Consider the following 56,980-nt stretch of genomic DNA (forward strand, 5'->3'; position numbering starts at 1 on the left):
GCGTGTTCTCGCTATGGGGCGTCACCATGGGCGGCGGCAACCTCATCATGCATGGGGCGGGGTGGCTCGAAGGCGGCCTTGTCGCCAGCTTCGAAAAATTCGTGCTCGACTGTGACTTGATCCAGATGGTGATGGAATTCCTGAAGCCGCTCGAAACCTCAGAGGATGCACTGGGCGTCGAGGCGATCCGCGAGGTGGGCCCCGGCGGGCATTTCTTCGGCGCGCAGCACACGCTCGCCCGTTATACCGATGCCTTCTACGCGCCCATCATTTCCGACTGGCGCAACAACCAGCAATGGCTGGCGGCCGGCAAGCCCGAAGCGATGCAGCGCGCTAATATTGTGTGGAAACAGGCGCTGGCCGAATATGAAGCGCCGCCGCTTGATCCGGCGATCCGCGAGGAACTGGACAGTTTCGTGGAACGGCGCAAGCGCGAGGGTGGAGCGCCCACGGATTTCTGATGGCACGGGTCATCGTCATCGGCGGCGCGAACGCCGACATCAAGGGCCATGCGTCGCGCTCCTTCGTGGGCGGCACGTCCAATCCGGGTGACGTATCGATTTCGGCGGGCGGTGTCGGGCGCAATATTGCCGACAATCTGGCGCGTCTCGGGCATGAAACATCGCTGATCACGGTACTGGGCGATGATGCCAATGGCTTAATCGTGCGGGAGGCTTGCCATGCGGCGGGCGTCGATCTCTCGCTCACCCTCACCGGGCCGCATCCCACCGGCACCTATCTCGTGGTGCTTGACCATCGCGGCGAACTGGTGGCCGCCGTCAACGACATGCGCAGCATCGAATGGCTGAAGGTGGAGCATCTTGAAGCGCTTGCGCCGAAGCTGGCGGAGGCCGATTTTCTGGTGGCGGATTGCAACATTGGTGCGACCTGCCTTGCGTGGCTCTGCGATTTTTCAAGCCGAAATAACATCCCGCTGCTGATCGAACCTGTTTCTGTGCCCAAAGCGAAGAAACTTTTGCAGTTCAAACGGCAGCAGCAGGTATTCGCCATCACGCCGAACCTGCAGCAGCTTCTGGCGCTCACAGGCGAGAAAAAACAGCCGCAGGCCATTGCCCGGCTGCATGCGGTAGGATTTGAAAACATCATCGTGCATCTGGGCCGTAACGGCGCGCATGTGTCTGGTCCTCAGTTTGAAGCCGATATCGCCCCGCTGAAAGCCGAAGCGGTGGCTGATGTGACGGGCGCGGGTGATGCGGCGGTGGCAGGTGTCGTCTGCGGCTTCCTGGAAGGTCTACCGCTTCCGAAAGCCGCGCAACTGGGGCAGGCGGCGGCTTCTGTAAAACTCGTGTCGCGAGAGTTGGTGCCGCCTGATCTCACCCGTGCTAGGCTGAAGGACATCGCAGGATTTTGAAGGTGCAGTCTGTGCAAAGTGATCTGGAGATCAGGGAAGAGGTGCGCGCGGCGCTGGCCGGCGGCCAGCCCGTGGTGGCGCTCGAATCAACCATCATCGCGCATGGCATGCCCTATCCGCAGAACGTCGAAACGGCGCGGAGGGTTGAGGCCATCGTGCGGGAAGGCGGCGCGGTTCCCGCCACCATCGCCATTCTCGGCGGCAAGCTGAAGGTTGGGCTTTCAGACTCCGAGCTTGATCAATTCGGCGAGAATGGCCAGGCCATCCGCAAGGTCTCGACGCGCGATCTGCCTTATGTGGTGGCGAGGCGTGAGCATGGCGCGACGACGGTGGCCTCCACCATGCGCATCGCCGCCATGGCGGGCATCGCCACCTTCGCCACCGGCGGCATCGGTGGCGTGCATCGCGGGGCGGAGCGGAGCTTCGACATTTCCGCCGACATGACGGAGTTCGCGGAATCGAATGTCGCCGTGGTGACAGCGGGCGCCAAAGCCATTCTCGATCTGGCGCTCACGCTCGAGACGTTGGAAACGCTGGGCGTGCCAGTGATCGGCTTCGGCACTGATGAACTGCCCGCCTTTTACTCGCGCCACAGCGGCCATGCCGTGCCGCTCCGCTGCGACAGCGCGGATCAGGTGGCCGCCGTCATGCGCGCCAAATGGCGGATGGGCCTCAAGGGCGGCGTGGTGGTGGCCAATCCCATTCCGGCTGAAGCGGAAATTCCCGCGCAGGAAATTTCCCCGGTGATCGAGGTGGCGGTGCGCAAGGCCGCGCAGCAGAACATTCAGGGCAAGAACATCACGCCATTCCTGCTGGCCGAAATCGCCAGTGTCACGGAGGGCCGTTCGCTCGCCGCCAATATCGCGCTCGTTGAAAACAACGCGCGCCTTGCCGCCGCCATCGCTTCAGCTTTTGCAAAGGATCGCCCATGACCATGGAGCGGCGCGGCCGCCGTGCACCGCCATCGCAGAAGCCGCTGGCGCAGCTTCCTTTCCAGCAGCCGCGCCTCACGCTGGAGCCGTCGCGCATTCTCTCGGATGACCAGATCGAGACGATCCACCGCCAGTCGCTCCGCGTGCTGCAGGAGATCGGCATGGATGTGCTCTACCCGGAAGCGCGCGAAATTCTTGCCCGCGCAGGGGCGCGCGTCGATGGCGAGCGGGTGCGGATCGGTGTTGAGATCGTGGAGCAGGCGCTCGTTACCGCACCTTCGGAGTTCACCTTTCACGCCCGCAACCCCGCGCATCATCTCAGGATCGGCGGCAACTGGATCACCTTCGCGCCAGTGGGAGGTCCCCCTAACTGTTCCGACCTCGACCGCGGCCGCAGGCCCGGCACGCTGGAAGACAACGGCAATTTCGTGAAGCTCTGCCAGGTCTTCAACTGCATCCACACGGCGGGCGGCGGCTCCGTCGATGCGCTCGACGTCCACGCATCGATCCGCCATCTGCACATCACCCGCAACAAGGTTGTGTTCTCGGACAAGGTGCCATTTGTCGTCTCGACAGGGCGGGCGCGGCTGTTCGACAGCCTGGAGATCGTGCGCATGGCGCGCGGCATTTCGTGGGAGCGGATGAAGGCTGAACCTTCCGCCTATACGGTCATCAACACCAATTCGCCCTTCAAGCTCGATGGCCCGATGGCCTTGGGCATCATCGAAATGGCGAGGCTCAATCAGATCTGCGTGGTCACGCCCTTCACGCTGGCGGGCGCCATGGCCCCCGTCACGCTGGCGGGCGCGCTGGTGGAGCAGAATGCCGAGGCTTTGGCCGGCCTCGCGCTTTCACAGCTGTCACAGCCCGGCGCGCCCTTTGTCTATGGCGGTTTCACCTCCAATGTGGATATGAAATCGGGGGCGCCCGCCTTCGGCACGCCGGAATATATGAAAGCCTGCATCATCGGCGGCCAGCTCGCCCGGCGCTACAAACTTCCCTATCGCACCTCCAGCACCAATGCGGCCAACAGCGTGGATGCGCAGGCGGCTTATGAAACCGTCTTCTCGCTGTGGGGCGCCATCATGGGAGGCGGCAACATGATTCAGCACGCGGCGGGCTGGATGGAAGGCGGCCTGGTGGCGTCCTACGAGAAATTCGCGCTTGACGCCGATCTCTTGCAGATGCTGGAGGAATTTCTCCGTCCACTGATCGTTGACGATGACACCATGGCCATGGACGCGATGCTGGAGGTTGGCCCCGGCGGGCATTTCTTCGGCGCGCAGCATACGCTCCAGCGGTATGCCACCGCCTTCTACCAGCCGCTCATTTCTGACTGGCGGAATTTTCAGGCCTGGCAGGCAGCGGGTTCGCCGCAGGCGCAGCACAAGGCCAATGCCATATGGAAGCAGGCGCTCGCCGAACACACCAACCCGCCGCTCGATCCGGAAATCCTCGCGGAGATCGATGCGTTCATCGTCAAGAGAACGGCGGAAGGCGGGGAGCCGACGGACTTCTAAGGCCGCGAATAAACCAGTTTCAACTTAGGCGCGCTGGTTGAAAGGCCCGCCGTGGCGATGTCGAAGGAAAGGCGCAACGCCTGTTTCTGTTCGTCGCGCGGCAAGCCGGAGAGCAGAGACTCGAGCGCATTCTCAAGCGCATTGGCAAAGGGCGCGAAACCGTTTTGTTTCGCCTGTTCGGCGACAATGGAGGCAAGGCAATAAACGCTGACACCACCCTTGGCCGGTTCGGCCAGATCATGCTCTTTTGTATTCACGTCGCCCGCCTTTCCGATAGAGCAATCGCATGCGCCGCGCGAAGCTATCCTGAAACTTAGTTTCGGCGGAGAGAGGCAAAGCTTCAATATGGAAGAAGTGCCATAGACGTTGACTTAGCGTGATGTGACTCGGCGGCAATTCTATTTGGTTGCCAGATAGGCGCTATATCCGAGATAATAATTGACCATCGCGTCACCATAGCGCTTTTCATTCGCGTCGGATTTCGCGGCGTCAATCTTGCCGCGCGCAAAATCACGGAACGAGGCATGGCGGTCAGCTTCCGCACCGCGGCGGGCCGCTTCCAGCATGCGGCGGAATGACTCGCGTTGCGCCGCCGTGGGCTTGCCCGCCAGAATGTTTCGCAGCGAAACGCCATAGAGCGGATTGACGCCGGGTCCGATCTCCGCCTTTGCGTCATAATCCACCGCCACGACACATTGGCCGGCGGGCGGCGTGACACTGGCGCAGACCGCGGTACAGGATGTTTCAGTGGAACTGCCACAGCAGTTGCACAAGCCCGCAGCACCTGCTGTTCCCGCCATCCAGATTATTGCGCCCGTCAGGGCCATCAACCGCGCCGTCATGTTCAAGCTCCGTTCTGCGCCGGAAGGGGACTCTAGCGTTTGCGGCCCGCCGCGCAAGCCCCCGGCTTTTCTTGACGATCCGGCCTCTTTGCGGTGAATGAGCGGGCATGACCGACATCCGCTTTTACCATCTGGAACGGCAGAGCCTCGATGACGTTCTGCCCAAAATGCTGCAGACCAGCCTGGAGCGCGGCTGGCGCTGCGTCGTGCAGGCGGGAAGCGAGGAGCGCGTCGAGCATCTCGCCGCCCACCTGTGGACTTTTTCGGATGAGTCTTTCCTGCCGCATGGCAGCAAGGCGGATGGGTCCGCCGTATTACAGCCAATCTGGCTCACAACGGATGCGGGAAATCCCAATGGCGCTTCGGTGCGCTTTCTCGTCGATGGCGCGCGTGCGGAGTCAGTAGAAGGGCTTGAACGTGCCGTATTTATTTTTGACGGCAATGACGAAGCCGTAGTGAAGCAAGCGCGCGAGGACTGGAGGCGCTTCAAGGCGGGGCAGCACGAAATCAGCTACTGGCAGCAGGATGAGGGTGGCCGCTGGATCAACCGCGCCACCGCTTAAGCCGTGGTGTCGTAAATCTCCAGCCAGAGGTCTTCGAGCTCCTCCAGCTCCTTGGTGAACTTCGTCCGGAGCCGTGCGAAGTCCGCCGCCTTCTTCGGCTCCTGCGCGTAGATCGTCGCATCGCCCAGCGCGCGGTCGAGCACCTCGATCTTTTCCTTCAGCTTCAGGATGCTGTTGTCGATGTCCTGAATCTTCTTCTTGATCTCGGAGACCGGCACCTTGCGCTTCGGCTGGTCCTTCGGCGGCTGCGGGTCGCGGGCTTTTGGCGTGCGGCCGAGAACCAGATCGGTGTAATCGTCCATGTCGCCGTCATAGGGCTTCACCGTGCCGTCATGCACCAGCCACAGCCGGTCCACGCAGGTCTCGATGATGTGGCGTTCATGGCTGATGAGGATGACCGCGCCCTCATAATCGTTGATGGCGTGGATCAGCGCCTCGCGGCTGTCGACGTCGAGATGGTTGGTCGGTTCGTCCATGACAAGCACATGCGGCGCATGGAAGGTGGCGAGCGCGAACAGCAGCCGCGCCTTCTCGCCGCCTGACAGCGTGCCGCATCTCGAATCGGCCAGTGCCGCGCCAAAGCCATAGGCGCCGAGACGCGCGCGCCGTTGCGCCTGCGTGGCGTCGGGCATCAGCGAGGCGAAATATTCATAAGGCGTGCGGTTCTCGTCCACCTCATCAAGCTGGTGCTGCGCGAAATAGCCAACGGTGAGGCGCGGCGGCGCGTGCTTTTCGCCCGACATGGGCTTCAGCTTGTCGCAGATCAGCTTGGCGAAGGTGGATTTGCCATTGCCGTTGGAGCCCAGAAGCGCAATGCGGTCATCCGGGTCCATGCGCAGCGTGATGCCGCGCAGCACGGGTTTTCCTTCCGTATAACCCACCGCCACCTTGTCGAAGCGCATGGCCGGCGGGGCCACCGGCTTCTCGGGGTTCGGAAACAGGAAGGGCGCCACGCGGTCTTCCACCATGTCGGCGATGGGCTGCAGCTTGGAGAGCGCCTTGAGACGGCTTTGCGCCTGGCGTGCTTTTGAAGCCTTGTAACGGAAGCGTTCGACAAAGGCCTCCATATGGGCGCGCTGGTCGTCCTGCTTCTTCTTCATCTTGGCGTTGAGCGCCTGCTTCTCGCGCCGCTGCCGTTCAAAATTGTCGTAGTTGCCGGCATAAACCGTGAGCGTGCCGCGCTCGAGATGCAGGATGCCTTCCACCGCATCGTTGAGAAGGTCGCGGTCATGACTCACCATCAGAACCGTGTGCGGATAATCGCGGATATAGGTCTTGAGCCAGATCGTGCCTTCAAGGTCGAGATAGTTTGTGGGCTCGTCGAGCAGCAAGAGATCGGGCGCGCCGAACAGGGCGGCGGCCAGCGCCACGCGCATCCGCCAGCCGCCGGAAAGCGCCGAGCAGGGGCCAAGCTGTTGCGCCTCGCTGAAGCCCAGCCCCGCCAGAATCCGTGCCGCACGGGAGGGTGCCGTGTGCGAGCCAATGTCGGTGAGCCTCGTCTGGATTTCAGCGATGCGATGCGGGTCGGTGGCCGTCTCCGCTTCATGGAGAAGGTTCGCGCGCTCGGCATCTCCAGCCATCACGGTGTCGAGCAGGCTTTCCGGCCCGCCCGGCGCTTCCTGCGCCACGGTGCCGATGCGGGCGCCACGCGGCATGCCGACGCTTCCCGCCTCCGGACTCAACTCACCCAGAATGAGTTTGAGCAGGGTGGATTTGCCCGCGCCGTTCCTTCCGACGAGGCCGATCTTGTGGCCTTCCGGCAGGGCGGCGGTGGCATTTTCCAGAAGCAGGCGGCCGCCAATCCGGTAAGTGAGACCCGAAATATGTAACATCCGCAGCCATGTAGCGTGGATTTGCCGCAATGCAAACTAATCTGCATGGGATCGCCCGGCCCCCGTTGACATCGTTCATTTTGCACCGCACAAATTGAGGGAATGTGAGGTGCGTACCACAAGGGGGCGGCATGAATATGCACAAGGCCATCGCGCCGGTCGAGAACGTCTATCTCGACGAAATCACCATGATGCTGCGCGAGCACCTTAGGCAGGTGATCCGTGTGCGCGACCCCCGCGTGCTGTCGGTGATCGACGATCCCGGCCAGGCCGCCGCCATGGCGCCCGAGCTGATCGAACATGCGCTGCAGGTCATCGGCATCTGGCTGCAGCTCCTGAACATCGCCGAGGAAAATGCGGCGATGCGGACCAGGCGGCAGCTTGAGGCGCAGAGCGGGCCGGATCAGGTGGTGGGTTCCTTCTCGAATGCCTTCTCGGTGATCGCGGCGGCCAATGTCGATCCTGATGTCGTCCAGCGCACGCTCGATACGATCGACGTGCAGCCCACCATCACCGCGCATCCCACCGAGGCCAAGCGCGTGACGGTTTTGGAGATCCACCGCCGCATCTATCTGAAGCTCTATGAGCTCGAAAGCCCGCGTTGGACGCAGCGCGAGCGGCAGGCGCTGGGCAAGGCCTTGCGCAATGAGATCGACCTCCTGTGGATGACCGGCGAAATCCGCTTCGAGAAGCCCACCGTCGAGCAGGAAATCCAGTGGGGCCTGCACTTCTTCCGCGAGACGCTGTTCGACCGCACCTCGACGCTCTGCGAACTGATGGAGGCGGCGCTGCAGCGCCACTATCCCGAATTGCCGCTGCGCGTGCGGCCACCGCTCAAATTCGCGTCATGGATCGGCGGCGACCGTGATGGCAACCCGTTTGTCAACGTCGGCGTCACCCGCGCGGCGCTGGCCGAAAACCGCCGCGCCATTGCCGACCGGCTGGAGCGCCGCCTTATCGACCTGGCGCAGCTTGTTTCGATCAGCGCCCAGGAAGTGAATGTGCCGGAAGCCTTCCGGCAGCGCCTCGCGGCTCAGCTTAAAGCGAGCGGACAGGGTGAGCACCTTGCGCAGCGCAACCGCGAAGAGCCGTTCCGCCAGTTCTTCTCCGCCCTGCATCTCCGCCTTCTGGCCACGCTGGGAAAGCCCTCCACCGCCACGCCCTTCCGCAATGCGGAGGAACTGGCGGGCGAGATCAAGGCGGCGGAGCAGGCGCTAGCGGAAATGAAATCCGTGTCGCTTGCCGCCACGCTGGTGCGTCCGGTGCGCTGGGAGGTGGAAATCTTCGGCCTGCGCAGCGTCAGCCTCGACATCCGCCAGAACACCACGGTGGTGAACCGCGTGCTGGCGGAACTGTGGCGCAAGATGAATCCGCTGAACGCCGATGGCCCGCCCGATCCTGCCAGCCCGGCGTGGCTGTCCTGGCTCACTGCCGAACTCGACAAGCCGCTGGGCTTCCTGCCGAAGTTCCGGGGCGTTTCGGATGAGGCGGCGGAACTGCTGGCGCTCTTGGAACTCATCCGCGACACACTGGATGGCCCCGATCCGCAAGCCATCGGCTGCTTCATCCTGTCGATGACGCAGAACGCCGCCGATGTTCTCGGCCTCTATCTTCTGTCCAAATATTGCGGGCTGTTCGGCGATGAAAACAGCCGCGAATATTCGCGCCTGCGCATCGTGCCCCTGTTTGAAACCATCGACGACCTGCGCCGCGCGCCCGCGGTTCTCACCGATCTTCTGGCCATGCCGGTGGTGAAGGGCTCGATCCGCATGCAGGGCGGGCACCAGGAACTGATGCTCGGCTATTCCGATTCCAACAAGGATGGCGGCTTCTTCTGCGCCAGCTTTGAACTCTTTGAAGCGCAGCGCCGGCTGATGAGCATTGGCCGCGATGCGGGCGTCGGCATCAGCTTCTTCCATGGCCGCGGCGGCTCGGTCAGCCGGGGCGGCGCGCCCACCGGACGCGCCATTGCCGCCCAGCCTGCAGGCACCATCGCGGGCCGCATGCGGGTGACGGAACAGGGCGAGGTCGTTTCCTCCAAATTCGCCAACCGGGGCACGGCGCTTTATAATCTAGAAGTGCTTGCCTCCAGCGTCTTCGTGCATTCGCTGAAATCGCTGGATGAGCCGGAGCTGAAGGTGATCGGCGAGCATCAGGCGGCGGTGGAGGCGATTGCCGGAAGCTCCTTCAAGCATTACCGCAAGCTTGCTGAAGACCCGGCGCTGATGTCCTATTTCCAGTTTGCCTCGCCGGTTGAGGAACTGGCCAATCTCAAGCTCGGTTCGCGTCCCGCCCGCCGCTTTGGCGCCAAGGGCATCAGCGATTTGCGCGCCATCCCGTGGGTCTTCGCGTGGAGCCAGAACCGCCATCTCCTCACCGGCTGGTTCGGGCTTGGCTATGCCTTCGATGATTTCCTTGTGCCGCGCGGCGGTGAAGGCCTGAAGCTTCTGCGCGACATGTACAAGCGTTCGCGCGGTTTCCGCTTGGCTGTCGATGAGGTGGAGAAGTCGCTCTATCTCGCTGACATGCGAGTTGCCGAGCAATATGCGAGCCTGGTGCCGGATCGCAATGACGGCGAGCGGCTGTTCGCGCTGATCCGCCATGAACATGCGCGCACCTCGCGCGCCATTCTGGAACTCACCGGCGAGAAGACCCTGTGCGAACGCTTCGAGGGCCTGCGCCGCCGCTTCGAGCGGGTGCGGCCGATGGTCGATCAGGCCAACCGCTGGCAGGTGCAGCTTTTGCGCCAGAGCCGCACGTCACCCGGCAGCGACACCATGATGCCGCTGCTCATGACGATGAATTGCGTGGCGCAAGGGCTGGGCTGGACGGGCTGATACTTGCGGGCCGCAACGCGTGGTCCACCGCGCCGCGCTCGTCGAACACCACGCAGTCGCCGCGCCACAGGCTTTGTGAGGCGGGCACGCGCGCAAGGTAGTTCAGGATGCCGCCGTCGAGATGATAGACGCGCGTGAAGCCTTGAGCGAGCAGATAGCTCGTCGCCTTTTCACAGCGGATGCCGCCGGTGCAGAACATGGCGATGGGCTGATCTTTCTTTTCCCCCAGACGGCGCGCTACGAAATCCGGAAACTGGCCGAAACGCTCCGTGTGCGGATTGATCGCGCCTTCAAAGCTGCCTTGTGCCACCTCAAAATCATTGCGGGTGTCGATCACCGTCACAGCGAGGTCGCTGATCAGCGCGTTCCACTCCTCGGGCGCGACATAGGTTCCCACGCGCTGAAGCGGATCAACACCGGGAACGCCCAGCGTCACGATCTCCTTCTTGAGCCGCACCTTCATGCGCTTGAATGGCATTTCCTCCGCGAATGACGATTTCGATGCGAGGCCAGCCATTCCCGGCAGGGCTAAGAGGGCAGAGAGGACATCGGCCACGCCGGACGGCGGCCCCGCGATGGTGCCGTTGATCCCTTCCGCCGCCAGAAGAATGGTGCCGCGCACCTGGGCCTTGTCCGCCGCAGCCCTGAGCGGCGCGCGGTATTCCGCAAAGTCAGGCAATGCTGAGAATTTGTAAAAGGCGGCGATTTCGACGGGCGGCATGGCGCTCCATAGCGGATCGCCATGCTGCGGCATAGCAGGCCTTGCGGCATAGCTTCGTTTGGGCTTCAATCTGGAAAAACCACAGGGAGAAACAGGAATGAACATATCCAAACGCGCGCTCATGGCAGGCTTGGCGCTGATGCTCATGGCGGGAGCGGCCTCCGCCGCCGACATGATCGGCAATTGTGCCGTGACGGGCAAGAAAGGCTCGATCCCTATCGCCAATCCGGCCAAGCCGGGGCAGCTCACCGTGGAAGTGTCGCTGCCCGCGCCCATTTGGTGGAACGGCGACACGCCCGATACCATCAAGGACGGCATGGAATATTGCATCGCCGCCGAAATCGCCTGGCGGGCGGGCTATGACAAGCTCGAGGTGGTGAACGTTGGCTGGGATCCGCTGATCGCCGGCCAGACTCATGACTTTGATCTCGCCATGTCGGAAATCTCGATCACCGACGAGCGCAAGAAGGTGCATGATTTCTCGATCCCCTATTTCTCCTCCGACATCGGCGTGCTGACCCGCACCGATGCGCCGGTTGACGAAAAGACCGTCAAGACGGCCAAGGTCGGCGTGCAACAGTCCACCACCGGCGCCGCCTTCGCCATGGACAAGCTCGGCATCGCCGATGCGCAGGTCTATACCGACCAGGGCGACATGTTCGCGGCACTCCGCTCGGGCCAAATCGACGCCGCCATCACCGATACGTCGATCGTGCTGGCTGAGGTGGTCGCCAATCCCGGCAAGGTCGAGGTTGTCGGCCAGTACAAGACCGGCGAAAGCTATGGCGCCATCTATCAGAAGGGCAATGCCAACAATCCCACCATCGACAAGATTTTCCAGTCGATGATCGATGACGGCACCATGAAGGCGCTGGCCGCCAAATATCTCGCCGCCGCCTGGGGCAAGGATCCGGCCACCGTTCCCTATTTCAACCCGTAAAGGTTCAGCCCCCGTGTCCAGCAAAAGGCACGGGGGCCATTTGCTTTGAACACCCCGCCGCTTCCCGTTCATCCCAAATCCGCAATGCGTCTCGCCATCGCGGCGCTGGTGTTTGCGGCGTTGTGCGTGCTGGCCGCCATCGGCACGACGAACCTGATGCGCCATGCCATTCAGGATCTCGGCGTCTATGGAGCAGGATGGGAAATTGTCTTCGTGGCGATGATCGTGGCGGTGGCCGCATTGTTCTGGCCGGCACTCCGCTCGTTCCGTCTGGCGCGGCAGGCGGCAGGGGCCATCACGCGCAACGATATCGTCGAAGCCCGCATCGATACGGCATCGGCCCGTGATTTCGGCTGGATCACCATTGGCTGGGGCGTCTTCGCGCTTCTGGTACTGGGCTTCATCTGCTTCCTGCTGATGAATGATGCGGCGGTGGGCCACACCTTCTTCCTGCTGCCGCTGATGCAGGAGAAGTGGTGGCTGGTCACCCGGCAGTTTCTCATCAACAACATCCTGCTGTTTGTCGTCGCAGAAATTCTGGTGCTGATCTGGGGCCTGATCGTAGCACTGGCCCGCCTCATGCCGGGGCCCGCGGGCCAGCCCGTGCGGGCGCTGGCGACGCTTTATTGCGATGTCTTCCGCGGCCTCCCCGCCATCGTGACGCTTTATCTCGTCGGCTTTGGCATTCCGACCTCGGGCATTCCCGACATGATCGTGCCGCACATCTATGGCCTGTTCGTCGACACCTCGCACATGACGGTGGGCGAATTGCGTTCGGCCACCCGCATTCCCGTCACCTGGTGGTGCGCTTTGGCGCTGACGCTCACCTATGGCGCCTATGTGGCGGAGGTCTACCGCTCCGGCATCGAGAGCATTCACTGGAGCCAGATTTCCGCCGCCCGTTCGCTGGGCCTCAGCTACATGCAAACCATGCGCTATGTGGTGATCCCGCAGGCGGTGCGCCGCATCGTGGCGCCGCTTCTCAATGACTTCATCGGCCTTCAGAAGGACACGGCGCTGGTGCAGGTGGTTGGCGTCGTCGATGCCTTCAACCAGTCGAAGATCATCGCCTCCAACGCCTTCAACCTCTCCGCCGTGACCATCGTGGCGATCCTCTTTGTACTGATCACCATTCCGCAGGCGCGTTTCGTGGACCGCATGGTGGAGCGCGACAATGCCCGCATGCGGGCAGGGGGCTGAGACATGGCCTTCCTTGAAATCCGCGACGTGCGCAAAGAGTTCGGGCCGATCCAGGTGCTGCGCGGCATCAACATGAATGTCGACGAGCATCAGGTCGTTTGCCTCATCGGGCCTTCGGGCTGTGGCAAGTCCACGCTGCTCCGCTGCATCAACGGGCTTGAGAAAATCCAGGGCGGCGAGATCAGGCTGGAGAACGACCGCGTCTCCGGCCCCGGGGTCGACGTCAACAAGCTGCGCCGCGAAGTCGGCATTGTCTTCCAGAGCTACAATCTCTTCCCGCACATGAGCGTGATCGAGAATGTCACGCTTGCGCCGTCCAAGGTTTTGGGCATCGGTAAAGCAGAAGCCGAGTCGAAGGCCATGGCGCTGTTGAAGCGCATCGGCCTCGAGGCCAAGGCGAATGAATATCCCGACAGGCTTTCCGGCGGGCAGCAGCAGCGCGTCGCCATCGTGCGCGCCCTCGCCATGGAGCCCAAGGTGATGCTGCTCGATGAAATCACCTCGGCGCTTGATCCCGAACTGGTGTCGGAAGTGTTGAACATCGTGCGCGATCTCGCCAAGCAGGGGATGACCATGCTGCTCGCCACGCATGAAATGGGTTTCGCGCGCGAGGTCGCCTCCAAAGTGTGCTTCCTGCATGAAGGCGTGGTGCATGAGGAAGGCCCGCCGGAGCAGATTTTCGGCGATCCGCGCGAAGAGCGCACGCGCGCCTTCCTCAAGCGCATCATCGAGGCAGGCCGTCTTTAACGCCTTGTTTTCGTTCATCCGGCGTTCAGTCTTGTGAACGCCCTGCCACGCCAGAACCTTACTTTGGCCATGCTGCGCGCATACGCCTTGGAGGTGAGAGCGGCGGACTCGAATCCGCCGTGCTGGAGTGGAGCAATGATGAAAACACGCCTCGCCGTCAGCCTGTTCGCGCTGGCCGTTTTTCTCGTCCCTGCCGTGACACAGCAGGCAGGAGCCACCGAACCCGCCGCGATGGTGGTGGCGCAGGCGGCGGAAGTGCCGCCGGAAATCGCCAGTTTCATTCAGGGCCGCAAGGGCCCCAAGCAGTTGTCGGATGCCGAGTTGCAGGACCGCATTGCCAAGGCGCAGCAATATCTGGCCACGCCCGATCTGCCGCCCAAGACCAAGAATGTCCTCAACAACATGCTCGCTAATGCGCAGAAAGAGCTGGCATCGCGCCAGCAGGGTGGCGGCCAGCAGCAGCCCAAGCAGCAGCAGACACAGCAGGCGCAGCCTGACCAGCAGGACGGCACGCAGCAGCCCGCCAAGAAAGCCATGCCCATCGGCACGCAGGTGCCCGATGATGTGGCGGCTTACATCAAGGATTCCCGCGCACCCCAGGACATGAGCGCCGCCGAACTGGCCCAGCAGATGAAGACCGGCCGCGGCTTCATGCAGGACAAATCCCTGCCGCCGCAGACGCGCCAGCAGGTGGCGAAGAAACTCCAGGCGGCGCGCGCCGAATTGCAATCGCGCCAGCAGGGCCAGGGGCAGGGCACAACGCAGCAGCCCGGCACCACGCAGCAGGGCAATGGGGCGGCGCAGGGTGGCGGGCAGCAGCCCCCCGCAGGCGCGCCGGCTTCGGGTGACGCCACCGCCTATCTGCAGGACAATCGCGCCCCCGCGTCACTCGACCAGGCTGATCTGGCACAGCAGATGAAACTGGGGCGGACTCTGCTTCAGAGCAATTCCCTGCCGCAGGAAACGCGCAAGCGCGTGGCACAGCGGCAGAAGGCCCTGCGCGCTGAATTCCTCGCCCGCCAGCAGGGCAAGACTCCTGGCGCAGGCAATGGAGAGACGGCAGGCGGCGGCAACGGCCAGTCTCCGGGCCAGCCGCCCATGCCGCCGGGCAAGGCCGATCCCGCCTCCGAGGCCAAGGCGCAGGTGATCCTCAATGCCAATGTGCAGCCGCAGGCGATGCCGCTGCCGCAACTGCGCCAGCGCCTTGCCGGCATGCGCACGCTGCTGCAATCCAATACGCTGTCGCCCCAGACCGACAAGGCGCTGCGCATGAAGCTGCAGGCCGAGCGCGAGATCCTGCGCAGCCGCGTGGCCATGCAGCCGAGCAACGGCGCGCCGCCTCCGGGCCAGCCGCCCAAGCCGCCCGGCAAGAACAACACGGTCAACATCCAGATCATCCTGAACGATACGCGGCCGCCCAATGCGCTCAAGGATTACGAGTTGCAGCAGCGGATCGACGCCTATCGCGATGCCGTCGCCGATGCCCGCTACGATGCCGCCCAGCGCGCCCGCTGGCAGCAGCAGATGGCGGCGGACCGGCAGTTCATGCGCATGCGCATGCTTGATGAGCGGCGCCAGCGCCAGGCCGCGCTCCACAACGGCAACATCAACATTCATCTCGGCATGAATTTCCAGCCCGGCGGCCCACCGCCGCCGCCCGATGTGTTTGCCGCCGAAGTGGATGGCAACGAGCTTGAGCAGGTGCTGATCGCGCCGCCGCGCCGTCCCATCGACCGCCGCTACACCATCCAGGAGGTGGAGCAGAATCCGCAGCTCCGCGATGTGATGCCGTCGGTTGACATCGACACCATCCATTTCGGCTTCGGCGAGGCCTTCGTCCGCGAGGAAGAGGTGGAGAAGCTCGACCAGATCGCCGAGGTGATGGAGAAAATACTCGCCGCCCATCCGCGCGAGGTGTTCCTGATCGAAGGCTATACCGACGCCGTGGGATCGCCCGAGGCCAATCTCGACCTGTCGCGGCGGCGCGCCGAGGCGGTGAAGCAGGCGCTCACCACTTTCTATGTCATCCCGCCGCAGAACTTGCAGACGGTGGGCTATGGCGAGCAGTATCTGAAAATCCCGACGCCCGACCCGGAAGCGGAAAACCGCCGCGTCTCGATCGAGCGCGCCACGCCGCTGGTGGGCGAACTGCCCCAGTAACAGCGCCACACTTGCACGATTGACGGGCCGCCGGTATATGGCGGCCCGACTGTTTTCCGCCATTGCATGAGGATTTCCATGGCCATCGAACGCACCTTCTCGATCATCAAGCCGGACGCGACGCGGCGCAATCTCACCGGCGCCATCAATGCCAAGATCGAGGGCGCGGGCCTTCGCATCATCGCCCAGAAGCGCGTGAAGTGGGGCACCGCCGAGGCCGGCGCGTTCTATGCCGTGCATAAAGAACGCCCCTTCTACAATGACCTCGTGAGCTTCATGATGTCGGGCCCCATCGTGGTCCAGGTTCTGGAGGGCGAGAACGCGGTCGCCAAGTACCGCGAGATCATGGGCGCCACCAACCCGGCCAATGCGGCGCCGGGCACCATCCGCAAGGAGTTCGCGGAATCGATCGAGGCCAATTCGGTTCATGGCTCCGACTCGCCCGAGAACGCCAAGATCGAGATCAACCAGGTGTTCAAGCCGGCGGAGATCGTCGGCTGATGAACCGGATCGTGCCCGCAACGGTGTCGGTGGCGGCCTATATCGCCTTCATCGTGCTGGTGAACTGGCTGTTCGTGCCCGAGAACCTGATCGAGGGCGTGACGCAGTGGGACACCCACACATGGATGGGCACGCTCTATCTCGCCAATGTGATCGTCGGCTTCGTCTTCGTGCTGCGCGATTATGCGCAGCGCGAGATCGGCCACAAAGTTCTGCTGGCCACGGCTTTCGCGGCCATTCCTGTCTATCTTTTCGCGGGGCCGGGACTGGCGGTGGCGAGCCTCACGGCCTTCGCGCTCTCCGAGATGGTGGACTGGGCCGTCTATTCCTTCACGAAGCGCCCGCTGCAGAATCGCATCCTGCTGTCGGCGCTGTTCTCGGTTCCCGTCGATACGCTGGCCTTCCAGCATCTCGCCGGTTACCTCACGCCCGCGGCTTTCGTCACCGAAGTGCTGTCGAAGGCGCTGGGCGTGTTCGTGCTGTGGATGATGCTGAAGATGCGCACCGGCAATGCGGAAGCCGTGCACGGCTAGCGATGGCGGTGAGCGCTGAATATTCCGCCTTCCTGCAGGAACAGATGGTGGAGTTCGGCCCGGTGCACATCAAGCGCATGTTCTCGGGCGTGGGAATTTTCCGAGACGGGCTGATGTTCGCGCTGGTGGCGCAGGACATTCTCTATTTCAAGACCGATGAGCCGGGCTGCGCGGCCTTTGAAGCCGAAGGCCTGAAGCCTTTCACCTATCAGACCAAATCAGGCCCGCGCACCATCATGGGCTATTGGCGCGCACCCGAACGCTGCCTCGATGATCCTTCTGACATGGCGGAGTGGTGCCGCAAGGCGTTTGCCGTGGCGCTCGGCAAGGCGAAGGCGAAAACGAATCGGCGCAGCAGGCGCGCGTAACAGTTTCAATTCCAATCGCAATGCTGTTGCCGCATGCGCGCATGTGACTTCTGCTGTGGACGGATGCAATTGACGCTTGCGTCAAGCTGTTGGGGGAATACAGTTCCCGCATGCAGCAGTGGTTGCCCGCAAGAGAGATTCGCGCGCTGCGTGGCCGGACGGGCCTCCGTGACGGCCGCATCGACACGCTGCGCGGCATCGCCTGCATCCTCATCGTGGCGTTCCATGTCATCGGCGCGGATTCTTCGAGCGGCCTGCATGTGGCGGATAATTCGCTGTGGCGGCAGATCGCCGTCATCGTCACGCCGCTGCGCCTGCCGATGTTCGCCTGCCTGTCGGGCTTCCTGTTTCATTATGAGGTGTCGGGCTGGCAGGCGGGAGGCCGCGAGGCGCTGCGCAAGCTGATACGGCTTGGCATTCCGCTGGTGATGGTCTCGACGCTGTTCTACACGGCCGCCTGCCACACGCCCTCGCGGTTCTGCACCGGCTCGCCGCTGTCGAACCTCGTCCTTCCCTACGCGCATTTCTGGTATCTGCAGGCCTCGCTGATCATCTTCGCGGTGGTGATCGGCGTTTTCGCGGCCGCCAATGCGGCGGTCATCGATCCGAAGCGCACGGCCGCCGTCCTGTTCGCAGCGTCGATCGGCGGCGCGATGATCCTGACGTCGATCGAGCCCAATGTGTTCAGCGTCGACGGCGCCATCCTGCTGCTGCCCTTCTTCATGACAGGCGTTGTGTTTCACGCCTTCGGCATACTCGACCTGTGCGACAGCCATCCCGTGGCGCGCTATTCCTGCGGCGGCGTGCTGGCGGCGGCGCTGGTCGTCATCATGGCGGTGCGCTGGAACATGCCGCTGGAGCGCATCCTCGGGCCGGAATTGTTCCGTGTCCTGATCTTCATCGGCTGCTCGCTGGTGTCTTGCGTGGCCATGCTGCTGCTGCGCCAGAACGTGGCGTGGCTGGCGTGGATCGGCGGCTATTCCTATGCGATCTACCTGTTTCATCCCTTCTTCACCGGCGGATCGCGCATGACGCTGCACTGGCTGTTTGGCGCCGTGCCGGACGGCTTGCGCTTTCCGATCGGCCTCGCCGCCGGGCTGGCGCTGCCCATCCTGCTGCACCGCGCCGTGGTGAAGCACCGCATCCCGGCGCTGCTGCTGCTGGGCATCAACCGCCCGCCCGAGCGGCGCGCCGCCTTCTCCGCGCGGGCTTTTCCGGCGGAGTGACCGGCGCGCCCTGCTTCGCCTTCTTCTCTTCGGCCTCCAGCTCCCGGCAGCGCTTCTGCATCTCCTTGTAGACCCGGGCGAGATTTTCTTCGCCTTCCTCCTTGGTGACGGGAGGCAGGCCCTCGGTCTCCTTGCGGATCATGCGGATGAGCCGCATGTGGAAGCGGTAGCGCCAGGCCTCGCGCTCTTCATAGAGCCTGCGGCAGGGATCATCCTCGCCGGGAAAGCGGCAGCGGCCGCTGCGGCGGCACCCGGCCAGGGGGCAGCGCGGCAACGGCGGCTCGCGTTCGATGAAGAGGTGATTCAGCATCGGGGCGGGCTCCTTTGATGAAAGGGCGGAGGGGAATGCCGGAGCCGGGGCTCACGCAATCCGGGAGAAATGGGGAAATCGCGGGGCGCTTGCGCCCGGCTTTGCGGCGCGGGGGTGACCTTTGGCATGCAGCGCTTCGGCTCTGCTCGCCTGGAGCTGCCTAACGGCCTTGCGGCGCGGGGCTCATAGTGGCCCCGGGGCTGCACGATAAGGCCCGGGACCGGTGCTGCGTTACGGCACCGGGCGCGGGACCCGCGGGCTGTTTCGCGATACCGGGACGCTGTCGACATCGTCCCCTCCTTTGGAACAGCCTGAGAGGGATGTGGTCACAGAACAGGAATAAAGTCACAAAAAAATTGAACTGCAAAACTTTAAACTCCCAAAATAGATTTGCCGATCATCTGTTCTGTGTACAAATTGGGATATGAACCGGAACCACACCCTCTCTAAAAGCAATACTGTAGAAAAAGGCAACGCGCTGCGCGACGAGGTGGCCGAATTGTTTAGAGCCGCTGGATGTCAAGTCGAAGTTGAAACTTTGATAGGGCACAAAAAAGTTGATGTAGTAGTGCAAACGAATTTTTTGGGAAACCAAAAGAAAATTCTCATTGAATGTAAAAACTATAAGAATTCCATTAGATCCGCTGAAGTAACGCAAATATATAATGAGTATTTCCCATTACTGACTTTATGTGGAGGAAATGAGATAAAAATTATATCCTCTACCGATTGCAGTGCAGCGGCCAAAAATTATATCAAGACCAACCCAACTCTAAGCTTTATTACAATAGATAGCCTTCGAAATTCAATTATTGATTTTTCAAAATACATTGAGTTTAGAATTAGTGAATATACAGCCAGTGACGTATCAGAAAACTATGTCGATGTGAAGGATGAGAACGATGAAAATCTCATGTCATCGATAATTAAATGGATTGAAGACGGCAACTCTGCATCGCCAATGGCCGTTCTGGCGGGGTACGGCAAAGGAAAGACTTCCCTAGCCACAAAATTAGCATATGAGTTATCTGTGAAATTTAAAATAAATGGCAACTCGCGGATTCCGATTTATGTTCCTCTCGCTGAGATTGCTGGCGAGCAGAGTATAGAGGGGCTTCTGGGAAGGGCTTTTGTTACGAATGGAATAGTGTCGGGTTATAACTATTTCCTGTTTTCTCGACTCAATGAAGCAGGCAGATTCGTTGTAATATGCGACGGATTTGACGAAATGAAGCACGCCATCACCTGGGAGCAGTTTTGCTACAATTTTTCGCAGATAAATCGATTGGTGTGTGGGCGCTCTAAGGTCATAGTCTTAGGGAGACCGAACGCTCTTCTATCTGAAGATGAAAGTGCATGGGTATTTAAGGGTGTAAGAAAAGTCGGAAATCATGAAATACGCATAGACGGCGCACCTAAGTATATTCAAAAAGTTATTGGAGATTTATCAGAAGATGTGGCTTTTAGACTTGTAAGAAACTATGCCAATTTTTTTGCGAAAAAAGAGAAGTTGATTACAGAATCTGAATTGGAGAAAAGAATAGAGCTCCTAAGGGTTCACGGTATTGATGATCTTTCAAAAAGACCGGTGCATGCGAGAATGGTTGGTCTTCTTGTGGCCGATAGAAATATTGAGATTAAGAAATTTTCGCAACATGACTTGTATCACACGGTAATTACTCAAACCATAGAAAGAGAAGTCATATCGAAAAGGGTAAGGGGAAACTTTACAATAGATCAACGCCGACAGTTCTCTAGGAGGCTGGCGTGGTTCATGTGGCGAGTCATTAAGACCACCAACATCGAGGCTGCAAAAATCCCAGAAAGTATATTTCAGGGGATAGTGCCTCATGATTCGCAAAATCTGGAAGGGGAGAAGCGCGACCTGATTCAGGCATGCTTTTTGGAAAGCAAAGGGTCGGTTCTGTTTTTCCCTCATAAATCATTTTTGGAATTTTTAGTGGCTGAGTACATGATAGAAACCGAATTGTCAGGAGCGGAATTGGAATTTGCTGGAGCTAACGCCAACAGCGAGGTTCTAAGTTTTATTGAGCAAAATCCTAAAAAAAGTGGCATAGTGAGATGGGATAGGCAATTCTCAAATTTTCGGGGAAGGCTATCTGTTAGTCTGTTGAAGACGCTTGCTTCTTAGAATGATAGAAAAGCGTGTGGCGGATGAAAGGCGCGAAGTCCTCTTAGGGATGTCGCCATGGGTAGTCTTGCTTGATTGTTTGAGCGTGGAACCCAGAGACTATGGGGAGTCTTTTGTAACGCAATATATCGGCACTTTGGTTGCGATATTCGAAGGTGCTTTAGATAGAGACACCAGAGTGTCAATTATTTTGGCATTCACGTTATTGACTGGAAAGTGGAATGAAGCCGCATCCCGTACGCTGGCGGCAACTACGATAGACGTGCTCGTCAGGCGAGCAAATATTTATAAGGTTATGGGCTCACTCAATGCTAGCCTTGAAGAGACTCATTTCTCAGTTCATTTTGTCGAAGATTGGGAAACGAAAGTTCTTGTGGAAGCGCTTAGGTTTGTGAAAAAGAATGGGGTAATTTTTGTTAGAGTAGATATTCGTCATATCCAAGAGTTGATGATTTCCAAACTTGGTGCGGGGCACGAAATACCGAATCTTGACTTGGAAAAAGTTACTCCGGCGGTCGAGCTGAGTCTTGAGAGAGTTGTTGGCCTGTTTGTTCAGGAGACTTCTGAGTTGCCCGCAAAGTTTGGAGAATACCTTCGGAAGATAGGGGGGGCCTCCCTCACCCCGCCTTCACCGGCCTCATGAGGAACGCCGGCATGTTGTCGCCGTGGAAGCGGCTGTGGTCGGGGGCGGCGTCGTCGTCGTGGTGACGGGAGGGGCGGCGGTCCTGCCGCTCGGGGCGGGGGCCGCGCGCTTCGGGCTTTGGCGTGTGCTGGGGCTTGGCGGCGCGGGGCTGTTGTGCCGGGGCCGGGGCTTCCGCCTCCGCACGCGGGGCGCGGGGTTCGCGCTTCTCATGGCTGCGGTCACGGCCGCCACGTTCGCGGCGGCCACGGCCTGGGCGTTCCTCGCGCTCCGGGCCTGATTTCGAATCCGCAGGCACCTCGCCCAGCTCGAAGAAGGGCACATCCTTCTTGATCAGCGTTTCGATGGCCTTCCAGTATTTGCCCTCTTCCTTCGTCAGCATGGTGAAGGCGTGGCCCTCACGCCCCGCGCGGCCGGTGCGGCCGATGCGGTGGACGTAATCTTCCGCATGCGTCGGCACGTCGAAATTGAAGACGTGGCTGACCTCGGGGATATCCAGCCCGCGCGCCGCCACATCGGAGGCGATCAGATATGTGATCTCATTGGCGCGGAAGGCGGCCAGCGTCTTGAGGCGGGCCGACTGGTCCATGTCGCCATGCAGCGCCCCGGCATTGAAGCCATGGGCTTTCAGCGATTTTTCGAGAAGCGCCACGGTGGTCTTGCGGTTGGCGAAGACGATGGCGTTCTTCACATTGTCCTGGGTGCGGAGAAGGGCGCGCAGCGCCTCGCGCTTCTGCTTGGCCTCATGCGGCACGCTGACCAGCTTCTGCTCGATGGTCTCGGCCGTGGAGGAGGGGCGCGTGGCCTCGATCCGCTCGGGGTTATGCAGGAACTGCGTGGTGAGGCGCTGGATTTCCGGCGGCATGGTGGCGGAGAAGAACAGCGTCTGCCGCGTGAAGGGGAGGAGCTTGCAGATCCGCTCGATGTCGGGGATGAAGCCCATGTCGAGCATGCGGTCGGCCTCGTCGATCACCAGCATCTCGATGCCGGTGAGGAGCAGGCGTCCGCGCTCGAACATATCGAGCAGGCGGCCCGGCGTGGCGATGACGACATCGGCCCCGCGGTCGATCTTGGCGGCCTGCGGATCGAACGCCACGCCGCCGATCAGCAGCGCCACGTTGAGATTGTGCAGCTTGCCCAGCGTTTCGAAGGCTTCCTGCACCTGGGCGGCGAGTTCGCGCGTCGGCTCGAGGATGAGCGTGCGCGGCATGCGGGCGCGGGCACGGCCCTTTTCGAGCAGCGTCAACATGGGCAGCACGAAGGCGGCTGTCTTGCCGGAGCCTGTCTGGGCGAGGCCCATCACATCCTTGCGCTGCAGCGCGTGGGGAATGGCCTGCGCCTGGATGGCGGTGGGGGTGGTATATCCCGCGGCGGTGACCGCCTCGAGGACCTTGGGGCTCAAACCGAGCTCGGAGAAATTCATTGAGTAACTGGAATACCGTTCTGGCGATTGGAAGTTCATGGGCGCCCGGGGCCGTCTCGCCACATCCGGGGGCGTCTTGTCTGAGGGCGGAGATAGGAAGAATTGCTGCAAAAGTCAAATTGATTGGCCGTTAATTCTAAACGCCGGGGCACAACCAGAGCGATTTTTGCTAGGTTTCAGCCATGACCCGTGATTCGGGCAGTTTGCAACTGGGGGACCCAATGAAGAAACTTGCAGCGGAATTTTTCGGCACCTTCGTGCTGGTGTTTGGCGGGTGCGGCGCGGCCGTGCTGGCGGCGGGCTTTCCGGGCCTCGGCATCGCCTTCGCGGGCGTGGCGCTGGCCTTTGGCCTCACCGTGCTGACCATGGCCTATGCCGTGGGCCATATCTCCGGCGGCCATTTCAACCCGGCTGTCACCGTGGGCTGCGCCACGGCGGGCCGCCTGCCGTGGAGCGATGTGCCGGGCTATATCATCGCCCAGGTGGTGGGCGGCGCTGCCGCCGCCGCGGTGCTTTATCTCATCGCCTCCGGCAAGGCTGATTTCGCAGGCGTCGGCGGCTTCGCCACCAATGGCTATGGCGAGCTTTCGCCCGGCAAATATGGGCTGGGCGCGTGCTTCCTGATCGAGGTGGTGCTGACGGCGGTGTTCCTGATCATCATCCTGGGGTCGACGCACCGTCTCGCGCCGGTTGGCTTCGCGCCGATCGCCATCGGCCTGGGGCTGACGCTGATCCACCTGATCTCGATCCCCGTCACCAACACCTCCGTGAACCCGGCCCGCTCCACCGCCGTGGCGCTCTTCGCGCAGACGGGCGCGCTGAGCCAGCTCTGGCTCTTCTGGGTGGCGCCGATCATCGGGGCCGTCATCGGCGCCCTGATCCACAAGGTGCTGCTCAGCGACGACTGAGCTTCCGCGAAACGGCGCTGCGCCGGTCAATGACCGTGTGCCGGTACAGCGCCTCATCTATTCTCAAATCCTGCGGCGCAGGCCATGCGAGACCGGTAAGGTCCAGCATGGTCTGTGCGTTTGAGGCCATCTTCGACATGCCGGTGCCGCCTTCGGCGAAGCGCGCCACGGCATTCTCCGCAAGCCTGACGACCTGGCCATTGTTCGGCGCATTGATGCCCCTGGTGCAGGGGAAAGCCGAGATGACATCCTCAAACATGAGCCCCACGCCGGGGCCGATGACGCGCAACAGGCTCGCCAGCGCGCTGATGCCATAGCTCCGGCTATAGACGGGAAGGCCGATGACGCCGCCGCAGGTGAGCTTCATCAGCACATGGGTTTTGCTGCGGCCGATCTCCACGAAATGCGTCTGCTTGAGGCCGGTAAAGGGCAGATCGCGGGACTTCGCCTCATCGGTGATGCGAAACAGGACCTGTGCGGAAAGCCCGGTGGCGATGGTCTGGTAGGGCACGGGCGAGGCTGTGCCTTGTGCATAGCGGTAAGTCGCCGTGGGGCCGAGCGAGAGGCCGAGATGATCGAGGGGCAGGCAGGTGATCGAGCCGGTGGCGGGATCGGCCAGCGTGACGCCCGTGGCTTTGCCCTTGTCAAAATAAATGCCGTCGATGCGGCGGCGGTGGTGATATCGGATGCCCAGCGGCTCCATGGCGGCGCGGCAGACCTGATCGAAGCCGTGGCGGATGCAGGCGTTCTCGGGGAAGAGATCGCCCGCCGCCACGCGCGCTGTGATGCCGGGGCCATAGAAATGTTCCAGCTTCTCCGCCGTGAGGGCCTGCGGATCAAGGCCCACATGAGCGCGAAGCTCGCGGTTGTCGCGCGCCGCATGGGCCACATGCGCGGCCGTGAAGAACAGGAAGATGGCGCGCTTGCGGCTGTTGTCGAGGCGGAAGGGTTGGCCAAGCCGCTGTTCCAGCCATGACATGAGATGGGTGGAGACCAGCGAAGCGCGGCGGCTTTTGGCGTGATCGTCGTCCAGTCCCAGAAGGCGCTTCAGCGATTGCGCGAGGCCGTGCAACTCGTTTCCGGCATAGATCGGCACATCGCGCCATGAGAGCGCATGGGGCCACAGATCGACCTTGCGGTAGTCATAAGAAAGCGCCACGGCGGGATCGGGCTCGCCGAAGATCGCGCGCTTCAGCGCGGTGAAGAAAATGCCATGGCCGGTGTTGTCATATTCGGCATTGAGGGCATTGGCGTGGTTCACATGCTCGTAAGAGGCCGAGCCGCTCTCGTTCGATTGCTCCGCGCCATCGAGCACGAAATGCACCTCATGCGTGCCGTTCAATGCGGCAAGCAATGCCGCGATCTTGGCGGCAGGCCCCCCTGCGAAAAGCGCGACGGGCTTTCCGCGCGGCGCATCGAGGATGGCGCGGTGACCGGCAGGCGCTTCGTGGATGCCGCGCAGGATGACGGTGTTTTCGCCGCGCCGGCGGATGGCGCGGCGGAAATGCTCCGCATACGGATTTTCACAGGCGAGTTCCGGCTGGCTGGCAAGGATGTTCCCCATCGCCTGCTTCGCCGCGCTGCTCCCGTTCACCCACACGCCTTTGCCTTCCGTGAACGGCCCTTCGAGCAGATGGCCGAGATAGGCCGCGCCGTCGGGGTTCAGCGCCGTCATGGCGGCGCGCAATCCGGCGATCGTGGTGAAGGCCGGATCGGGCGCCTGATTCAGATGCGGAATTTCAGGCGGCAAGGGCGTGGGTCTTTTCCACCAGCGCCCGCGCCGCGACGTCGAAAGCGCCGAACTGGTTTTTCATCTGCGCCGCGAGTTCCGGAAATTCCGCCCGCCGCTTCGCCCAGAGCTGCGAGGAGAAGTGCCAGGAATTGCCGCCCGCGTTGACTTCCAGGCAATAGGGCTTGCCGGTCGCGTGATCGACAACGAAATCGATGCCGAGCAGCGGGATCTCCGGAAACACAGCGGCGATCCGGAGCGCGACTTCGCCTTCAACCGGGAACTCGCGGAAGATCATCTGCCGCTTGCCCTTCTGCGTGAAGCTGTGGGAGGCCAGCATGGCATCGTCGCAGGATGCGAGCGGCGGCGTTTCATCATCGGCGATATAGGTGAGGGAATAGATGATCTTGCCGAGAAAGACCGCGACCCGCACGCTCGACGCATGCGGCCCCGTGTCAATGAAGCGCTGCACGAGATAGCCGTGGCGCGCCTTGTGGATGGGATGATCGGCGGGAAAATCGCTTGGGCGCAGCTCCTGCAGGCGTTCGCGCCGGAACACGTCGATGCCGTCGCCCTTGGTGGTGAAGGCGAGGTCCGCCGGCTTGATGAGAGCGTGCGATCCGAACATGATGGGATCGAGCTTCATGCCGTACTGGAAGGGAAGGGCGGGCGGCACGGCGATGCCCGCCTGCTGCATGCGCTTGGCCTGGGTGATCTTGTCGATGGCGCGGTTGGCGAGGATGGGGCCGCGCGCGATCTTCAGCTTGTAGTCGGATGTGAGCGCCACGGTGAGCGTGGGCCGTTGCCAAACCTCGGGCGGCAGTTGCGCATTGATCTGGGCGGGCACCGAATAGATCGTGATGTCATCATCCAGCGCGAACACCTTTTGCGAAATCAGGTCGAAATCCGCCTCATAGTCCGGGCCGCGATGGATGATGATGAGATTGCGCCGTGTCATGGAGAAAGCGTGTCCCGGATGAAAAAGGCCCCCTCCACGGCATGTGGAGGAGGCCCGAGTCGTGATCGAACCTTGTGGTGGCTTTTCAGGCCGCCAGATCGAAGCGGTCGAGGTTCATGACCTTCGTCCAGGCGGCCACGAAGTCGTTGACGAAGGCCTCCTTCGCGTCGTCCTGGGCATAGACCTCGGCCAGCGCCCGAAGCTGGGCGTTGGAGCCGAAGACGAGGTCGACGCGGGTGGCCGTCCATTTCGGCTGGCCGGTGGCGCGGTCCTTGCCCTCGAAAGTGGCCTGCGCGGGGCTTGTGGACGTCCACACCGTGCTCATGTCGATCAAGTTGGCGAAGAAGTCGTTGCTAAGCGCCCCCGGCGTCTTGGTGAAGACGCCATGCTGCGAGCCGCCGGTGTTGGCGCCGATGACACGCAAGCCGCCAAGCAGCACCGCCATCTCCGGCGCGTTGAGCGTCAGGAGCTGCGCCTTGTCGAGCAGAAGCTGCTCTGACGGCACCGTGAAGTCGGCTTTCAGGAAGTTGCGGAAGCCATCGGCGACAGGCTCCAGCACTGAGAAGGACTCGGCGTCGGTCTGGGCATCGGTGGCATCGGTGCGGCCGGGCGCGAAGGGAACCTCCACGCTGTGGCCGGCATTACGCGCCGCCTGTTCAACGCCGGCGGAACCCGCCAGCACGATCATGTCGGCCAGCGAAATCTTCTTGGCGGTCTTCTGCGCCGCGTTGAATTCCGCCGCGAGGGTTTCGAGCGCCCCCAGCACCACGGCCAGTTCGGCCGGCTGGTTCACCGGCCAATCCTTCTGGGGGCTCAGGCGGATGCGGGCGCCATTGGCGCCGCCCCGCTTGTCGGAGCCGCGGAAGGTCGAGGCCGAGGCCCAGGCGGTGGAGACGAGCTGCGCCACCGTGAGGCCGGAGGCCAGGACCTTGGCCTTGAGCGCCGCAATATCCGCCGCATCGACCAGCGGGTGATCGACGGCCGGAACCGGATCCTGCCAGATCAGCTCTTCCGCCGGAACTTCTGGGCCGAGGTAACGGGCGCGCGGGCCCATGTCGCGGTGGGTGAGCTTGAACCAGGCGCGGGCAAAGGCGTCGGCAAACTCATCCGGGTTTTCAAAGAAGCGGCGCGAAATCTTTTCGTAAGCCGGATCGGCGCGCAGCGCGATGTCGGAGGTGAGCATGGCGGGCGCGCGGCGCTTCGTCTTGTCATGCGCATCGGGGATGGTGTTGGCGCCCGCGCCGTTCTTGGGCTGCCATTGGTTGGCTCCGGCGGGGCTCTTGGTCAGCTCCCACTCATAGCCGAAGAGATTCCAGAAGAAGTTGTTGCTCCACTTGGTGGGGGTGGAGGTCCACGTCACTTCAAGGCCTGAGGAGATCGTATCGCCGCCAAAGCCCGAGCCGAACTTGCTGGCCCAGCCCAATCCTTGCGCCGCGAGGTCGCTCGCTTCCGGGTCGGAGCCGACATTGGTGGCCTCGCCCGCGCCATGCGTCTTGCCGAAGGTGTGGCCGCCGGCGATGAGCGCCACGGTTTCCTCGTCGTTCATCGCCATGCGGGCGAAGGTGTCGCGGATGTCGCGCGCCGAGGCCAGCGGATCGGGATTGCCGTCCGGGCCTTCGGGGTTCACGTAGATGAGGCCCATCTGCACGGCAGCCAGCGGGTTCGCCAGATCGCGCTCGCCGGAATAGCGGCTGTGCGGATTCTTGGTGGGGGCGAGCCATTCGGTTTCAGCGCCCCAATAAACGTCCTGATCGGGCTCCCACACGTCGGCGCGGCCACCGGCGAAGCCGAAGGTCTTGAAGCCCATGGATTCGAGCGCCACGTTGCCGGTGAGGATGAGGAGATCGGCCCAGGAAATCCTGTTGCCGTATTTCTTCTTGATCGGCCACAGCAGGCGGCGGGCCTTGTCGAGGTTCACGTTGTCGGGCCAGGAATTGAGGGGGGCGAAACGCTGCTGGCCGGAGCCAGCGCCGCCGCGGCCATCACCCATGCGATAGGTGCCGGCACTGTGCCAGGCCATGCGGATGAAGAGGGGGCCATAGTGGCCGAAATCCGCCGGCCACCAGGGCTGGGAATCGGTCATCAGCTTGGTGAGATCGGCCTTCAGCGCCTTGAGATCGAGCTTGGCGAATTCCTTGGCGTAATCGAAGGTCTTCGCCATCGGCGTGGAGGTGTTGCCGTGCTGGTGGAGGATTCCGAGATTAAGCTGGTTTGGCCACCAGTCCCGGTTGCCGCGCATCGATACGCTGGTCACACCATGCACCACCGGGCATTTGCCCGCACTCTTCTCTGGCTTGAGATCCATCACGCCTCTCCTCTGAAAGCTGGAATGTTTCTCATGTAGCAAAGTGAACCCATTTGTTCAAATCGTATTGCATTGGCCTGTTGATAAGATAAACTTATGGCATGCCGACATTGAGACAGCTCCGTTATTTTGAATCGCTGGCCCGCCACCTGAATTTCGGGCGCGCCGCTGCGGAATGCGCCATTTCACAGCCTGCCTTGTCCCTCCAGATCCAGGACTTGGAGACGAAACTCGGCATCGAACTCGTGGAACGTGGCAAGGCGGCGATCAGCCTGACGCCGGTGGGGCAGGATGTCGCGGTGCGTGCAGGCCGCATTCTGGCCGAGGTGGGCGATCTTGTGGATTTCGCCCGGGGACGCGGCAAGCCCTTGAGCGGGCCGCTGCGGCTGGGCGTGATTCCCTCGATCGGGCCCTATCTTCTGCCGTCGATCCTGCCGGTGCTGCGCGCCGAAGCGCCGGAGCTTGAATTGCAGGTGCGCGAAAGCCAGACGGCGCAGCTTCTGGACGCGCTCATGGACCGCAAGATCGATTTGATCCTGCTTGCCCTTCCCATCGACCGGCCGGGCGTGACGCAGGTGGGATTGTTTGAAGACCCGTTTTTCGTGCTGACGCCGAGCGGCCACAGGCTGGCCGGGCAGGGCGCCATCGCCATGGATGATCTCCAGAGTGAAAAAGTGCTGCTGCTGGAGGAGGGGCATTGCCTGCGCGATCAGGCGCTGAACCTCTGTTCGCAGGCGGGCGTGGATGGCGTGGAGGAATTCGGCGCGACGAGTTTGGCGACCATCGTGCAACTGGCGGGCAATGGCTATGGCGTGACCATCCTGCCGGAACTCGCCCGCGAGGTGGAGACGCGGAGCCACGCCCATGTGGCGGTAGCGGATTTCGCAAGGCCGCGCCCCTCACGCACCATCGGCCTCGCGTGGCGCGACACGTCACGCCGCAAGGAGGATTTCCTCGAATTCGGCCGCCTCATCAGGCAAGCGCGGGCGGCGTAAGCAGGGCTGACCCATTTCGTGATTTGACGATTGCGCGGGGAAGACCCACGTTGAATACACAAGACAAGGCAGAGAGGTCTCGAACACTGATGCCGCCGACGCAAAGCATCGCCATCTGACCGGACCGGAGACGGGCATGATGGCGCGATCACATACCCGGTTTCTGCCGCAGCCCCTGGCTGCATGAAGACAAGTCCCATCGTGGACAAAGTGCAAGCTGCACGGACAGGCCCCGCGAGGCACATCACCTCCGGGGCCGCTTTATTTTCCGGAGTCAAATAAAAAAAGGGCGGCCTAAGCCGCCCCTTCCACTGTTGCGATCCAGCTGATGATGGCTTCCGAGAAGCCATCGATGCGCCGCCACGGGCCGAAGCCCACGGCGTGCTGGTAGGATGCCACGTTCACCATGTAGCCGAGGCCACGAGGCGCCGGAACCTTGTCGTGCGACTGCTCGTCGGTGAAGACGATCAGGCGTTCGCCCTTCACGTCCACTTCGGAAACAGCGGCGCCGAGGTAGGTTCCGCCATGCGGCTGGCTCATCACGATGGCATCGCGCAAGGCGAAACCATGGCGCGGCGGCACCTTCTTCACCCCTTGCGAGAAGGTGAAGATTTCAACCTCCTCGCACACTTCGCGGGCGAGGATTGCAAGGCCGCAGGCCGCATCGAGCCGCGTCATCTCCGACTGATGCGACATCACCGCATCCATCGAGCCTGACACGTCGATCAAAAGCCGCGTCTTGCCGGGCAGCTTCACGTGGCCCGCCAGCGAGGACAGCATGGCCTGCTCGAGTTCGGGCTCGAAATCGGGCGCATGCCGGGCTGCCGTGATGAAGCGGAACGGCAGCACGCGCTCCGTCCGCATCTGGCTCAAGGCCCCGGCGATCACCTCGCGCGGCACCCCGGCCTTCTGCATCAGCCGGAGGTTCCGCAGGAGCGCGAGCGCGCCCAGCTTCTTTTCGGCGATCAGCCGTTCGAACACCTGGCGCTTGTCTTCGCCCGCCGAGAGCCCGACCTCCCAGGTGTCGGCCGCAACCAGCTCGCCATCGACAAGCTGCTTCCAGACCTTTTCCTGTTCGGCGTCCTTCGGCTTCGCGTGGACGAGGAACAGCACGTCGCGCAGGCGCACGGCACCGTCCCTGTCGTACTTGGCAAGCTGGTAGGCGTCGAACTTGGCCAGGGCCCTGGCGAGGCCCTTCTTCACCTGCGCCGAGACGGCCTGCTTCTTGCGCTGCTGCATCGGCCCCAGCGCATCCGCCCAGTAGATGGCGAGAAACTCGGTCATCTCGTCGGGTCGCTGGATGACGCGTGCCAGCGTTTCGGCCACCAGCCCGCGATGGCTGGGAAGCCTTGCCATTTCGCGCACCACCAGAAGCGGCGCGTGGCGGAGCTTCATGGCCTCGCGGGCCTCCACCGCAAGCGCGGCGCAAACCTCGGGCTTGACCTCCGCGACAAGCGCCCGGATGCGCTCGGCGATGGTGACACCGCTGTCGTAGAACTGGTCCTCCCACAGGAGGCAGTTCATCAGTGTACGGCGCAATTCGGCTTCGGGGCCAAGCTTGACCGCCGGCCCGCCTTCACGGGTGAAAACCCGCTTGATCTTGTTGAGGGTGCTCATGGGAATGCCTCCTTTCGTGAGCGTAGGGTTAAGCTGGATTGGCCCCGGCGGGGAACAGGCGACGCTGCAACCGGCCTTGCGGCCGCCCCGGCGACCTCCGCGAACGCGCAACGCGTCCGGGGCGTCTTTTCCGGGTCCCGAAGAAACAGCGATCTTCACCACCGCCGGGGGAAGGAAGATATTGGGCCGCCGGGAACGGGCGATGCCGGAACGCCACGTGCGTGGCTGGCGCTCTGGCCACTGAGCTACGGATCATCAGACCCGGCGGGAGTCGAACCCGCGTCCTCCTCGGTGCTATCGAAGTACCGGCGATCTTCACCACGGCGGCCCAAAGAAAAAGGCGGGGAACAGGCAATACTGTACGTTGCTCTACCGGCTAAGCTACGGCGGCAGGGCTGCCGCCGGCGGGACTCGAACCCGCGACCCACGAAGGAGCAGTATTTTCACCACCGCCAGCGGCCCCGCGCGTGAGAGGCGGGGCCGCTTTGGAACAAGTAGCCGGGGAACGGGCGATGCCGAGACGCCATGTGGATTTCTCCCCATGGCAAGCGCTCTGTCCGCTGAGCTACGGGTGCATGGAACACCCGGCGGGAGTCCAACCCGCGACCTCTCGATTATCAGTCGAAGTAACGGCAATCTTCACCACCGGCCGGGTGGAAAGGCGGGGAACTTTCGGCGCCCTGGCGGATTCGAACCGCGCTCCGGCCATGGGCCGGAGTTCATCCACGAAGCATCGGGCACCTTCACCACCGCCAGCGGCCCCGCGTGAGATGCGGGGCCGCTTTGGGACAGGAAATATGGCTGGGGAACGGGCGGCATCCGGACTGCCCTGACGGGCGCGTTCGGCCACGGCATTTCTGCCGGTGGGGTTTGAACCCACAAATTCCGCGCTTTTGACGCGGCGCCTTTACCGGAGGAACGGATGTCTTCACCACCAGCCTCTTCCGGGGAGCAAGCGGCGGACGGATCGGCCGAAGCCATCGTTAAGAGCGAAGTATCCGTCCGTCTTCACCACCGGAAGACAGGGTTGGCCGGGGAACGGGCGATCATGGAAAGAAAGGTATCGCCCGGCGCAAACCGCCTCCTTGCGGAGGCTATCGCAATCCCGCGTCGCACAGGGCTTCGCGAGCCCCATTCCACGGTACGCATGAACGACCCTTGGGTGAGCGAAGGATCCACGATCTTCACCACCGGCCAAAGACTAAATAAAATTTCAAAAAGCGGATACCTTTCGTATCCGCTCCGCCATTGGTGGACCGCGGAGAGCATGACTCTCCGCGCCGTTCCCTCCGGCGGGCCCCGCGCTTGTGGATCCGGGTCTCCATCGTCACGTTACGGAGGGACAATAAAAAACCCCTCCGGAGCATCTGCTCGGGAGGGGTTGCCGCAGCGAACCATCTGTCCGCCGTCAGGCACCGCTCCCATGCGCAAATGCATCTCCCGCCCTGTTCAGGCAGGTATGGCTGGCTGATTTTTCAATCATCACGCGCATGGTTTCTCATCATGTGCTGCGCGCACCATTGCGGGCAGCGGGAGGCGCGTATAGGACGGGCGGCGATCCGCAGTCAAGTATAATTTCGCCGTGTAAGCAAAAAATATCGCTTGGGGATTTATTCGAGGCGCGAAGGAAATCCCGGGGCGCGGAGATCGGTGTGCAGCACATCCTCCAGAAGCTTGGCGATCTGGGTGGACTGCGCCGAACCGCCATAGGCGGCCTTGCCCTTCACGAAGGTCTGGTTGGTGAGCGAGGCGAGATCGAGCGGCACGCCGAATTCCCTGCCGAAATTCATGGCGAAGCCCAGGTCTTTCAGCGCCAGGTCCATGGTGAAGGCAATGTCATAGCTGCCGTTGAGGATGAGCTGGCCCTCCGTCTCATGCACGAAGCTGGTGCCGCTCGACGCCGAGATCGCCGCCCAGGCCTGCGCCAGATCGAGCCCGCCGCGCTTCGCCAGCATCAGCGCCTCGGCATCGGCGACGAGATGGATGAAGGCCAGCATGTTGGTGATGACCTTGATGATGGCGGCGGAGCCGATCGGCCCCATGTGGAAGAGGCGGTTGCCGATGGCTTCAAGCGCGGCCTTGTGCTGCACGAACAGCGCCGGTTCGCCGCCCGCCAGCACGGTGATCTCCCCCCGCGCCGCCAGATGCACGCCGCCGGTGACGGGAGCTTCGAGAACCTTGACGCCTTTGGCTTCAGCGATGCCTGCGAGGCGCTGCATCTCATCGCGCCCGTTGGTGGAGTTTTCGATCCATGTGCCGCCGGGCTTTAGCCCCTCGAGAATCTGGCCGAGCACCTTTTCGGAGACGGTTGGCGAGGGCAGGCAGGTGAAGACATGATCGACCTGCGCCGCGAGTTCCTTCGGCGAGGCCGCCCATTTGGCGCCCGCCTTGATATGGCGTTCGGCGAGGGCCGGATCGAGATCGTAAACCGTCACGTCAAACCCTGCGCGGATCAGGCTCATCGCAATATGCCCGCCGAGATTGCCGAGACCGATATAGCCGTAAGACATCTTTGCTCCTTTGTTGTCCTTCTCCCGCGAGGGGAGAAGGAAGGCGGCGGGAGAGGACGGTTACTCCTCCTTCCGCAGCACGCGGTTGGTCATTTCGAGATGCAGCTTGTCGCCGGTGTAGGGATGGGCGGCGGCCACCTCTTCGTCGAGTTCGATGCCGAGGCCGGGTTCGGTGGGGAGGATCACGTAGCCGTTTTCCCACCGGATGGGCTTCTTCAAGATCTTTGAATGGAAACCGCCCCATTGCTCGATCGATTCGAGGATGAGGAAATTGGGCAGCGTCGCCGCGAAGTGGATGTTGGCGGCGCCTTCCACGGGCCCGGCATAGAGATGCGGGGCGATCTGCGCGTAATAGGTTTCAGCCATGCCGGCGATTTTCTTGGCTTCCATCAAGCCGCCGACACGGCCCAGCGCCATTTGCAAAATGGAGGCGGCGCGGTTTTCGAGAACGCGGGCGAATTCATATTTCGTGGTGAGGCGTTCGCCAGTCGCCACCGGAATGGAGGTGCCGCGCGCCACCAGCGCCATCTCTTCGGGTTTTTCCGGCGGCACCGGCTCCTCGAACCACAGGGGATCGAAAGGCTCGATCTTCTTCGCGAAGCGGATGGCGCCTGCGGTCGTGAATTGTCCGTGGGTGCCGAACAGCAGATCGGCTTTGGTGCCCACCGCCTCGCGGATGAGCTTGCAGAACTTCACGCAGAGATCCATCGATTCAAGCGAGGGCTGGCGCGGATCGAAGGCGGAATAGGGGGCGGCGGGATCGAACTTCACGGCGGTGAAGCCTTGGCTCACATAATGCGCCGCACGCTCCGCCGACTGCTCGGCATTCCAGTAGATCGAATCATCCTGGCCCTTCGACAGGTCGGGATAGATATAGGTGTAGGAACGCAAGCGCTCATGCACGCGGCCGCCGAGCAGCTCATAGATGGGCTTGCCCACAGCCTTGCCAATGATGTCCCACAGCGCGATCTCGAGGCCCGACAGCACACCCATCAGCGACACATCGGGGCGAAGCGTATAACCCGAGCCATAGACCTTGCGCCACATGGCCTCGAGGTGGAACGGGTCCATGCCTTCGATGTAGCGGCTGAAGGTGTCTTCGATCATTGCCGTCATGGCTTTGGGGCCGAAGGTGGCGCAGTAGCATTCGCCGATGCCGGTGATGCCGGTGTCGGTCGTGAGCTTCACGAACGTGAAATAGCGCCCGCCCCAGCCCGGCGGCGGATTGCCGACGATGAACACCTTGAGGTTTTGGATTTTCATGGGCGCGCGCTCCTGTCAGGAGCCCGAGTGATAGCGGCTTTCGGGCCCCAAGGGTGATGAATTTTTCTAACCGGAGGTGTGCCACGGCGCTTGTTTATGAAGGCAAATATCGTGCTAAGAGGCAGCTTCTTCACCTTTGGCGCGCATTCTCGGATCATGGAATTCGACTATATCATCGTGGGCGCGGGATCGGCGGGGGCCATCCTCGCCAACCGCATTTCGGAAAAGCATTCGGTGCTGCTGCTGGAGGCGGGGCCATCCGACAGCGCCTATTTCCTCGGCATGCCGATGGGCTATGGCCTGAGCTTCTACAATCCCAGATACAATTGGATGTATTGGTCGGAGCCGGTGCCGGGCCTGGGCGGCAGGCAGACCTATGTGCCGCGCGGCAAGGTGCTGGGCGGATCGTCCTCGATCAATGCCATGGTCTATATGCGGGGCCGCCCTCAGGATTTTGCCGACTGGGAGGCAGCGGCGGGGCCGGAGTGGAACTGGGAGAGCGTCACCCGGGCCTATGAGGCGGTGGAGGAAAAGCTCAAGATCGGCAGCATGGCGGATAAATCCCATCCCTTGTGCCAGCGCTATTTCGACGCCTGCCTGGCAATGGGCCTGCCGCTGAACCACAATCCCAATCACGGAACGCAGCATGGCGTGGGCTATAATCCCATCACCGTGCACAACGGGCGGCGCATGTCATCCTCGCATGTGTTTCTGTCGCCCGTGCGCCGCCGCGCCACGCTGAAGATCGAGACGGAGGCGATGGTGAGCCGCGTGCTGTTCGAGGGCACGCGCGCCGTGGGCGTGGCCTATGTGCGGGGCGGCGACCTGAAAAGTGTGCGGGCGCGGAAAGAGGTGATCCTCTCCGCCGGATCGATCAACACACCGCATCTGCTGCAGCTTTCGGGCGTGGGGCCGGCGGGCCTTCTGACGCGGCATGGCATCGCCGTGGTGGCCGCCAATGCGGAGGTAGGCCGCGCCATGCAGGACCATGTCTGCTACGATCATTATTACCGCGCCCGCGTGCCGACGATGAACGAGGAGCTTCGCCCGCTGCTGGGCAAGGCGAAGGCGGCGCTCGAATACGTGCTGTTCCGGAAAGGCTGGCTCTCCGGCAGCATGAACCAGGCGGGCGGCTATGTGCGCTCCTCGCCGGAGCGGGCGCTGCCCAATCTGCAACTCTATTTCTGCCCGGCGAGCTATGACAGGGCGCCGCCCAAGACGCGCAAGATGACGGAACCCGATGATTTTCCCGGCATCTCGATCAGCGTGTCCAATACGAGGCCAACCAGCCTTGGCAGCGTGGAACTGCGCTCGCCATCGCCCGCCGACGCTCCCGCCATCCAGCCCAATCTTCTGTCCACGGAGGAAGACGTGCAGGAGATGCTGGAAGGCGCGCATTTCCTGCGGCGGCTGAGCCAGACGCCGCAGCTTGCCGCCGTGCTGGAAGAGGAGTTCAAGCCGGGGCTGCAGGCGCGCTCCGACATTGACCTAATCTCGGACATCCGTACACGGAGCATTTCGGTGTTCCATCCCTCCTGCACGGTGCGGATGGGAGCGGCGCTTGACTCGCGGCTGCGCGTGAAAGGCGTGGAGCGGCTGCGGGTGATCGACGCCTCGTCTTTCCCCAATATCATCTCCGGCAACATCAATGCGCCGTCGATGATGGTGGGGTGGAAGGGCGCGGACATGGTCTTGGCTGACGCATGAGGCAGGAGCCCACGCGCACCAGGCGGTGGATGCGCCGCTTCGTGTTCCTGCTGGGGCTTTATCTCGTGGTAAGCTACGGCCTGCTGCCGCTGGTCTGGCGGCACTATGAGCATCAGAAGAAGCTGGCCGATGTGCCGATGCTCACCCACACGCCCGATGGCATTCCCGGCGATCCGGTCAACGTCGGCCTCGTGGGCGATGAGGCGGAGATGCTGAAGGCGATGAACCGCGCAGGCTGGTCTCCCGCCGATCCGGTGACGCTTGAATCAAGCATCCGCATCGTGGCGGGGATCGTGCTGGACCGCCGCTATGCCGATGCGCCGGTGAGCCCCTTGCTGTTGCTGGGCCGAAAACAGGATCTGGCCTTCGAGAAGGCGATCGGCACGAGCCCCGACCGGCGCAACCATGTGCGCTTCTGGAAGGTGCTGGAGCAGGGCGACGAGGGGCGGCCCGTGTGGCTGGGCGCGGCGACGCAGGATTCAGGCGTGGGCGTGAGCCACTACACCGGCGAATTCACCCACGCCATCGCGCCCAACATCGACGATGAGCGCAACCTGCTGATGGCCGATCTTGCGGCGGCGAAAATCGTGATGGCGTTTTACAATGTAACGGGCATCGGCCCCACCGTGCTGGCCTGGAATGGCGGCGGCGACCGCTATTTCACCGATGGCGAAGTGAAGATCGCGGTGATTGCCAGGGATGCCGCGCCGCAGGAAGAAGCGCCCGTCACCTATGACAGCCCGCCATGGATCGCCGCCAAGGACAGCCTGTGGGCGCAGGCGGTGGCAGCGGCAGGGGATTAGTTACCCTTCTCCCCTTGCGGGAGAAGGAGATGTTTCTCCAAACACCCCAGCGCCGCCGCGCGTCCAGTGGCGAAGCAGGCTTGCAGCAGATAGCCGCCAGTGGGGGCTTCCCAGTCCAGCATCTCACCGGCCACGAAGATGCCGGGGGCCTTCTTCAATTCATAATGGTCCGTCACCTCGTCCCACGCCACGCCGCCAGCGGAGGAGATGGCGCGCGCGAGGCCTGCGGGGCGCAGCAGGCGGAGCGGCATGGCCTTGATGCCTTGCGCGTCCGCTGCCGTTCCAGTCTCGCGCAGCAGGTTGATGGCGACGGGCGACAGCCCCGCCACCTTGCGCAGATAATTCGACTGTGAATCCTTGCCGCGCGGCCTGGTGAGGCGGGCGGCCAGCGCCTCCACCGTGAGGTCGGGGCGGAAGTCGATCATCACCGGCTGGCCCGGATGCTCGCGCAATCCCTTCGACAGCGCATAGATGGCGCCGCCTTCGATCCCTTCCTTGGAGATCATCAATTCGCCGCGGACCCGCTTGCCGGAATAGGTGAGGCCGACATTCTTGACCGGCGTTCCGGCGAAGCGCTCGCGGAACACGCTGGACCATGGAACAAGGAAGCGCGAATTGGCGGGCTTGAATGGCGTGACGCCGATGCCTTTTGCCGTGAAGGCCGGAATCCAGGAGGCATCGGAGCCGAGATGCGGCCAGCTTGCGCCGCCAAAGGCAAGGATGGACGGGGTTTCGCCAAATCCCGGCCACGGCGAACGGGTGATAAGTTTCACGCCCATCCCGTCGAGCCGCTTCAGCCAGGCGCGCAACAGCGGCGAGGCTTTCATCTGTTTCGGGAAGATGCGGCCCGAGGAACCGACGAAGGTTTCAATGCCGAGGCCATTGGCCCATGCCACCAGCGCGTCGGGCGGAAAGGCGCGGATGGCCGCTTCGATGCGCGGTTCCTGATAGCGCGCCAGGAAGGCGTCGAGCGGTTCGGAATGGGTGAGGTTCAGCCCGCCGCGCCCGGCCAGCAGAAACTTGCGCGCCGGTGCGGGCATGTGATCGTGAACAGTGACGGCGATGCCGGCTGAGGCCAGCACTTCGGCGGCCATCAGCCCAGAAGGGCCTGCGCCATAGACGGAAACAGAGTGTTGCAAGGGTTTGATCCGGGTTGGATGTGCTCCCTAGCAGAGCGTATCTGATATGTCAGATTTTCCTTCTCCCCCTGCGGGAGAAGGTGCCCCGAAGGGGCGGATGAGGGGTCGCTCGCTGCCGGCAGCCCCCTCATCCGGCGCTTCGCGCCACCTTCCCCCGCGAGGGGGGAAGAAAGAACTACTTATGCCGCTTCGCGCGAGAGCGGCTGGCACATGCAGTGGACGCCGCCGCCGGCCTGCAGGAACATGCTCATGTCGGGATCATAGACCGTGAAGCCCGCGGCGCGCATCTTGGTGTTGAGATCCTTGGCCGCCGTGGTGGAGAGAACACGGTCCTCGCCCAGCGTCACCACGTTGCAGCCAAGCGCCATGGTTTCCTTGAAGGAGGCGGGGATGATCTCGATCTTCTTCGACTTGAGCCAGGCGATCACGTCATCCTCGGTGGTCTCGAGGCAGACGGCGGCGCAGTGCTCGTTGAGCATGCAGACCATGAGATCGATGTGCACATAGAACTGGTCGATCGGCGCATATTTGATTTCCCAGCCTTCCTTCTGGAACCATTCCGCCACCTGCCGCGCCGCCACTTCCTCGGTGCGGTGATCGGTGAAGCCCACCAGCGCCAGCCCATCGCGCAGGATGTTGAAATCGCCGCCCTCGAAATTGCCGGCCGAGATCATGTCATAGATCGGAATATCGTTCTCGATGTAGAAGCGCAGAACCGCGGCATATTCGCCACGGCGGCGCGGATTGGCGAGCTGGCACAAGACCGCGCCATAGGGCGACATGAAAGACGAGTCGCGGGCATAGACCTGATAGGGGTTCGCCATGTCGAGGGGCAGGAAATGCGTGGTGACGCCCGCCTGATGGTAGGCGTCCACCATCTCGCGGTGCTGGCGCATCGCCACCTGCTTGTCGAACTTGTAGCCCTTGCGCAGCGTATCGCGCACGAGGGACGACCACGCGGCGTTTTCCAGCCCCATCCAGCGGAAGCTCTCGGCGGGCCCGAGCAGCACATCGTTGAGGCGGCCGGTTTCGGACTTCATCTCCCACCGGCCCTTGAGCTTCGGCGTGCCGCCGCCTTCGACACGGGCGCGGAGGGGAACGGGCTTGCTGGCGGTCATGGGGCGTCTCCTTCTGATGATGGCGATTGTCTACCGTAGCGAGGCGGCGGCGGAAATACCGCAAGGGGGTTATGCCCGGGACGACAGGAACCAGTGGAACAGTTCGGCCTGCGAGGAGACGGCGAGCTTGGCATAGATATGCTTGCGGTGGACGCGCACGGTCTCCACCGAAATTCTGAGACGCTGCGCCAAAGCCTTCGCCGAATGGCCTTCGAGCATGAGGTTCACCACTTCCGCCTCGCGGGCCGTCAACTGGCTGGCCTTGCGCGGCGCGGGCTTGGGTTGCGGCATGACGGCGTGGAGCGGGCCGGCGAGGCCCGCATGGCGCTGCGCGGCGGAGGCGAAGACCGCCATCAGGCGCGTGAGGGCCGCCGCATCGGCAGCGGAGAAGCGCGGTTCGCCGGTTGCGCGGGAGAGCGAGAGGAACAGCGTGCCATGCTCTTCCGGCAGCAGCAGGCCCAGCATGTCCGACACGCCGATCTGGCTGAAATAGCGCCGGTGATATTCGCTCGCCGAAAAGCCATCGGGCGCCACATCCTTGACGCGCGCCACGCGGGGGCCCTTGAGGCCGAGGCTGGCGCGGTAGAAGGGGCTGAGCAGATAGACGCCTTTGAGGTAATCGCCATACATGGCGGCGCGCTCGGCAGGTTTCAGGCGGTCGGCCAGCACTTCCGGCGGCGCGCCATCGGCAAAGCGCATGAGGGCCGCCGCATCATGGACGACGGCCTGTTCGGCAAGGGCGAGGAAACAGGTGGCAAAGCTGGTGTGCCCGATGGCATCGATGAGGGCGGCGATCGCTGCGGCGCTCACGGCCTCAATAGGGCAGGTCGAAATATTCGGGCGCGGTGAGGGCGTAGATATCGACCGCCGCGAATTTTCCGCCGCCTGCGGGATAATCGGAATGGGACTGGATGTGGCGGAAGCCGATGCGGCGCGCCAGGCGGCCCGAGGCTTCGTTTTCCTGCATCACCTTGCACCACACGCGCTCGGCGTTGAGCCGCTCGAAGGCAAGCCCCAGAAGCGCCTTGCCGATCTCTGTGCCAATCCCCATCGCCCACATGGCGGGATGGACGCCCCAGCCCAGTTCCAGAAGTTTCGGACGCTGGACGATGATGAAGCCGTCGCCCACCGCTTCGCCGGAGGATTTCTCTTCTGCCGCAAGATGAAACACATTGCGCCGCTCATCGCCCTGCCGCGCCACCGAGCGCATGACGAAAGCGCGGACCTCCGCCGGATCCGCCAGCTTCATGGCGATGTGACGCTGATAGGCGGGTTGCGTCATGAAGGCCGCGAAAGGCCTGCTGTCACGCAGTTCGATCTCGCGCAGAACGAGCTGTTCTGTCTCGGCGGGCGGCAGCGTGGCGAGCGTCTTCATTGCGACTCAAATTAACCTATCGGGCAGGGGATCGAAAGGGCAGTTTCGCACATTCATTTTTCATGCCAACGGGCTGGCCACCACACGCCAAATCATGCCACAATTCTCCGATAGGGGGCTTAATAGCAGCACTGTCCTTTTAACAATTCCGGGAACCGAACCATGAAGAAGATCATCGTCCTCGCCCTGGCCGCCAGCGTCAGCTTCGCCGCTGCCGCCGCTCCGGCCCTCGCGAACGACCCGTACTATTGCGACAACTATGCGCGCAAGAAAGCCAACCACGCGGCCAATGGCGGCAATGTGCTGGCAGGCACCGCCATCGGTGCGGGCGCCGGCGCCCTGGTCGGCGCCATCGTGGGCGGCCATCACAGCGTCGGCAAGGGCGCCATCATCGGCGGCGTCGGCGGCACGGTGGTTGGCGGAGTAAAAACGGACCAGAAGTGGAAGAAGAAATACAACAACGCCTATGCCCAGTGCATGAGCTGGTAAATCAGCCACAACCTGACATTCAAGGCCGGAGCCTCCGCTCCGGCCTTTTCTTTTGCGTGAATGCCGGATGAACGCGCGGTTCAAACCCGCTTCACGCACGGTCCGCCACACTCCCGCCATCAATCGAACACGCGAGGAGCACGGATCATGGTTGCGGTTACAAAGATTGCCCAGGTTGACACAGGTGTTCTGACCAGCGTCACCGTCACGGCATCCGGCATCACCGGGACATCGGGCAATGATCTCTTCTACGGAACGTCCGGCAACGATGACATTTACGGCGGCGACGGCAGCGACACGTTCTTCACAAGCGGCGGCAATGACATTTTCGACGGTGGCAATGGCGCCGACACGGTGAACTACATGGGCCGCGGCTTCGGCAACATCTTTGCCCCCGGCTACGGCGTCTCGGTAAACCTGGGCTTTGGCACCATGTTCTCGCTCGACCCCAACAGCACCAAGCACGACACGCTGAGCAACATCGAGAATGTGGTGGGCACCCGCTATGGCGACGTGCTGCAGGGCGATGAAGGCGGCAACATCCTCGATGGCCAGGGTGGCAGCGATTACCTCTTCGGCTGGGGCGGTACCGATTATCTCTATGGCGGAGCGGGCAGGGATTTTCTCTATGGCGGGGATGGCGCCGACACGCTGAGCGGCGGCTTGGGCAATGACGTGCTGAACGGCAACGATGGCATCGACACCGCCGATTACGGCTATGCCACGCAAGGCATGTTCGTGAGCCTGCTCAACGGCAATTCCTCGCTCATTTCAGACGCATCGATCGATGTCGACAGCCTGTACGGCATCGAGAATGTGACTGGCAGCACGTCAAGCGACTTTCTGCAAGGCGATAATGGAGCCAACACGCTTGATGGCGGCGACGGCAATGACAGCCTTTCCGGCTGGAATGGCAACGACTGGCTGATGGGCGGCAATGGCAATGATTTTCTCGAAGGCGGCGCGGGCGCCGACTACATGAACGGCGGCTTCGGCATCGACACGGCGATCTATCTCGACTCGGGCTCGGGCGTGAGCATCGATCTCAACTCCGGCCACGGCTCGGGCGGATATGCCGAAGGCGATTATCTGTCGCTGATCGAGAATGTCCAGGGCTCCCTCTATGCCGACACGCTGACGGGCAACGCGATTGCAAATACGCTGTCGGGCTTTGACGGCGATGACAAACTTCTGGGCGGCGGCGGTGATGACGTTCTGGATGGCGGCCGCGGCGCCGATATGCTGGATGGCGGTGCAGGAATCGACACCGCGAGTTATGCGTCGGCGGGTGCCGTGACCGTGAGCCTTGCAACGGGCAAGGGCACGGCGGGTGATGCTGCGGGCGACAAGCTGTCCAACATCGAAAATCTCACGGGCTCGGTCGCCAGCGACTCGCTGACCGGCGACAACAAGGACAACCGGCTGGACGGCGGCTATGGCGATGACCTGCTGAAAGGCGGCGGCGGCAACGACACGCTGATCGGTGGCCCAGGCTCGGACACCATGACGGGGGGCAGCGGCGATGACACCTTTGTGTTTTCGTCGATCTATGACAGCAACCCGAGCCCCGACTATATCACCGACTTCACGCAAGGCGACGACAGGATCGATCTCCACGCCATCGACGCGATGGGCGGCACGGGGCCTGACGATGCCTTCACCTTCATCGGCAATGGCGCCTTCAGCGGCGTGGCGGGCCAGCTTCATTACACCACCAGCGGCAACAGCACCTACATCTCCGGCGACATCAACGGCGACTCGGTGGCCGATTTCCAGATTGTTCTGAACACCAGCGTTCACCTCAACGCGGGTGATTTCATTCTCTGAGGTTTTCGAGGGGGCATTTCAAAGGAGCGCACGACCATGACCTTCTCGATCACCACCGGCATCGGCAATGTTGATTTGAACAGCGGCATCACGCTGATCACCTGGCCCATTCTCGGCACTGACGGCGATGATGTGCTGCGCGTGTTCAGCGGCTTTCCGCCTGCCTATTATCCCGACCAGACCTACCAGAGCCGCAGCATGTTCGGCTATGGCGGCAATGATACGCTGATCGGCGGCTATGGCGATGACCGCCTGTTCGGCGGCGACGGCGATGACACGCTGTTCGGCAATTACGGCAACGACACGCTGGATGGCGGCGACGGCACGGACACGGCGGATTTTGCGTCTTACATCGTGAGCGGAACCGGCGGCGGCATTTTCGGCGTGTTCTATGGCAACAGCTGGCATCCCGGTTACGGCGTGAACGTCAATCTTGAATTCGGCACCGCGCGGTCGATGGACCAGGTAAATCCCGAAACCGATACGCTGGTGAGCATCGAGAACGTGAACGGCACCAGCTACGCCGACATTCTGCAGGGTGACGAGGGCAGTAATGTCCTCAACGGCCGCGAAGGCGATGACTGGCTCTATGGCTGGGGCGGCAACGACACGCTGATCGGCGGTGACGGCACCGACCTGGTGGTTGGCGGCGATGGTGACGATTTTCTGCAGGGCGGCTTCGGCACTGACTATCTTTATGGCGGCAATGACAGCGACACGGTGGACTACAGCTATTCCAGCCATGGCATGTCGATCAGCCTCGGTGGCGGCGCAGCTTACGCGCTCGACGGCAGCGGCATCGACAGCGACTCGCTGAACGGCATCGAAAACGCCAACGGCTCGCTGGGCAATGACGTGATCTCCGGCAGCGATGACGTGAACATCTTGCAGGGCCTCGATGGCGATGATCTTCTGCAGGGCCTGGGCGGCGATGATTATCTCTTCGGCGGCAATGGCAATGACGTGCTCATGGGCGGCGCCGGCGGCGACAACATGGATGGCAGTGCGGGCGAGGACCGCGTCGACTACTCCACCTCATCCGCGGGCGTGACGGTGCGCCTTGATTTCAACGGCGGCGATGGCGGTGATGCCACGGGCGATACTTACAACAGCATCGAGGATGTGACAGGCTCTGCCTTCACCGACACGCTGGTGGGCGATGGCAATGACAACCGGATCGACGGCGGCGGCGGCAATGATTTTCTCTATGGCGGCGATGGCGATGACGTGCTGACGGGCGGTGCAGGCGCCGACACGCTGTTCGGCCAGAACGGCAGCGATACGGCCTCCTATGCCGCCTCATCGGCTGGCGTGACGATCAATCTCGCCGCCCATACCGCGGCAGGCGGCGATGCGGCGGGTGACGCGCTGCTGCTGATCGAAAATCTCGAAGGCTCGGCCTTCGCCGACCGGCTGACCGGCGATGCCAATGACAATGTGCTCTCAGGGCTGGCTGGCAATGATACGCTGGCAGGCGGCCAGGGCAACGACACGCTGCTTGGTGGATTGGGCGTCGATCACCTGAACGGCGGGGCCGGCAATGACGTATTGACCGGAGGCGCGGGCGCTGACGTTCTGACCGGCGGCGCTGGCGATGACAGCTTCGATTTCACCGCCTTCAGCGATACGGGGCTGGGCGCCGCGCGCGACCGCATCACGGATTTCCAGCAGGGCCATGATCACATCGATCTGAGCGCGCTGGGCGCTTTCACCTTCATCGGCGAAACCGGCTTCTCGGGCGCGGGCGATGAGGTGAGTTCGCACATTGTCGGCGGCAACACGCTGGTGGAGATCGACACCGGCGGTGCGCCGGGTGCGGAAATGCAGATATTGCTCACCGGCGCGGTGCATCTGACCACCGGTGATTTCATCCTGTAACTTACGCGACGGGCGGGGCGGAGCGGCGCTGCCTCTGCCAGTCGGTGAGGATGTGGACGAGCAGGGCGAGGAAGACGACCGTGCCGCCGATGATGGTGCGCTCGCCCGGCACCTCATTGTGGATGAGCCATACCCAAACCGGCCCCAGCACCGGCTCGAGCGTGCTGACAAGCGCCGCCACCGCCGCCGGGATCAGCCGCGCGCCGGTGGCGAAAAGGGCGAGGCCAAATCCGAGATTGACGGCGCCGAACAGGAACAGCCAGCCGAGGTTCACGGCATCGACGCTGTAGCTTCCCGCCAGCACCGCGCCGATGGCGCAGGCCACCATCATGCCGAAGCAGACGGCGGGCGTCATCCTGACGCGCGGCGCATGGCGGGTGATGACGGTGGCGGTGGAAAACAACAGCACGATCAAGATGGCGAGGCCATCGCCCAGCGGCGAGACTTTCCCCGAGAACGACGCCGACACCATGATGCCGACGCCGGCGATCACCGCCACGATGGCCGCCCAGGTGGGGAGTGACACCTTTTCGCGGAACAGCACCCACACCATCAGCGCGGCGCATAGGGGGGCCGCGGCCTGGATGAGCAGGATGTTGGCGACCGTCGTGTGCTGCAGCGCCACCACATAGGCCGAGGATGCGCCCGCGAAACATAATCCCACGCCGATGCCCGGCAGCCCCATGGCGCGGAACAATTGCACGGTGCCCGAAAGCCCGTCGCGCCACAGCATGAAAGCGAGCAGGAACAGCGCCGCGAACAGCGAGCGCCAGAACACGATGGTCCACGGATCGGCAATGCGGATAAAGCGCGCAATGGTGCCGCCAAAGCTCCACACCAGCGCCGCACCCGCGACAAGCAGGACGCCTTGCGTGAAGGCGGAGGATGCTGGCTGTGTGGAAGGCAAGGCGGCGGAGGCTTGCGTCATGGGCGGGGGATTTAGCGGATGGCGGGCTGACTGTCATCCCGGTGGCGGTTGGTGTCATGATCTACTTCACCTGTCATTCCGGCGGATGCCGGAAACCAGGCTTTCAACCGCCATGCCGCTGACCAAGTCTGGGCACCGGCTTTCGCCGGTGTGACAAATAAGCGGTGCGGCTCTTGCGTCTTCCCCGCGCGTCCGGGACGACGGCCCAACAAAAAACCCCGGCGTTTCCGCCGGGGTTTTGCGTTCCTGCGAACCAGCCTGCCTTAGCAGCTGTAGTACATGTCGAACTCGACCGGGTGCGGCGTCATGCGGTAGCGGTCCTGTTCTTCCTGCTTGAGATCGAGGTAGCTGTCGATCTGGTCCTTGGAGAACACGTTGCCCTTGAGCAGGAAGTCGTGGTCGGCCTTGAGGCTATCGATGGCCTCCTGGAGGCTGCCGCAGACGGTGGGCACCTGGGCGAGTTCTGCCGGCGGCAGGTCGTAGAGGTTCTTGTCCATGGCAGCGCCCGGATGCAGCTTGTTCACGATGCCGTCGAGGCCCGCCATGATGATCGCCGTGAAGCCCAGATAGGGGTTGGCGGTCGGATCGGGGAAACGCACTTCCACGCGCTTGGCCTTGGGATTCGCCGTGAAGGGAATGCGGCAGGAGGCCGAGCGGTTGCGCGAGGAATAGGCGAGCAGCACCGGGGCTTCATAGCCCGGCACTAGGCGTTTGTAGGAGTTGGTCGACGGGTTGGTGAAGGCGTTCAGCGCCTTGGCGTGCTTGATGACGCCGCCGATGAAGTAAAGGCAGGTTTCGGAGAGGTCGGCATACTGGTTGCCGGACATCTGCGTCTTGCCGTCCTTCCAGATCGAGAAGTGGCAGTGCATGCCCGAGCCGTTGTCGCCGAACACCGGCTTCGGCATGAAGGTGGCCGTCTTGCCATAGGCGTGCGCCACGTTGTGGATCACATATTTGTAGATCTGCATGTGGTCGGCGGCGGTGACCAGCGGCTGGAAGCGGGTGCCAAGCTCGTGCTGCGAGGAGGCGACCTCATGGTGGTGCTTCTCGACGATGAGCCCCATCTCGCCCATCACCGACAGCATCTCGGAGCGCATGTCCTGCGCCGAGTCCATCGGGTTCACCGGGAAATAGCCGCCCTTGGTGCGCATCCGGTGGCCCATGTTGCCGGTTTCATACTCGGTGTCCGAGTTCTTCGGCAGTTCGATCGAGTCGAGCTTGAAGCCGGTGTTGTAGGGCGAGGTCGAGAAGCGCACGTCGTCGAACACGAAGAATTCGGCTTCGGGGCCGACGAACACCGTGTCGCCGATCTTGGTGGACTTGAGATAGGCCTCGCAGCGCTTGGCGATCATGCGCGGGTCGCGGGCATAGCCTTCGCCGGTGCCGGGCTCGAGAATGTCGCAGAACACGGCGAGCGTGGTCTGGGCATAGAAGGGGTCCATGTGGGCGGACGTCGGATCGGGCATCAGCACCATGTCGGATTCATTGATGGCCTTCCAGCCGGCGATCGAGGAACCGTCGAACATCAGGCCGTCGGCCCAGGCGTCCTCGCCCATCTGCGAGACGTCCATGGTGAGATGCTGCATCTTCCCGCGCGGATCGGTGAAGCGGAGGTCGACGTATTTGACGTCCTTTTCCTTGATCAGTTTCAAAACGCCGGCGGCGTCCAATGCCTTGCTCATCGTCTGTGCTTCCCTTTTGGAGTTGTATTCTGGATTAGAGCGCGTCCGGGCCGGCCTCGCCGGTGCGGATGCGGATCGCTTGCTCGATGTTGGAGATAAAAATCTTGCCGTCGCCGATACGGCCGGTGCGGGCGGCGTTCTGGATGGCTTCGACAGCCTTGTCCACGAATTCATCCGCCATCACGATTTCGATCTTCACCTTGGGCAGAAAGTCCACGACATATTCCGCCCCGCGATAAAGCTCCGTGTGCCCCTTCTGCCGCCCGAAGCCCTTGGCTTCGGTGACGGTGATGCCTTGCAGGCCAACGTCCTGCAAAGCCTCCTTCACTTCATCGAGCTTGAAGGGCTTGATGATGGCTTCAATCTTTTTCATGCCGGGTACTGCCTCGCGTTAACGCGCGATTAAGGGTGCAGGGGCCGTGCCAGTTGCTGCACTGCGGCGATTCAAGGGGTTAGACGGTATCCCTCTCTGGCTCGGCGTAAAAACTGCCTATAAATCATGCAAATTGATTAGGGAATGTGCAGATTTGCCGCCCTTGGCACTTAGCCATGCGCTCGATCACCCGGCGCTCGCGGGCGGGGAGATCGGTATAGCCCGTGGCAAGGATGCGCTGGGCGAATTGCCTGACGGCGTCGGCGGAGTGATCGGAGGCAGTCATGGGCGGGGTGCTGAAAAGGTGAAACCCGCAATGCCCCAGGTCTTTCCTTGGGCAAAATAAAGAAGGCGGCGGACATCTCCCGCCGCCTTGTTGTGGAATCGGATTATACGGCTTTCCGCCTGCGCCGTAGGCCAACCACGCCCAGCGCGCCAAGCCCGGTGGCAAGCAGAGGCAGCGCGGCAGGCACGGGAACGGCCGAGGTCGTCACTATAAAGGCCCCGGCACCGCCGCCAAAGGGCGACAGCTTGGCAATGCCGGTAATCGAGTAGGTGCCGATGGCAAGAAAATAGACAGCGCTTGAAAAATTCTTGTCGTTCACAGCGCAGGTCACGTCCGTGCCGCAATTGGAGCCTGTCGTAGCCGCCGAAGTCTCGCCAAGCGAGGAACCGAAATTGAAGATTTCGAAGACATCGCCGGAATTGAACAGATCCGTCACAAAGAGCTGGCCCGGCGAGGTCAGGGTGAAATCCCACGACGGGGCGGGCGCAGGCGTGGTGCCGGGATTGGTTCCGGGAATATAGCCCGTACCTCCCACGAGGCTCGAGCCGGAGCCGCCAAAGCCGAATTCATAGAGCGTATCGGTGTTGATGGCGGTGGCCGACGCAACCGCCGCCGACAGGCATAAGCCTGCCCCTGCGGCTGCAATAATTTTCAACAATTTCACGGCGTTGCTCCCGGTTAAAAGGCGAATCACACGACCCTCTTAACTTAGCGTTAACCATTTCTTGTCGCGAGGCAAGCAAAGGCTGCGAAATAGCCAAGTGTACTGTTTGGCTTGGGTCCGCCGCCATGTTGTCTATAAGTGAGCCATGGCCGACCTCCTGACGCCCGCTGAAATGTACCGCGCCGACGCCTATGCCGTGGAGGCGGGGGTGCCCTCCCTCACGCTGATGGAAAATGCCGGGCGCGCGGTGGCAGAGGAGATCGTCCGACGCTTCGGGGCAAGGCCGGTACTGGTGCTGTGCGGGCCGGGCAACAATGGCGGCGATGGTTTTGTCTGCGCACGCTATTTGAAGGCCTGGGGCTGGCCGGTGCGGCTGGCGCTGCTGGGTGAATTGGCTGCGCTCAAGGGCGATGCCGCCGCGATGGCGGGCAGATGGGCTGGGCCGGTGGAACAGGGCGTTGCGATTGCGGGCGCGGGGCTGATTGTCGATGCGCTGTTCGGGGCAGGGCTTTCCAAGGATTTTCCGGCTGAACTGGCCGATGCGATCAATGGCACAGGCGTGCCCATCGTGGCGGTGGATGTGCCATCGGGGCTTGATGGGGCAACAGGCCGGCCGCGCGGGGCCAGCGTTCAGGCCGACGTGACGGTGACTTTCTTCCGCAAGAAGCCGGGGCACCTGCTGATGCCCGGGCGGGAGCTGTGCGGCGCGATGGTGGTGGCGGAGATCGGCATTCCCGCTGCGGTTCTGGAACGTATCGGGCCGCGCATTTCTGAGAATGGCGCGCCAGATCTTCCGGCGCTCAAGGCTGATGGCCACAAATACGGGCGGGGCCACGCGGTCGTGGTGAGCGGCGGGCCGCTCAACACAGGGGCTTCGCGGCTGGCGGCCACGGCGGCGCTGAAAAGCGGCGCGGGCCTGGTGACGCTTTCCGGTGCTCGTGAGGCGCTGCTGGTGCAGGCCGCGCAGGTGACGGCGGTGATGCTGTCAGATATTCCGTTCACGGATCATCTCGATGATGCGCGCAAGACCGCCTATTGCATCGGCCCGGCGGCGGGAGTGGGGGATGAAACGCGCCAGAAAGTTCTCGCCGTGCTGCGGAGCGAGGCGGCGCTGGTGCTCGATGCCGATGCACTTACTTCGTTTTCTCAGGACCGCGGTACGCTGTTCAAGGGCATTGCGGCCAAGCCCGGAAAGGGCGTTGTGATGACCCCGCATGAGGGTGAGTTTTCCAGACTCTTCAATGGCTTGTGGAACGAATCGGATTCAAAGTGCGAACGCGCGCTTGCCGCCGCGAAAGCGTCCTCGGCGGTGATCGTTCTCAAGGGCGCGGACACGGTGATCGCCTCTCCCGAAGGCGAGGCGCGCATCAACAGCAACGCCCCGCCATCGCTTGCTACTGCAGGCTCGGGCGATGTGCTGGCGGGCATCACCACGGGATTGCTGGCGGAGGGCATGGCGGCCTTCGACGCGGCCTGTGCCGCCGTATGGCTGCACGGCGATGCCGCCACCCGCCACGGCCCGCGCGGGCTGACGGCGGAGACGCTGGTGGAGTGTTTGTGAACAAACCCCTGCCGCTTCTGCTCGCCGTTGGATTGGCGCTGGGCTGCAATTTTCCGCTGGGCAAGCTGGCGGTGGCGGCGGGCGTAAACCCGGCATTGTGGGCGGCGCTGATTTCGGGCGGCGCGGGACTCATCGTGCTGGCAGTCTCCCACCTTCTCGAGCGGCAACAGACGGAAGCGCCCATGGCGCGCTTCGCGGTGATCTCGGGGCTCGTCTCCTATGTCGCGCCCAACTTCCTCACCTTCGCGGTGATCCCCAAGATCGGCGCGGGGCTTGCGGCCATCATGTTCGCGCTGTCGCCGGTGGTGACGGCGCTGCTGTCGATGGTTTTTCGCGTCCGGCCGCCGAACCCGCTGGGCTTCATCGGCATCGCATTGGGGCTGGCGGGCGCGGTGCTCATCATCATCGCCCGCAATGCGAGCCTCACCGGCGGGGATGGCCGCTGGATTCTGCTGGCGGCGCTGATCCCGCTGTTTCTGGGGGCAGGCAATGTCTACCGCACTATGGCGTGGCCCAAAGGGGCCGCGCCCATGCGGCTGGCGGCGCTGACCAATCTCGCCGCCGTGCTGCCGTTGCTGCTGATCGCGGCGGTGATGGGCGGGCTTGATCTTTCGGCGCTCATGAAAATTCCCGGCCTCGTGGCGGCGCAGCTTCTTGTATCCACGCTGATGTTCATGATGTTCTTCCGCCTGCAACAGGTGGGAGGGCCCACCTATCTGTCGCAGATCGGCTATGTGGCGGCGGCGGTGGGCGTGGGCTTTGGCGTGGCCCTCATGGGCGAAACCTATCCGCTGGCCGTGTGGCTGGGGGTGGCCATCGTGGCGGCGGGCGTGGCGCTTTCCACCCTTGCGCAGCTGCGGGGGGCCAAGGCGTAAAAGCCGCCGTTTCCCGCTGGCATCGCCCAAACCCCTCTGCTATAGACGCCGCCGATTGCAACCCCCGGGGGCTTCTGGCTCCAAGCTGCGGGCGTGGTGAAATTGGCAGACACGCAGGATTTAGGTTCCTGTGGGGAAACCCGTGGGGGTTCAAGTCCCTCCGCCCGCACCAGCCGGCCATTTGATCACCGGGCGCCAAATGATTGACAAGACAGAGCGAGACACATGCAGGTTACCGAAACACTGAGCTCCGGCCTGAAGCGCGAATACAAGGTCGTCGTCAATGCCGACGAACTGAACAAGGAGCTGGACGCCAAGCTCGTGGAGCTGTCGCAGCGCGCCAACATCAAGGGCTTCCGCCCCGGCAAGGTGCCGGTGCCGCATCTGAAGCGCGTCTATGGCAAGTCGGCGATGGCCGAGGTGGTGCAGAAGGCGGTGGACGACAAGAGCCGCGCCGTTCTGGAAGAGCGGAATCTCAAGCCCGCCTACCAGCCCGAAATCAAGCTGCCGGAAGACGAGAAGGAAGTGAATGCCGTGATCGACGGCAAGGGTGACCTCGCCTTCTCCATGGCCTTTGAAGTGATCCCCACATTCGACGTGCAGGATCATGGCGGCCTCGAATTGACGCGCCATGTGGTTGACGTGACCGAAGACCATGTGGGCGAAACGCTGAAGCGCCTCACCGCGCAGGCCAAGACCTTTGAAGACAAGTCCGGCCCCGCCGAAAACGGCGACCGGGTGACCATCAGCTTCGTCGGCAAGATGAATGGCGAAGTCTTCGAGGGCGGTTCGGCCGAGGATGTGGGCCTTGAGCTTGGCTCCAACCAGTTCATCCCCGGCTATGAGGAACAGCTCGTCGGCGCCAAGGCGGGCGATACCCGTCTCGTGAAGGTGACCTTCCCCGAGAACTACGGCATGAGCGATCTGGCCGGCAAGGCGGCCGAGTTCGACGTCACCGTCAGCAAGGTGGAAGCGCCGAAGGAAGCGGTGATCGACGACAGCTTCGCCGAGAAGCTGGGCTTCAAGACGCTGGCCGAACTCAAGGACATGCTGAAGTCGCGCGTCGGCCAGGAATTCGGCCAGATGACGGCCATGAAGCTGAAGCGCGACGTGCTGGACCAGCTCGACAAGCTCTACAGCTTCGAGCTGCCCGAGAAGCTCGTCGAAAGCGAGTTCAACTCGATCTGGAGCGCGCTCACCAACGAGATGCAGCGCTCGGGCAAGAGCTTCGAGGACGAGGGCACCACGGAAGAGGCGGCCCGCACCGAATACCGCGCCATCGCCGAGCGCCGCGTGCGCCTGGGCCTCGTGCTGGGCACGCTGGGCGAGAAGGAAGGCGTTCAGGTGAACGAGCAGGAGCTGCAGCAGGCGCTGCTCAGCCGCGCCCGCCAGTTCCCCGGCCAGGAAAAGATGGTGTTCGACCATTACCGCAAGAACCCGCAGGCGCTGATCGAATTGCGCGGGCCCATCTTCGAGCAGAAGGTGGTGGACCTCATCGTCGGCAAGGCCAAGGTGACGGACAAGAACGTCACCCGCGAGGAACTCCAGCACATGGTGCAAGACGAGGACGACCACGAAGGCCACGACCACGGCTGAGGTTGGTTCTGATATTGACGAAGCGGCCGGGAATATTCCCGGCCGTTTTGTTTTTTGGAAGCCTACAGGCCGAGTTCGCTGTGCGAGCCGAGCCTGACCAGATCAAGCTGATGATCGTCGGGCTTGCGATAGATGAGCACCAGATCGGGCTTGAGATGAAGATCGCGGTGATCGCTCCATTCACCTGAGAGCGGATGGTCGCGGAGTTTTGCCGGAAGCGGGGCGTCGGCGATGAGGAGTTCAAGCACGCCGACCAGTTCGGCATCCAGTACGCGGCCATGACGGCCGCGCGATTCCCGCTTGTAGTCCTTCTTGAACTGCGACGTGCGGTTAATCGTCCGCATGCAGGTCGGCCATCAAATCCTCGATGGTGCCCGCTTTCTTGAGCGCGCCGCGCCGGGCCGCCTTCATGGCAGATACGGTTTTCGCATTGGGGACAAGAGGCTCGAAGGGAAGCGCTTTTTCCGCCGCCACCTTCACCATCAGCAGGCGGAAGGCATCCGACACGGTCAGGCCCATGGCCGCCAGAACGGCGGCGGCCTTTTCCTTGGTCTTGCTGTCGATGCGGGCGCGAACAACGTCATTGGCGGCCATGTTCATTCTCCTTGAGCTACAATGTAGCTCACATGACGCCTGTCTTCAACCCGCCCCTACAGCATCCACTCCACCGGCAGCCAGCCGATCATGGTGACGATGAGCCTGCGGAAGGTGGTGGTGTTGGGTTCCACCTTGCTGATCAGGCGCTGACCATCGGGCCCGGTCTCGATCCAGCCGAAGCGGTGCCTTCGGCGCAGGAACACCTCATAGGAGGCGATGGGCGCGTTGATGTCGAAGAAGGCGGTGACCTGCTTTGCCAGTTTTTCGGACTCGATCAGCAGCCCCATCTCGCAATTGAGCAGCGCCGAACGCGGATCGAAATTGAACGAGCCGACGAAAACGCGCTGTCCGTCCACCGCGAAGGTTTTGGCGTGAAGGCTGGCGCCGGATGAACCCAGCACGTGAAAGCCACGTTCCTGCTTCGAGCGGCGGACGGCGGATTTGAGCTCGTAGAGCTTGATCCCGGCGCGCAGCAGCCGGGCGCGGTATTTGACGTAACCGGCGTGTACCGCAAGCACATCGGTCAATTCCTGGGCATTCGTCAGCACACGGATTTTAACCCCGCCGCGCGCCAGCGACATGAGCGCCCGGCTGCCCTGCTTGCCGGGAATGAAATAGGCGGAGACGAGATCGAGGCTTTGGCGGGGCGAGCGCAGCACATGCATCATTTCCGCCAGCATGAGCTGCTTGCGTCTTGCCAGCCCCAGGCCCTTCAGCGGGTCGTCGCTCGAAAGCCTGGCATCCGTCCATTCGAGATCGAGCGAGCCCGCGACAAGATCATCGATGATGGCGGAGCCGCGCGTTTCCTCAAGATAGGCGCGGGCATTGTGATCGCGCGCCGCCGCATCGGCATCGGCGAGCAGCCGGGGCAGGGCGCCCGGCCGCTGCGTGAGAAGCGGCGCAACCGGGTAACTCGATTTGCTGTCCCAGTAGCGGTCGAAATCCGTGGCGATGTCCTTCACCACCGTGCCACAGGCGAGGACATCCAGATCCTCGAACAGGGAGCCGCGCCCGGCGCCGAAATATTCGTCCCCAATGTTGCGTCCGCCCACCACCGAGGCCACGCCGTCGACGGTGAAGGATTTGTTGTGCATGCGTCGGTTGGTGCGCACCGGCGCGATGAGATAGCCAAGCCACAGTGGCCAGCGGATGGTGCGCGGATTGAACAGGCGGACGTGGATCATGGGATGCGCGTTGAGGGCAGCCAGATCGGTGTCGAGATCGCGCGTGCCGCTGTCATCGATCAGCAGCCTTACCCTGACGCCGCGCTCTGCCGCCGCGTGGATTTCGCGCAGCATGAGAAGGCCGGTGAGGTCGCGCCGCCAGATATAGATCTGGATATCGATCGAGGCTTCCGCCGCCCGGGCCAAGAGGATGCGCACCGAAAAGGCATCGGGTGCCGAGGCCAGCGCGTGAATGCCCGTCTTGCGGGGGTGGCGGGCCTGCCGATCAGCGATGTGCCGCCCGAGACGCGTGGTGTTTGACGCGGGAAGGGCGGTGAGCGGCGGGCCGTCCTCCCGCGCGGGCAGCGGGAAGGCGAGGCGCAGGGCGGCCACGCCCAGCGCCAGAAGCGCAATCACGCCAATGAGATAGGTCAGAAACATCGCCATCAGCCGCACTATGCCCCAGCTCTGCGGCAATTCAGCGAAATTTATGGGCAGGCCTTGACAACGATATATCGCTCGCTATATCGCTACCATACGATATATCGAATGAACGATAGATCGTTTTATGGAGAAATACATGAAACCATTTTCACACCGCTGCGGCGAAGGACTCGACAGGGACGCCGAAGGCCAGTCTGCCGGCCGGCACCATTGGGGCCGCCATCACCGCGGGTTTTGCCGCCACGAGCGCGGCGAAGGCCGTGACCGGGTTGAAAGCACCGGCAACAGCGTGCTTGATGCGCGCCGCCGCGAGGTTCTGGAGAAGATCGAGGCCGAGCGCGCCAAGCTGCGCGAGGAAGCCAAGGCTTTCGCCGAATTCGCCGCGCGTGAACGCCGCGACGCCGACCAGGCCCTGTTCGACCGCTTCATGGCCGAACGCGCCAAGGGTGCGGGCGAAACGCCTGTCACGGAGGCATAAGGGGAGGAACGATGTTCGGCCATTTCGGAAAGCGGCGCGGCAGCCGGATGTTTGATTCCGGCGACCTCCGGCTGATCGTGCTGGGGCTGATCGCCGAGCAGTCGCGTCATGGCTATGACATCATCCGCGCCCTCAAACACCGTTTCCGGGGCGCCTATAGCCCCAGCCCCGGATCGATCTATCCGATGATGCAGATGCTGGAGGAGCAGGGGCTGATCGCCCCGCGCGACATCGATGGCCGCCGCGTCTTCGACATTACCGAGGCGGGACTCAACCACCTATCCGAACGCGCCGCCGAACTGGCGCGCATCCAGGAGCAGGTGGACCGCTCTGCCGGCCCACGCGACGATTCAGACCTCGGCCGTGAAATGTCGGCCTTCCGCCACACGTTGTTCCACCGCATGCGCGAGGGCGGGATGACGGAAGAGCAGTCCCGCAAGCTGGGCGCAATCCTCAAAACCGCCCGCGAGGCGATCGAGAAGCTGTGAGTTTGCTTTCCTTCTCCCCTTGCGGGAGAAGGTCCGGCGAAGCCGGGGATGAGGGGTCGCGCTGAACTCAACCACCGCTCATCCGGCGCTTCGCGCCACCTTCCCCCGCGAGGGGGGAAGGATGATCACTCCGCCGGTTCGAGCACGGGCTCGGTTACCGGGTGGGAGATGTGGCGGCTGAGGAATTCCGACAGCCGGTCCATATACAGATAAAGCACCGGCGTCACGAAGAGCGTCAGCGTCTGCGACACGATGAGGCCGCCCACCACGGCGACGCCGAGCGGCTGGCGGAGTTCGGCGCTCGCGCCTTCGCCGAGTGCAATGGGGAGCGTGCCCATGAGGGCGGCGAGCGTCGTCATCATGATGGGGCGGAAGCGCATCACGCAGGCTTTCTCGATGGCGTCG

General features: G+C 62.7%; 51 protein-coding genes, 1 tRNA gene and 2 pseudogenes (2 of these 54 only partly in view). 29 read left to right on the top strand and 25 right to left on the bottom strand.

Annotated features, from left to right (window positions below; translation table 11 throughout):
• The 4 genes in view from QM694_RS00570 to QM694_RS00585 are tightly spaced (at most 11 nt apart) and all read left to right on the top strand, a layout consistent with a single transcriptional unit that may run on beyond the window.
• Window positions 1-461: the end of a trimethylamine methyltransferase family protein gene (locus QM694_RS00570; RefSeq protein ID WP_415005013.1), read on the top strand. 1,108 nt of this gene lie to the left of the window's left edge; 461 of the gene's 1,569 nt are visible here — the last part of the coding sequence; its start codon lies off the left edge, out of view; it ends in the stop codon at window positions 459-461.
• Window positions 461-1,372, top strand: a complete 912-nt coding sequence (locus QM694_RS00575; protein WP_415005014.1) for a carbohydrate kinase family protein — start codon at window positions 461-463, stop codon at window positions 1,370-1,372. Before QM694_RS00570 ends, QM694_RS00575 begins: the two co-directional genes overlap by 1 nt.
• 11 nt (window positions 1,373-1,383) lie before the next feature.
• Window positions 1,384-2,304: a pseudouridine-5'-phosphate glycosidase gene (locus tag QM694_RS00580; RefSeq protein ID WP_415005746.1), complete on the top strand. Its 921-nt coding sequence runs from the start codon at window positions 1,384-1,386 to the stop codon at window positions 2,302-2,304.
• On the top strand, window positions 2,301-3,824 hold the full coding sequence (locus QM694_RS00585; RefSeq protein WP_415005015.1) for a trimethylamine methyltransferase family protein: 1,524 nt from the start codon (window positions 2,301-2,303) through the stop codon (window positions 3,822-3,824). Before QM694_RS00580 ends, QM694_RS00585 begins: the two co-directional genes overlap by 4 nt.
• Here the strand turns inward: QM694_RS00585 and QM694_RS00590 are convergent.
• Window positions 3,821-4,081 carry a hypothetical protein gene (locus tag QM694_RS00590; RefSeq protein ID WP_415005016.1) on the bottom strand — a complete coding sequence of 87 codons (261 nt, stop codon included), beginning with the start codon at window positions 4,079-4,081 and terminating at the stop codon, window positions 3,821-3,823. The two genes, QM694_RS00585 and QM694_RS00590, sit on opposite strands and share 4 nt — an antisense overlap.
• Before the next feature lie 141 nt (window positions 4,082-4,222).
• On the bottom strand, window positions 4,223-4,666 hold the full coding sequence (locus QM694_RS00595; RefSeq protein ID WP_415005017.1) for a hypothetical protein: 444 nt from the start codon (window positions 4,664-4,666) through the stop codon (window positions 4,223-4,225).
• Between the two features lie 107 nt (window positions 4,667-4,773).
• On the opposite strand from QM694_RS00595, the gene QM694_RS00600 reads away from it, so the two are divergent.
• Complete coding sequence (locus QM694_RS00600) at window positions 4,774-5,229, top strand: DNA polymerase III subunit chi (protein ID WP_415005018.1); 456 nt, start codon at window positions 4,774-4,776, stop codon at window positions 5,227-5,229.
• Here the strand turns inward: QM694_RS00600 and QM694_RS00605 are convergent.
• Complete coding sequence (locus tag QM694_RS00605) at window positions 5,226-7,061, bottom strand: ABC-F family ATP-binding cassette domain-containing protein (RefSeq protein WP_415005019.1); 1,836 nt, start codon at window positions 7,059-7,061, stop codon at window positions 5,226-5,228. The genes QM694_RS00600 and QM694_RS00605 overlap by 4 nt on opposite strands.
• A 131-nt stretch (window positions 7,062-7,192) precedes the next feature.
• Here QM694_RS00605 and QM694_RS00610 point away from each other — a divergent pair, with 131 nt between their 5' ends.
• Window positions 7,193-9,898, top strand: coding sequence for a phosphoenolpyruvate carboxylase (locus tag QM694_RS00610; protein WP_415005020.1), 2,706 nt, complete (start codon window positions 7,193-7,195; stop codon window positions 9,896-9,898).
• Here QM694_RS00610 and QM694_RS00615 read toward each other — a convergent pair.
• Window positions 9,852-10,688, bottom strand: coding sequence for a rhodanese-related sulfurtransferase (locus QM694_RS00615; RefSeq protein ID WP_415005021.1), 837 nt, complete (start codon window positions 10,686-10,688; stop codon window positions 9,852-9,854). The genes QM694_RS00610 and QM694_RS00615 overlap by 47 nt on opposite strands.
• A 28-nt stretch (window positions 10,689-10,716) precedes the next feature.
• Here QM694_RS00615 and QM694_RS00620 point away from each other — a divergent pair, with 28 nt between their 5' ends.
• The 8 genes and pseudogenes from QM694_RS00620 (at window position 10,717) to QM694_RS00655 (ending at window position 18,294) form a co-directional block, all read left to right on the top strand.
• Complete coding sequence (locus QM694_RS00620; RefSeq protein WP_415005022.1) at window positions 10,717-11,559, top strand: ABC transporter substrate-binding protein; 843 nt, start codon at window positions 10,717-10,719, stop codon at window positions 11,557-11,559.
• 84 nt (window positions 11,560-11,643) lie between these two features.
• Complete coding sequence (locus QM694_RS00625) at window positions 11,644-12,759, top strand: amino acid ABC transporter permease (RefSeq protein ID WP_415005023.1); 1,116 nt, start codon at window positions 11,644-11,646, stop codon at window positions 12,757-12,759.
• A 3-nt stretch (window positions 12,760-12,762) separates the two neighbouring features.
• A complete protein-coding gene (locus QM694_RS00630; RefSeq protein WP_415005024.1) occupies window positions 12,763-13,506 on the top strand; it encodes an amino acid ABC transporter ATP-binding protein in 744 nt (247 codons plus the stop codon).
• 135 nt (window positions 13,507-13,641) lie between these two features.
• Complete coding sequence (locus tag QM694_RS00635; protein ID WP_415005025.1) at window positions 13,642-15,666, top strand: OmpA family protein; 2,025 nt, start codon at window positions 13,642-13,644, stop codon at window positions 15,664-15,666.
• Window positions 15,667-15,744: 78 nt separating this feature from the next.
• On the top strand, window positions 15,745-16,167 hold the full coding sequence (gene ndk / locus QM694_RS00640) for a nucleoside-diphosphate kinase (protein WP_415005026.1): 423 nt from the start codon (window positions 15,745-15,747) through the stop codon (window positions 16,165-16,167).
• Between the two features lie 125 nt (window positions 16,168-16,292).
• A pseudogene (locus QM694_RS00645) lies at window positions 16,293-16,616 on the top strand (VUT family protein); the annotation flags it as partial.
• Window positions 16,617-16,708: 92 nt separating this feature from the next.
• The gene (locus tag QM694_RS00650; RefSeq protein ID WP_415005027.1) at window positions 16,709-17,068 is read left to right on the top strand and encodes a TfoX/Sxy family protein; all 360 of its coding nucleotides are present in this window, start codon (window positions 16,709-16,711) and stop codon (window positions 17,066-17,068) included.
• Window positions 17,069-17,178: 110 nt separating this feature from the next.
• Window positions 17,179-18,294 (top strand): acyltransferase family protein, encoded by a 1,116-nt coding sequence (locus tag QM694_RS00655; RefSeq protein WP_415005028.1) that lies wholly within the window; start codon window positions 17,179-17,181, stop codon window positions 18,292-18,294.
• On the opposite strand, the gene QM694_RS00660 is transcribed toward QM694_RS00655, so the two are convergent.
• Window positions 18,236-18,604, bottom strand: a complete 369-nt coding sequence (locus QM694_RS00660) for a hypothetical protein (protein WP_415005029.1) — start codon at window positions 18,602-18,604, stop codon at window positions 18,236-18,238. The genes QM694_RS00655 and QM694_RS00660 overlap by 59 nt on opposite strands.
• Window positions 18,605-19,028: 424 nt before the next feature.
• On the opposite strand from QM694_RS00660, the gene QM694_RS00665 reads away from it, so the two are divergent.
• A complete protein-coding gene (locus QM694_RS00665) occupies window positions 19,029-20,756 on the top strand; it encodes a restriction endonuclease (protein WP_415005030.1) in 1,728 nt (575 codons plus the stop codon).
• Between the two features lies 1 nt (window position 20,757).
• Window positions 20,758-21,399, top strand: a complete 642-nt coding sequence (locus tag QM694_RS00670; protein WP_415005031.1) for a hypothetical protein — start codon at window positions 20,758-20,760, stop codon at window positions 21,397-21,399.
• Here the strand turns inward: QM694_RS00670 and QM694_RS00675 are convergent.
• Window positions 21,374-22,819, bottom strand: a complete 1,446-nt coding sequence (locus QM694_RS00675; RefSeq protein WP_415005032.1) for a DEAD/DEAH box helicase — start codon at window positions 22,817-22,819, stop codon at window positions 21,374-21,376. The two genes, QM694_RS00670 and QM694_RS00675, sit on opposite strands and share 26 nt — an antisense overlap.
• Before the next feature lie 221 nt (window positions 22,820-23,040).
• Here QM694_RS00675 and aqpZ point away from each other — a divergent pair, with 221 nt between their 5' ends.
• On the top strand, window positions 23,041-23,727 hold the full coding sequence (gene aqpZ / locus QM694_RS00680; protein WP_415005033.1) for an aquaporin Z: 687 nt from the start codon (window positions 23,041-23,043) through the stop codon (window positions 23,725-23,727).
• Here the strand turns inward: aqpZ and QM694_RS00685 are convergent.
• The 3 genes from QM694_RS00685 to katG all read right to left on the bottom strand — a co-directional run bounded on the left by QM694_RS00685 (window position 23,714) and on the right by katG (window position 28,719).
• Window positions 23,714-25,477 (bottom strand): hypothetical protein, encoded by a 1,764-nt coding sequence (locus tag QM694_RS00685; protein ID WP_415005034.1) that lies wholly within the window; start codon window positions 25,475-25,477, stop codon window positions 23,714-23,716. The two genes, aqpZ and QM694_RS00685, sit on opposite strands and share 14 nt — an antisense overlap.
• Window positions 25,467-26,414 carry a hypothetical protein gene (locus QM694_RS00690; protein ID WP_415005035.1) on the bottom strand — a complete coding sequence of 316 codons (948 nt, stop codon included), beginning with the start codon at window positions 26,412-26,414 and terminating at the stop codon, window positions 25,467-25,469. The genes QM694_RS00685 and QM694_RS00690 overlap by 11 nt, the downstream gene beginning before the upstream one ends.
• An 85-nt stretch (window positions 26,415-26,499) precedes the next feature.
• A complete protein-coding gene (gene katG, locus QM694_RS00695) occupies window positions 26,500-28,719 on the bottom strand; it encodes a catalase/peroxidase HPI (protein WP_415005036.1) in 2,220 nt (739 codons plus the stop codon).
• 101 nt (window positions 28,720-28,820) lie between these two features.
• Between katG and QM694_RS00700 the strand changes: the two genes are divergently transcribed.
• Window positions 28,821-29,714 (top strand): hydrogen peroxide-inducible genes activator, encoded by an 894-nt coding sequence (locus QM694_RS00700; protein WP_415005037.1) that lies wholly within the window; start codon window positions 28,821-28,823, stop codon window positions 29,712-29,714.
• A 294-nt stretch (window positions 29,715-30,008) separates the two neighbouring features.
• Here the strand turns inward: QM694_RS00700 and QM694_RS00705 are convergent, their stop codons facing one another.
• From QM694_RS00705 to QM694_RS00715, 3 genes are all read right to left on the bottom strand, one after another.
• Window positions 30,009-31,331, bottom strand: coding sequence for a TROVE domain-containing protein (locus QM694_RS00705; protein ID WP_415005038.1), 1,323 nt, complete (start codon window positions 31,329-31,331; stop codon window positions 30,009-30,011).
• A gap of 1,610 nt (window positions 31,332-32,941) precedes the next feature.
• A complete protein-coding gene (locus QM694_RS00710) occupies window positions 32,942-33,841 on the bottom strand; it encodes an NAD(P)-dependent oxidoreductase (RefSeq protein WP_415005039.1) in 900 nt (299 codons plus the stop codon).
• Between the two features lie 60 nt (window positions 33,842-33,901).
• Window positions 33,902-35,104, bottom strand: a complete 1,203-nt coding sequence (locus QM694_RS00715) for a mandelate racemase/muconate lactonizing enzyme family protein (protein WP_415005040.1) — start codon at window positions 35,102-35,104, stop codon at window positions 33,902-33,904.
• Window positions 35,105-35,260: 156 nt separating this feature from the next.
• Between QM694_RS00715 and QM694_RS00720 the strand changes: the two genes are divergently transcribed.
• Complete coding sequence (locus QM694_RS00720; RefSeq protein WP_415005041.1) at window positions 35,261-36,811, top strand: GMC family oxidoreductase; 1,551 nt, start codon at window positions 35,261-35,263, stop codon at window positions 36,809-36,811.
• Window positions 36,808-37,614, top strand: a complete 807-nt coding sequence (locus QM694_RS00725) for an LssY C-terminal domain-containing protein (protein ID WP_415005042.1) — start codon at window positions 36,808-36,810, stop codon at window positions 37,612-37,614. Before QM694_RS00720 ends, QM694_RS00725 begins: the two co-directional genes overlap by 4 nt.
• On the opposite strand, the gene QM694_RS00730 is transcribed toward QM694_RS00725, so the two are convergent.
• The 4 genes from QM694_RS00730 to QM694_RS00745 form a co-directional block, all read right to left on the bottom strand.
• A complete protein-coding gene (locus tag QM694_RS00730) occupies window positions 37,611-38,762 on the bottom strand; it encodes an NAD(P)/FAD-dependent oxidoreductase (RefSeq protein WP_415005747.1) in 1,152 nt (383 codons plus the stop codon). The two genes, QM694_RS00725 and QM694_RS00730, sit on opposite strands and share 4 nt — an antisense overlap.
• 170 nt (window positions 38,763-38,932) lie before the next feature.
• Window positions 38,933-39,871 (bottom strand): dimethylarginine dimethylaminohydrolase family protein, encoded by a 939-nt coding sequence (locus QM694_RS00735; RefSeq protein ID WP_415005043.1) that lies wholly within the window; start codon window positions 39,869-39,871, stop codon window positions 38,933-38,935.
• Window positions 39,872-39,940: 69 nt separating this feature from the next.
• Window positions 39,941-40,681, bottom strand: a complete 741-nt coding sequence (locus QM694_RS00740) for a response regulator transcription factor (protein ID WP_415005044.1) — start codon at window positions 40,679-40,681, stop codon at window positions 39,941-39,943.
• 4 nt (window positions 40,682-40,685) lie between these two features.
• Window positions 40,686-41,246, bottom strand: coding sequence for a GNAT family N-acetyltransferase (locus tag QM694_RS00745; RefSeq protein ID WP_415005045.1), 561 nt, complete (start codon window positions 41,244-41,246; stop codon window positions 40,686-40,688).
• A gap of 162 nt (window positions 41,247-41,408) precedes the next feature.
• On the opposite strand from QM694_RS00745, the gene QM694_RS00750 reads away from it, so the two are divergent.
• The 3 genes from QM694_RS00750 to QM694_RS00760 all read left to right on the top strand — a co-directional run bounded on the left by QM694_RS00750 (window position 41,409) and on the right by QM694_RS00760 (window position 45,440).
• The gene (locus QM694_RS00750) at window positions 41,409-41,735 is read left to right on the top strand and encodes a YMGG-like glycine zipper-containing protein (protein WP_415005046.1); all 327 of its coding nucleotides are present in this window, start codon (window positions 41,409-41,411) and stop codon (window positions 41,733-41,735) included.
• 147 nt (window positions 41,736-41,882) lie between these two features.
• Window positions 41,883-43,562: a M10 family metallopeptidase C-terminal domain-containing protein gene (locus tag QM694_RS00755; protein WP_415005047.1), complete on the top strand. Its 1,680-nt coding sequence runs from the start codon at window positions 41,883-41,885 to the stop codon at window positions 43,560-43,562.
• A 36-nt stretch (window positions 43,563-43,598) separates the two neighbouring features.
• Entirely contained in the window at window positions 43,599-45,440 is a 1,842-nt protein-coding gene (locus tag QM694_RS00760) for a hypothetical protein (RefSeq protein WP_415005048.1), read from the top strand.
• A 1-nt stretch (window position 45,441) separates the two neighbouring features.
• Here QM694_RS00760 and QM694_RS00765 read toward each other — a convergent pair whose 3' ends face one another.
• From QM694_RS00765 to QM694_RS00785, 5 genes are all read right to left on the bottom strand, one after another.
• Window positions 45,442-46,368: a DMT family transporter gene (locus tag QM694_RS00765; protein WP_415005049.1), complete on the bottom strand. Its 927-nt coding sequence runs from the start codon at window positions 46,366-46,368 to the stop codon at window positions 45,442-45,444.
• Window positions 46,369-46,631: 263 nt separating this feature from the next.
• Entirely contained in the window at window positions 46,632-48,050 is a 1,419-nt protein-coding gene (gene glnA / locus QM694_RS00770) for a type I glutamate--ammonia ligase (RefSeq protein WP_415005050.1), read from the bottom strand.
• Window positions 48,051-48,084: 34 nt separating this feature from the next.
• Entirely contained in the window at window positions 48,085-48,423 is a 339-nt protein-coding gene (locus QM694_RS00775; protein ID WP_415005051.1) for a P-II family nitrogen regulator, read from the bottom strand.
• 124 nt (window positions 48,424-48,547) lie between these two features.
• A complete protein-coding gene (locus tag QM694_RS00780; RefSeq protein WP_415005052.1) occupies window positions 48,548-48,709 on the bottom strand; it encodes a hypothetical protein in 162 nt (53 codons plus the stop codon).
• A 103-nt stretch (window positions 48,710-48,812) separates the two neighbouring features.
• Window positions 48,813-49,373, bottom strand: a complete 561-nt coding sequence (locus QM694_RS00785) for a VPLPA-CTERM sorting domain-containing protein (RefSeq protein ID WP_415005053.1) — start codon at window positions 49,371-49,373, stop codon at window positions 48,813-48,815.
• A 145-nt stretch (window positions 49,374-49,518) separates the two neighbouring features.
• On the opposite strand from QM694_RS00785, the gene QM694_RS00790 reads away from it, so the two are divergent.
• From QM694_RS00790 to tig, 4 genes are all read left to right on the top strand, one after another.
• On the top strand, window positions 49,519-50,934 hold the full coding sequence (locus QM694_RS00790; protein ID WP_415005054.1) for an NAD(P)H-hydrate dehydratase: 1,416 nt from the start codon (window positions 49,519-49,521) through the stop codon (window positions 50,932-50,934).
• Entirely contained in the window at window positions 50,931-51,809 is an 879-nt protein-coding gene (locus QM694_RS00795) for a DMT family transporter (RefSeq protein WP_415005055.1), read from the top strand. Before QM694_RS00790 ends, QM694_RS00795 begins: the two co-directional genes overlap by 4 nt.
• Window positions 51,810-51,896: 87 nt before the next feature.
• Window positions 51,897-51,981, top strand: a tRNA-Leu gene (locus QM694_RS00800).
• Window positions 51,982-52,034: 53 nt separating this feature from the next.
• Window positions 52,035-53,405: a trigger factor gene (tig, locus tag QM694_RS00805; protein WP_415005056.1), complete on the top strand. Its 1,371-nt coding sequence runs from the start codon at window positions 52,035-52,037 to the stop codon at window positions 53,403-53,405.
• Window positions 53,406-53,467: 62 nt separating this feature from the next.
• Here the strand turns inward: tig and QM694_RS00810 are convergent, their stop codons facing one another.
• Genes QM694_RS00810 through QM694_RS00820 form a run of 3 tightly spaced genes read right to left on the bottom strand, consistent with a single transcriptional unit; the run spans window position 53,468 to window position 55,612 of the window.
• Window positions 53,468-53,749 (bottom strand): type II toxin-antitoxin system YafQ family toxin, encoded by a 282-nt coding sequence (locus QM694_RS00810; RefSeq protein WP_415005057.1) that lies wholly within the window; start codon window positions 53,747-53,749, stop codon window positions 53,468-53,470.
• The gene (locus QM694_RS00815; protein ID WP_415005058.1) at window positions 53,736-53,999 is read right to left on the bottom strand and encodes a type II toxin-antitoxin system RelB/DinJ family antitoxin; all 264 of its coding nucleotides are present in this window, start codon (window positions 53,997-53,999) and stop codon (window positions 53,736-53,738) included. Before QM694_RS00815 ends, QM694_RS00810 begins: the two co-directional genes overlap by 14 nt.
• 56 nt (window positions 54,000-54,055) lie before the next feature.
• Complete coding sequence (locus QM694_RS00820; protein ID WP_415005059.1) at window positions 54,056-55,612, bottom strand: phospholipase D family protein; 1,557 nt, start codon at window positions 55,610-55,612, stop codon at window positions 54,056-54,058.
• A gap of 133 nt (window positions 55,613-55,745) precedes the next feature.
• On the opposite strand from QM694_RS00820, the gene QM694_RS00825 reads away from it, so the two are divergent.
• Both QM694_RS00825 and QM694_RS00830 read left to right on the top strand, forming a co-directional pair.
• Complete coding sequence (locus tag QM694_RS00825; protein ID WP_415005060.1) at window positions 55,746-56,087, top strand: DUF2852 domain-containing protein; 342 nt, start codon at window positions 55,746-55,748, stop codon at window positions 56,085-56,087.
• Between the two features lie 11 nt (window positions 56,088-56,098).
• Entirely contained in the window at window positions 56,099-56,575 is a 477-nt protein-coding gene (locus QM694_RS00830; RefSeq protein ID WP_415005061.1) for a PadR family transcriptional regulator, read from the top strand.
• A gap of 125 nt (window positions 56,576-56,700) precedes the next feature.
• Here the strand turns inward: QM694_RS00830 and QM694_RS00835 are convergent.
• Window positions 56,701-56,980, bottom strand: a pseudogene (locus QM694_RS00835) (efflux RND transporter permease subunit); it runs 2,832 nt beyond the window's last position.

Source organism: Aestuariivirga sp. (assembly GCF_047602625.1).
Lineage (GTDB): Bacteria > Pseudomonadota > Alphaproteobacteria > Rhizobiales > Aestuariivirgaceae > Aestuariivirga.

Excerpts from the sequence above, each read along its gene's own strand:
- QM694_RS00575 (WP_415005014.1), top strand. The coding sequence starts at position 461 with ATGGCACGGGTCATCGTCATCGGCGGCGCGAACGCCGACATCAAGGGC.
- QM694_RS00585 (WP_415005015.1), top strand. The coding sequence starts at position 2,301 with ATGACCATGGAGCGGCGCGGCCGCCGTGCACCGCCATCGCAGAAGCCG.
- QM694_RS00595 (WP_415005017.1), bottom strand. The coding sequence starts at position 4,666 with ATGACGGCGCGGTTGATGGCCCTGACGGGCGCAATAATCTGGATGGCG.
- QM694_RS00600 (WP_415005018.1), top strand. The coding sequence starts at position 4,774 with ATGACCGACATCCGCTTTTACCATCTGGAACGGCAGAGCCTCGATGAC.
- QM694_RS00605 (WP_415005019.1), bottom strand. The coding sequence starts at position 7,061 with ATGTTACATATTTCGGGTCTCACTTACCGGATTGGCGGCCGCCTGCTT.
- QM694_RS00610 (WP_415005020.1), top strand. The coding sequence starts at position 7,193 with ATGAATATGCACAAGGCCATCGCGCCGGTCGAGAACGTCTATCTCGAC.
- QM694_RS00620 (WP_415005022.1), top strand. The coding sequence starts at position 10,717 with ATGAACATATCCAAACGCGCGCTCATGGCAGGCTTGGCGCTGATGCTC.
- QM694_RS00625 (WP_415005023.1), top strand. The coding sequence starts at position 11,644 with ATGCGTCTCGCCATCGCGGCGCTGGTGTTTGCGGCGTTGTGCGTGCTG.
- QM694_RS00630 (WP_415005024.1), top strand. The coding sequence starts at position 12,763 with ATGGCCTTCCTTGAAATCCGCGACGTGCGCAAAGAGTTCGGGCCGATC.
- QM694_RS00635 (WP_415005025.1), top strand. The coding sequence starts at position 13,642 with ATGATGAAAACACGCCTCGCCGTCAGCCTGTTCGCGCTGGCCGTTTTT.
- ndk (WP_415005026.1), top strand. The coding sequence starts at position 15,745 with ATGGCCATCGAACGCACCTTCTCGATCATCAAGCCGGACGCGACGCGG.
- QM694_RS00655 (WP_415005028.1), top strand. The coding sequence starts at position 17,179 with ATGCAGCAGTGGTTGCCCGCAAGAGAGATTCGCGCGCTGCGTGGCCGG.
- QM694_RS00660 (WP_415005029.1), bottom strand. The coding sequence starts at position 18,604 with ATGCTGAATCACCTCTTCATCGAACGCGAGCCGCCGTTGCCGCGCTGC.
- QM694_RS00665 (WP_415005030.1), top strand. The coding sequence starts at position 19,029 with ATGAACCGGAACCACACCCTCTCTAAAAGCAATACTGTAGAAAAAGGC.
- QM694_RS00670 (WP_415005031.1), top strand. The coding sequence starts at position 20,758 with ATGATAGAAAAGCGTGTGGCGGATGAAAGGCGCGAAGTCCTCTTAGGG.
- QM694_RS00675 (WP_415005032.1), bottom strand. The coding sequence starts at position 22,819 with ATGAATTTCTCCGAGCTCGGTTTGAGCCCCAAGGTCCTCGAGGCGGTC.
- aqpZ (WP_415005033.1), top strand. The coding sequence starts at position 23,041 with ATGAAGAAACTTGCAGCGGAATTTTTCGGCACCTTCGTGCTGGTGTTT.
- QM694_RS00690 (WP_415005035.1), bottom strand. The coding sequence starts at position 26,414 with ATGACACGGCGCAATCTCATCATCATCCATCGCGGCCCGGACTATGAG.
- katG (WP_415005036.1), bottom strand. The coding sequence starts at position 28,719 with ATGGATCTCAAGCCAGAGAAGAGTGCGGGCAAATGCCCGGTGGTGCAT.
- QM694_RS00700 (WP_415005037.1), top strand. The coding sequence starts at position 28,821 with ATGCCGACATTGAGACAGCTCCGTTATTTTGAATCGCTGGCCCGCCAC.
- QM694_RS00705 (WP_415005038.1), bottom strand. The coding sequence starts at position 31,331 with ATGAGCACCCTCAACAAGATCAAGCGGGTTTTCACCCGTGAAGGCGGG.
- QM694_RS00710 (WP_415005039.1), bottom strand. The coding sequence starts at position 33,841 with ATGTCTTACGGCTATATCGGTCTCGGCAATCTCGGCGGGCATATTGCG.
- QM694_RS00715 (WP_415005040.1), bottom strand. The coding sequence starts at position 35,104 with ATGAAAATCCAAAACCTCAAGGTGTTCATCGTCGGCAATCCGCCGCCG.
- QM694_RS00720 (WP_415005041.1), top strand. The coding sequence starts at position 35,261 with ATGGAATTCGACTATATCATCGTGGGCGCGGGATCGGCGGGGGCCATC.
- QM694_RS00725 (WP_415005042.1), top strand. The coding sequence starts at position 36,808 with ATGAGGCAGGAGCCCACGCGCACCAGGCGGTGGATGCGCCGCTTCGTG.
- QM694_RS00735 (WP_415005043.1), bottom strand. The coding sequence starts at position 39,871 with ATGACCGCCAGCAAGCCCGTTCCCCTCCGCGCCCGTGTCGAAGGCGGC.
- QM694_RS00745 (WP_415005045.1), bottom strand. The coding sequence starts at position 41,246 with ATGAAGACGCTCGCCACGCTGCCGCCCGCCGAGACAGAACAGCTCGTT.
- QM694_RS00750 (WP_415005046.1), top strand. The coding sequence starts at position 41,409 with ATGAAGAAGATCATCGTCCTCGCCCTGGCCGCCAGCGTCAGCTTCGCC.
- QM694_RS00755 (WP_415005047.1), top strand. The coding sequence starts at position 41,883 with ATGGTTGCGGTTACAAAGATTGCCCAGGTTGACACAGGTGTTCTGACC.
- QM694_RS00760 (WP_415005048.1), top strand. The coding sequence starts at position 43,599 with ATGACCTTCTCGATCACCACCGGCATCGGCAATGTTGATTTGAACAGC.
- QM694_RS00765 (WP_415005049.1), bottom strand. The coding sequence starts at position 46,368 with ATGACGCAAGCCTCCGCCGCCTTGCCTTCCACACAGCCAGCATCCTCC.
- glnA (WP_415005050.1), bottom strand. The coding sequence starts at position 48,050 with ATGAGCAAGGCATTGGACGCCGCCGGCGTTTTGAAACTGATCAAGGAA.
- QM694_RS00775 (WP_415005051.1), bottom strand. The coding sequence starts at position 48,423 with ATGAAAAAGATTGAAGCCATCATCAAGCCCTTCAAGCTCGATGAAGTG.
- QM694_RS00780 (WP_415005052.1), bottom strand. The coding sequence starts at position 48,709 with ATGACTGCCTCCGATCACTCCGCCGACGCCGTCAGGCAATTCGCCCAG.
- QM694_RS00790 (WP_415005054.1), top strand. The coding sequence starts at position 49,519 with ATGGCCGACCTCCTGACGCCCGCTGAAATGTACCGCGCCGACGCCTAT.
- tig (WP_415005056.1), top strand. The coding sequence starts at position 52,035 with ATGCAGGTTACCGAAACACTGAGCTCCGGCCTGAAGCGCGAATACAAG.
- QM694_RS00810 (WP_415005057.1), bottom strand. The coding sequence starts at position 53,749 with ATGCGGACGATTAACCGCACGTCGCAGTTCAAGAAGGACTACAAGCGG.
- QM694_RS00815 (WP_415005058.1), bottom strand. The coding sequence starts at position 53,999 with ATGGCCGCCAATGACGTTGTTCGCGCCCGCATCGACAGCAAGACCAAG.
- QM694_RS00820 (WP_415005059.1), bottom strand. The coding sequence starts at position 55,612 with ATGGCGATGTTTCTGACCTATCTCATTGGCGTGATTGCGCTTCTGGCG.
- QM694_RS00825 (WP_415005060.1), top strand. The coding sequence starts at position 55,746 with ATGAAACCATTTTCACACCGCTGCGGCGAAGGACTCGACAGGGACGCC.
- QM694_RS00830 (WP_415005061.1), top strand. The coding sequence starts at position 56,099 with ATGTTCGGCCATTTCGGAAAGCGGCGCGGCAGCCGGATGTTTGATTCC.